This is a genomic window from Streptomyces sp. NPDC051286 (assembly GCF_044455345.1).
Classification (GTDB): Bacteria; Actinomycetota; Actinomycetes; order Streptomycetales; family Streptomycetaceae; genus Streptomyces.
Genome location: NZ_JBITER010000004.1, coordinates 1 through 56,794, shown reverse-complemented (window position 1 = coordinate 56,794; position 56,794 = coordinate 1). Strand labels below are relative to the sequence as shown.

Annotated in this window: 48 protein-coding genes and 6 pseudogenes (1 of these 54 cut by a window edge); 35 read left to right on the top strand and 19 right to left on the bottom strand. The window is 69.8% G+C overall.

The features are described from left to right. From ACIBB8_RS06265 to ACIBB8_RS06225, 9 genes are all read left to right on the top strand, one after another. Window positions 1–345, top strand: partial view of an LLM class flavin-dependent oxidoreductase gene (locus ACIBB8_RS06265; RefSeq protein ID WP_398949264.1) — the 3' end only. 741 nt of this gene lie to the left of the window's left edge; only the last 345 of its 1,086 coding nucleotides appear in the window; its start codon lies beyond the left edge, outside the window; its stop codon occupies window positions 343–345. After that, window positions 342–956: an FMN reductase gene (locus tag ACIBB8_RS06260; protein WP_398949263.1), complete on the top strand. Its 615-nt coding sequence runs from the start codon at window positions 342–344 to the stop codon at window positions 954–956. The genes ACIBB8_RS06265 and ACIBB8_RS06260 overlap by 4 nt, the downstream gene beginning before the upstream one ends. A gap of 60 nt (window positions 957–1,016) precedes the next feature. Next, window positions 1,017–3,851, top strand: a complete 2,835-nt coding sequence (locus ACIBB8_RS06255; protein ID WP_398949262.1) for an AAA family ATPase — start codon at window positions 1,017–1,019, stop codon at window positions 3,849–3,851. 136 nt (window positions 3,852–3,987) lie between these two features. After that, a complete protein-coding gene (locus ACIBB8_RS06250; protein ID WP_398949261.1) occupies window positions 3,988–4,908 on the top strand; it encodes an alpha/beta fold hydrolase in 921 nt (306 codons plus the stop codon). 41 nt (window positions 4,909–4,949) lie between these two features. Then, window positions 4,950–5,858 (top strand): helix-turn-helix domain-containing protein, encoded by a 909-nt coding sequence (locus ACIBB8_RS06245; protein WP_398949260.1) that lies wholly within the window; start codon window positions 4,950–4,952, stop codon window positions 5,856–5,858. Window positions 5,859–6,373: 515 nt separating this feature from the next. Continuing rightward, window positions 6,374–7,504 (top strand): sensor histidine kinase, encoded by a 1,131-nt coding sequence (locus ACIBB8_RS06240; RefSeq protein ID WP_398949259.1) that lies wholly within the window; start codon window positions 6,374–6,376, stop codon window positions 7,502–7,504. A 102-nt stretch (window positions 7,505–7,606) separates the two neighbouring features. Further along, window positions 7,607–8,509 (top strand): ABC transporter ATP-binding protein, encoded by a 903-nt coding sequence (locus ACIBB8_RS06235; protein WP_398949258.1) that lies wholly within the window; start codon window positions 7,607–7,609, stop codon window positions 8,507–8,509. Continuing rightward, window positions 8,502–9,254 carry an ABC transporter permease gene (locus tag ACIBB8_RS06230; RefSeq protein WP_398949257.1) on the top strand — a complete coding sequence of 251 codons (753 nt, stop codon included), beginning with the start codon at window positions 8,502–8,504 and terminating at the stop codon, window positions 9,252–9,254. Before ACIBB8_RS06235 ends, ACIBB8_RS06230 begins: the two co-directional genes overlap by 8 nt. Window positions 9,255–9,338: 84 nt before the next feature. Then, entirely contained in the window at window positions 9,339–10,013 is a 675-nt protein-coding gene (locus ACIBB8_RS06225; protein WP_398949256.1) for a response regulator, read from the top strand. A 263-nt stretch (window positions 10,014–10,276) separates the two neighbouring features. Here the strand turns inward: ACIBB8_RS06225 and ACIBB8_RS06220 are convergent, their stop codons facing one another. Beyond that, on the bottom strand, window positions 10,277–10,582 hold the full coding sequence (locus tag ACIBB8_RS06220) for an ATP-binding protein (protein WP_398949255.1): 306 nt from the start codon (window positions 10,580–10,582) through the stop codon (window positions 10,277–10,279). Window positions 10,583–10,861: 279 nt separating this feature from the next. Between ACIBB8_RS06220 and ACIBB8_RS06215 the strand changes: the two genes are divergently transcribed. After that, a complete protein-coding gene (locus ACIBB8_RS06215; RefSeq protein ID WP_398949254.1) occupies window positions 10,862–11,581 on the top strand; it encodes an alpha/beta fold hydrolase in 720 nt (239 codons plus the stop codon). A gap of 88 nt (window positions 11,582–11,669) precedes the next feature. On the opposite strand, the gene ACIBB8_RS06210 is transcribed toward ACIBB8_RS06215, so the two are convergent. Next, entirely contained in the window at window positions 11,670–12,626 is a 957-nt protein-coding gene (locus ACIBB8_RS06210; protein ID WP_398949253.1) for a helix-turn-helix domain-containing protein, read from the bottom strand. A gap of 963 nt (window positions 12,627–13,589) precedes the next feature. Between ACIBB8_RS06210 and ACIBB8_RS06205 the strand changes: the two genes are divergently transcribed. Then, on the top strand, window positions 13,590–15,917 hold the full coding sequence (locus ACIBB8_RS06205; RefSeq protein ID WP_398949252.1) for a helix-turn-helix domain-containing protein: 2,328 nt from the start codon (window positions 13,590–13,592) through the stop codon (window positions 15,915–15,917). Window positions 15,918–15,959: 42 nt separating this feature from the next. Here ACIBB8_RS06205 and ACIBB8_RS06200 read toward each other — a convergent pair. From ACIBB8_RS06200 to rpmB, 4 genes and pseudogenes are all read right to left on the bottom strand, one after another. Then, window positions 15,960–16,683, bottom strand: a pseudogene (locus tag ACIBB8_RS06200) (IS6 family transposase). A gap of 61 nt (window positions 16,684–16,744) precedes the next feature. Continuing rightward, window positions 16,745–16,951, bottom strand: a pseudogene (locus ACIBB8_RS06195) (transposase); the annotation flags it as partial. 44 nt (window positions 16,952–16,995) lie between these two features. Continuing rightward, complete coding sequence (gene rpsN / locus ACIBB8_RS06190; RefSeq protein ID WP_398949251.1) at window positions 16,996–17,301, bottom strand: 30S ribosomal protein S14; 306 nt, start codon at window positions 17,299–17,301, stop codon at window positions 16,996–16,998. Then, entirely contained in the window at window positions 17,301–17,537 is a 237-nt protein-coding gene (rpmB, locus tag ACIBB8_RS06185; protein WP_398949250.1) for a 50S ribosomal protein L28, read from the bottom strand. Before rpmB ends, rpsN begins: the two co-directional genes overlap by 1 nt. A gap of 67 nt (window positions 17,538–17,604) precedes the next feature. On the opposite strand from rpmB, the gene rpmG reads away from it, so the two are divergent. The 7 genes from rpmG (at window position 17,605) to ACIBB8_RS06150 (ending at window position 21,811) form a co-directional block, all read left to right on the top strand. Beyond that, the gene (gene rpmG, locus ACIBB8_RS06180; RefSeq protein WP_376654943.1) at window positions 17,605–17,769 is read left to right on the top strand and encodes a 50S ribosomal protein L33; all 165 of its coding nucleotides are present in this window, start codon (window positions 17,605–17,607) and stop codon (window positions 17,767–17,769) included. Between the two features lie 37 nt (window positions 17,770–17,806). After that, the gene (locus ACIBB8_RS06175) at window positions 17,807–18,052 is read left to right on the top strand and encodes a type B 50S ribosomal protein L31 (RefSeq protein ID WP_398949249.1); all 246 of its coding nucleotides are present in this window, start codon (window positions 17,807–17,809) and stop codon (window positions 18,050–18,052) included. Next, a complete protein-coding gene (locus ACIBB8_RS06170) occupies window positions 18,052–19,203 on the top strand; it encodes a CobW family GTP-binding protein (RefSeq protein WP_398949247.1) in 1,152 nt (383 codons plus the stop codon). The genes ACIBB8_RS06175 and ACIBB8_RS06170 overlap by 1 nt, the downstream gene beginning before the upstream one ends. 67 nt (window positions 19,204–19,270) lie before the next feature. Beyond that, complete coding sequence (rpsR, locus tag ACIBB8_RS06165; protein ID WP_398949246.1) at window positions 19,271–19,507, top strand: 30S ribosomal protein S18; 237 nt, start codon at window positions 19,271–19,273, stop codon at window positions 19,505–19,507. Between the two features lie 343 nt (window positions 19,508–19,850). Further along, window positions 19,851–20,195, top strand: a complete 345-nt coding sequence (locus tag ACIBB8_RS06160) for a hypothetical protein (protein ID WP_398949245.1) — start codon at window positions 19,851–19,853, stop codon at window positions 20,193–20,195. 435 nt (window positions 20,196–20,630) lie between these two features. Then, complete coding sequence (locus ACIBB8_RS06155; protein WP_398949244.1) at window positions 20,631–21,110, top strand: hypothetical protein; 480 nt, start codon at window positions 20,631–20,633, stop codon at window positions 21,108–21,110. Continuing rightward, the gene (locus tag ACIBB8_RS06150) at window positions 21,107–21,811 is read left to right on the top strand and encodes a vitamin K epoxide reductase family protein (protein ID WP_398949243.1); all 705 of its coding nucleotides are present in this window, start codon (window positions 21,107–21,109) and stop codon (window positions 21,809–21,811) included. The genes ACIBB8_RS06155 and ACIBB8_RS06150 overlap by 4 nt, the downstream gene beginning before the upstream one ends. Here ACIBB8_RS06150 and ACIBB8_RS06145 read toward each other — a convergent pair. Continuing rightward, window positions 21,762–23,078, bottom strand: coding sequence for a globin domain-containing protein (locus tag ACIBB8_RS06145; protein ID WP_398949242.1), 1,317 nt, complete (start codon window positions 23,076–23,078; stop codon window positions 21,762–21,764). The genes ACIBB8_RS06150 and ACIBB8_RS06145 overlap by 50 nt on opposite strands. A gap of 241 nt (window positions 23,079–23,319) precedes the next feature. Between ACIBB8_RS06145 and ACIBB8_RS06140 the strand changes: the two genes are divergently transcribed. Beyond that, a complete protein-coding gene (locus ACIBB8_RS06140) occupies window positions 23,320–24,060 on the top strand; it encodes a response regulator (RefSeq protein WP_398949241.1) in 741 nt (246 codons plus the stop codon). 129 nt (window positions 24,061–24,189) lie between these two features. Here ACIBB8_RS06140 and ACIBB8_RS06135 read toward each other — a convergent pair. Next, window positions 24,190–24,321: pseudogene (locus ACIBB8_RS06135) on the bottom strand (hypothetical protein); the annotation flags it as partial. Window positions 24,322–24,481: 160 nt separating this feature from the next. Further along, window positions 24,482–24,769, bottom strand: a pseudogene (locus ACIBB8_RS06130) (histidine kinase); the annotation flags it as partial. A gap of 520 nt (window positions 24,770–25,289) precedes the next feature. Here ACIBB8_RS06130 and ctaD point away from each other — a divergent pair. Continuing rightward, window positions 25,290–27,077 carry a cytochrome c oxidase subunit I gene (ctaD, locus tag ACIBB8_RS06125; protein WP_398949412.1) on the top strand — a complete coding sequence of 596 codons (1,788 nt, stop codon included), beginning with the start codon at window positions 25,290–25,292 and terminating at the stop codon, window positions 27,075–27,077. A gap of 51 nt (window positions 27,078–27,128) precedes the next feature. Continuing rightward, on the top strand, window positions 27,129–27,449 hold the full coding sequence (locus tag ACIBB8_RS06120) for a hypothetical protein (protein ID WP_358859934.1): 321 nt from the start codon (window positions 27,129–27,131) through the stop codon (window positions 27,447–27,449). Window positions 27,450–27,694: 245 nt separating this feature from the next. Here ACIBB8_RS06120 and ACIBB8_RS06115 read toward each other — a convergent pair whose 3' ends face one another. Together ACIBB8_RS06115 and mptB are read right to left on the bottom strand one after the other, a co-directional pair. Further along, entirely contained in the window at window positions 27,695–28,990 is a 1,296-nt protein-coding gene (locus ACIBB8_RS06115; RefSeq protein WP_398949240.1) for a glycosyltransferase 87 family protein, read from the bottom strand. Between the two features lie 97 nt (window positions 28,991–29,087). Further along, the gene (gene mptB / locus ACIBB8_RS06110) at window positions 29,088–30,509 is read right to left on the bottom strand and encodes a polyprenol phosphomannose-dependent alpha 1,6 mannosyltransferase MptB (protein WP_398949411.1); all 1,422 of its coding nucleotides are present in this window, start codon (window positions 30,507–30,509) and stop codon (window positions 29,088–29,090) included. A gap of 516 nt (window positions 30,510–31,025) precedes the next feature. Here mptB and ACIBB8_RS06105 point away from each other — a divergent pair. The 6 genes from ACIBB8_RS06105 (at window position 31,026) to ACIBB8_RS06080 (ending at window position 40,939) form a co-directional block, all read left to right on the top strand. Continuing rightward, window positions 31,026–34,916 (top strand): metallophosphoesterase, encoded by a 3,891-nt coding sequence (locus tag ACIBB8_RS06105; RefSeq protein WP_398949239.1) that lies wholly within the window; start codon window positions 31,026–31,028, stop codon window positions 34,914–34,916. 162 nt (window positions 34,917–35,078) lie between these two features. After that, window positions 35,079–36,230, top strand: a complete 1,152-nt coding sequence (locus ACIBB8_RS06100) for a HupE/UreJ family protein (protein ID WP_398949238.1) — start codon at window positions 35,079–35,081, stop codon at window positions 36,228–36,230. 213 nt (window positions 36,231–36,443) lie between these two features. Beyond that, window positions 36,444–37,733 carry a sensor histidine kinase gene (locus tag ACIBB8_RS06095; protein WP_398949237.1) on the top strand — a complete coding sequence of 430 codons (1,290 nt, stop codon included), beginning with the start codon at window positions 36,444–36,446 and terminating at the stop codon, window positions 37,731–37,733. Beyond that, window positions 37,697–38,341 carry a response regulator transcription factor gene (locus tag ACIBB8_RS06090; RefSeq protein ID WP_366138879.1) on the top strand — a complete coding sequence of 215 codons (645 nt, stop codon included), beginning with the start codon at window positions 37,697–37,699 and terminating at the stop codon, window positions 38,339–38,341. The genes ACIBB8_RS06095 and ACIBB8_RS06090 overlap by 37 nt, the downstream gene beginning before the upstream one ends. A 58-nt stretch (window positions 38,342–38,399) precedes the next feature. Next, on the top strand, window positions 38,400–38,723 hold the full coding sequence (locus ACIBB8_RS06085) for an FAD-dependent oxidoreductase (protein WP_398949236.1): 324 nt from the start codon (window positions 38,400–38,402) through the stop codon (window positions 38,721–38,723). Window positions 38,724–38,794: 71 nt separating this feature from the next. Continuing rightward, window positions 38,795–40,939: an MMPL family transporter gene (locus tag ACIBB8_RS06080; protein ID WP_398949235.1), complete on the top strand. Its 2,145-nt coding sequence runs from the start codon at window positions 38,795–38,797 to the stop codon at window positions 40,937–40,939. 358 nt (window positions 40,940–41,297) lie between these two features. On the opposite strand, the gene ACIBB8_RS06075 is transcribed toward ACIBB8_RS06080, so the two are convergent. Both ACIBB8_RS06075 and ACIBB8_RS06070 read right to left on the bottom strand, forming a co-directional pair. Beyond that, window positions 41,298–41,639: a GNAT family N-acetyltransferase gene (locus ACIBB8_RS06075; RefSeq protein ID WP_366689709.1), complete on the bottom strand. Its 342-nt coding sequence runs from the start codon at window positions 41,637–41,639 to the stop codon at window positions 41,298–41,300. Between the two features lie 26 nt (window positions 41,640–41,665). Further along, window positions 41,666–42,649, bottom strand: coding sequence for a pirin family protein (locus ACIBB8_RS06070; protein WP_398949234.1), 984 nt, complete (start codon window positions 42,647–42,649; stop codon window positions 41,666–41,668). Between the two features lie 122 nt (window positions 42,650–42,771). Between ACIBB8_RS06070 and ACIBB8_RS06065 the strand changes: the two genes are divergently transcribed. After that, window positions 42,772–43,260, top strand: a complete 489-nt coding sequence (locus ACIBB8_RS06065) for a carboxymuconolactone decarboxylase family protein (protein WP_398949233.1) — start codon at window positions 42,772–42,774, stop codon at window positions 43,258–43,260. On the opposite strand, the gene ACIBB8_RS06060 is transcribed toward ACIBB8_RS06065, so the two are convergent. After that, window positions 43,254–44,147 (bottom strand): LuxR C-terminal-related transcriptional regulator, encoded by an 894-nt coding sequence (locus ACIBB8_RS06060; RefSeq protein WP_398949232.1) that lies wholly within the window; start codon window positions 44,145–44,147, stop codon window positions 43,254–43,256. The genes ACIBB8_RS06065 and ACIBB8_RS06060 overlap by 7 nt on opposite strands. A 482-nt stretch (window positions 44,148–44,629) precedes the next feature. Between ACIBB8_RS06060 and ACIBB8_RS06055 the strand changes: the two genes are divergently transcribed. Next, a complete protein-coding gene (locus ACIBB8_RS06055) occupies window positions 44,630–45,325 on the top strand; it encodes a hypothetical protein (protein ID WP_398949231.1) in 696 nt (231 codons plus the stop codon). Window positions 45,326–45,671: 346 nt separating this feature from the next. Here ACIBB8_RS06055 and ACIBB8_RS06050 read toward each other — a convergent pair whose 3' ends face one another. Together ACIBB8_RS06050 and ACIBB8_RS06045 are read right to left on the bottom strand one after the other, a co-directional pair. Continuing rightward, the gene (locus ACIBB8_RS06050; RefSeq protein WP_398949230.1) at window positions 45,672–46,406 is read right to left on the bottom strand and encodes a YoaK family protein; all 735 of its coding nucleotides are present in this window, start codon (window positions 46,404–46,406) and stop codon (window positions 45,672–45,674) included. Next, window positions 46,387–46,596, bottom strand: coding sequence for a hypothetical protein (locus tag ACIBB8_RS06045; protein ID WP_398949229.1), 210 nt, complete (start codon window positions 46,594–46,596; stop codon window positions 46,387–46,389). The genes ACIBB8_RS06050 and ACIBB8_RS06045 overlap by 20 nt, the downstream gene beginning before the upstream one ends. A gap of 53 nt (window positions 46,597–46,649) precedes the next feature. On the opposite strand from ACIBB8_RS06045, the pseudogene ACIBB8_RS06040 reads away from it, so the two are divergent. Then, window positions 46,650–46,754: pseudogene (locus tag ACIBB8_RS06040) on the top strand (alpha/beta fold hydrolase); the annotation flags it as partial. A 109-nt stretch (window positions 46,755–46,863) separates the two neighbouring features. Here ACIBB8_RS06040 and ACIBB8_RS06035 read toward each other — a convergent pair. Further along, the gene (locus tag ACIBB8_RS06035; protein ID WP_398949228.1) at window positions 46,864–48,102 is read right to left on the bottom strand and encodes a low temperature requirement protein A; all 1,239 of its coding nucleotides are present in this window, start codon (window positions 48,100–48,102) and stop codon (window positions 46,864–46,866) included. Window positions 48,103–48,337: 235 nt separating this feature from the next. On the opposite strand from ACIBB8_RS06035, the pseudogene ACIBB8_RS06030 reads away from it, so the two are divergent. Both ACIBB8_RS06030 and ACIBB8_RS06025 read left to right on the top strand, forming a co-directional pair. Then, window positions 48,338–48,529 (top strand): annotated as a pseudogene (locus ACIBB8_RS06030) (ferritin-like domain-containing protein); the annotation flags it as partial. A 231-nt stretch (window positions 48,530–48,760) separates the two neighbouring features. Next, window positions 48,761–49,747: an adenosine kinase gene (locus ACIBB8_RS06025; protein WP_398949227.1), complete on the top strand. Its 987-nt coding sequence runs from the start codon at window positions 48,761–48,763 to the stop codon at window positions 49,745–49,747. On the opposite strand, the gene ACIBB8_RS06020 is transcribed toward ACIBB8_RS06025, so the two are convergent. Beyond that, window positions 49,675–51,111: a helix-turn-helix domain-containing protein gene (locus ACIBB8_RS06020; protein WP_398949226.1), complete on the bottom strand. Its 1,437-nt coding sequence runs from the start codon at window positions 51,109–51,111 to the stop codon at window positions 49,675–49,677. The genes ACIBB8_RS06025 and ACIBB8_RS06020 overlap by 73 nt on opposite strands. 793 nt (window positions 51,112–51,904) lie before the next feature. On the opposite strand from ACIBB8_RS06020, the gene ACIBB8_RS06015 reads away from it, so the two are divergent. Beyond that, window positions 51,905–52,444: a hypothetical protein gene (locus ACIBB8_RS06015; RefSeq protein WP_398949224.1), complete on the top strand. Its 540-nt coding sequence runs from the start codon at window positions 51,905–51,907 to the stop codon at window positions 52,442–52,444. Between the two features lie 286 nt (window positions 52,445–52,730). On the opposite strand, the gene ACIBB8_RS06010 is transcribed toward ACIBB8_RS06015, so the two are convergent. Continuing rightward, a complete protein-coding gene (locus ACIBB8_RS06010; RefSeq protein ID WP_398949223.1) occupies window positions 52,731–53,615 on the bottom strand; it encodes an SIS domain-containing protein in 885 nt (294 codons plus the stop codon). Window positions 53,616–53,800: 185 nt separating this feature from the next. Between ACIBB8_RS06010 and ACIBB8_RS06005 the strand changes: the two genes are divergently transcribed. Beyond that, entirely contained in the window at window positions 53,801–54,595 is a 795-nt protein-coding gene (locus tag ACIBB8_RS06005; RefSeq protein ID WP_398949222.1) for a DeoR/GlpR family DNA-binding transcription regulator, read from the top strand. 935 nt (window positions 54,596–55,530) lie between these two features. After that, on the top strand, window positions 55,531–56,703 hold the full coding sequence (locus ACIBB8_RS06000; protein WP_398949221.1) for a Gfo/Idh/MocA family protein: 1,173 nt from the start codon (window positions 55,531–55,533) through the stop codon (window positions 56,701–56,703). Window positions 56,704–56,794: the final 91 nt, after the last annotated feature.

Here is a 56,794-nt window from a genome sequence, read left to right as displayed (position 1 = left end):
GCCGTAAGGGAGTTCCGGCCCTACTTCGACAACGCGCCGGTGTACGGCCACGGCCCGTCGCTCGAGGACTTCACCGAGCAGACCCCGCTGACCGTGGGCTCTCCCCAGCAGGTCATCGAGCGGACGTTGTCGTTCCGGGAGGCCGTCGGCGACTACCAGCGCCAGCTGTTCCTGATGGACCACGCGGGCCTGCCCCTGAAGACCGTCCTCGAACAGCTCGACATCCTCGGCGAGGAGGTCGTGCCTGTACTGCGGCGGGAATTCGCCAAGGGGCGTCCGGCCGACGTGCCGGAGGCCCCCACACACGAGTCCCTCCGAGCCGCCAGGGAGGTGTCCGCCGCGTGAAGCTGACCGTCGTCTCCGCGGGCCTCAGCACCCCCTCCTCCACCCGCCTGCTCGCGGACCGGCTGGCCGAATCCGCCCGCGACGAACTCACCGGCCGGGGGCAGGCGCCGTCGACCGAGGTCGTGGAGCTGCGCGAACTCGCCGGCGACATCGCCAACCACCTCGTGACCGGATTCCCACCGGCGCGACTGAGCGCCGCGATTGACGCGGTGACGGCGGCCGACGGCCTGATCGTCGTCACCCCCGTGTTCGCGGCGTCCTACAGCGGTCTCTTCAAGTCCTTCTTCGACGTGATCGACCCGGACGCCCTCACCGGGAAGCCGGTCCTGACCGCCGCGACGGGCGGCACCGCCCGCCACTCCCTGGTCCTGGAGCACGCCGTACGCCCGCTCTTCGCCTACCTCCGTGCCGTCGTCGTCCCCACCGCCGTGTTCGCGGCCTCCGAGGACTGGGGCTCGGGGGGAGACGAGTACACCGACGGCCTGCCCGGCCGCGTCCGCCGCGCGGGCGCCGAGCTCGCCGCGCTCATGGCGGCGCGCCCGGTCGGGGAGGAGCCCGAGGACGACGTCACCGTCCTCGAACGGCAACTCGCCGACCTGCGCTTCGACTGAGCCGGGCCCCCGGGCCGGGCGAGGGCGGGGTGGTTCACATGGTTCATACTGTTCCGCCGTATGAGCGTGAACCGAGTGACGACAAGGACCGCGCCCGAGGGGCTCGACGGCGTACGGACACCTCTCCGGGGCAGGGACGCCGAACTGGCGTTCATCGAGGAGCGGCTCGACGCGCTCGGTCGGGGCGAAGGCGGGATCCTCCGCGTCGAGGGCCCCGCCGGCATCGGCAGGTCCAGGATCCTCGCCGAGGCCGCGGCCGCCGCGAGGCGGCGCGGGACGCGGGTGTTCGAGGGGGCGGCGGACCCCGACGAACAGTTCGTACCGCTCGGCCCGCTCCTCGAAGGCGTGCTCTCCGGCGAGGAACCGCTGCCGGGCGCCCAACTTCTCCGGGACCTCGCCGCCACACCCGGCCAGCGGTTCTGGCTGCTTCAGGAGCTGGGGGACCGCCTGCGGGAGGCGGCTCGGAACGGACCCCTGCTCGTCGTCCTCGACGACCTCCAGTGGTGCGACGACCTGACACTTCTCACCTTCCACACCCTCGCGGTGGGACTCTCGTCGCACCCGATCCTGTGGCTGGTCGCCGTGCGCGCCGGCGGCGTGCCGTCCGGGGTGCGCACCACCCTGGACAGGATCCGTCAGGCGGGCGCACACGGGTTGGTCCTCGGAGCGCTGGGGGACCGGGCGATCGTACGGATCACCGAGGACGTACTGGGCGCCCCTCCCGATCCGGACGTCCTCCGTCTCGCCCACCGCGCCGAGGGGTTGCCGCAGCTGCTGGTCGAGTTGCTCGGCTCGCTGCGCGAGGAGGCGGTGACGATCGAGAACGGCACGGCCAGGCTGTCGGCGGGACCCCCCGCCCCACGGGAACTCCCCTCTGTCGTGCGCCGCCTCGACCAGTTGTCCGACGAGGCGCGGGAGCTGGTGCAGACGACGGCCGCCGTGGGCGGCACGGTCACCGTCGCGCTGCTCGCCGAACTGCTCGGCAGGTCCTCGGCGGCGCTCATCACAGCCGTGCGGGAATCCCTCGACGCCGATCTGCTCGCCGAGAGCGGCGATCGCCTCGCCTTCCGCCACGACCTGATCCGCGAGGCGGTGGAGGTCGGCCTCCCCCTCCCCCTGCGTCAGGCCCTGAGCCGTCAGGCGGCCGGGCTGCCGCCGGGGAGAGCGCCGGCAGATGCGACGGAGGCCGGGAGAGCGGTGCCGGGAGACGCGGCGGAGGCCGACCGGCTGCGCACCGAAGCGGCGGAACTCGCCGGCACCGCTCCCGGAACCGCCGCGGAACGCAGCCTCAAGGCCCTGGAGCTCACCGCGGCGGACGCTCCGGAGCGTCCGCGGGTCGTCGCCGAGACGATCCCGCTGCTCTGGCAGACGGGCCGGGCCGCCCAGGCGTGTGAACTGGGAGCCACCGCCCTGGCGGCCGGCGGTCTCGGACCCGAGGACGAGGCGCTCATACGCCTGGCCCTGGCACGCCTCGCCGTACAGTTCGACTTCTCCGAGGCGGTCCGGCAGGCCCGCGCCGGGGCGGCACTGCCCGGGATCTCCCTGACCGCGAGGGGGCGACTGCTCGCCATGCTCGCCGTCGGCCTGTCGATGTCGGGCGAACACGCGGCGGCCGAGCAGGTCGCCGCGCAGGCGTGGGAGACCGCGGCGGCAGCGGGGGACCGCACCGCCGAGGCCACGCTGACGACGGTCCGCTCGGCCGTGAGCTTCCACCGCATGGACCTGGCCGAGGCGTTCCGGCAGGCCGAGCGGTCCGCCGCGCTGGCCGAAGCCCTGGGCGTCAGCACCTCGCTGTGGGTGCCGGAGGCCTTGTGGCACGCCCTCCTGTCGAACACCACCGGACGCACCGCGGAGGCGCTCGCCGTCGCGGAGGAGGGCATCCGGGTCACCGGGGAGCAGGGCCGGACGGCCGCCACCCGCATGTGGCTCATGACCCGCACCCGCATCCTTCTGGAGACCGGACGGCTGTCGGACGCCCGGGCCGACGCGGAAGCCGCGTCCCCGGCGACCGACGATCCCGGCCCGGGCAACCTCGCCGACGTCACGCTCCGGTACGTGATGCTGCGCGTCGCCCTCCACACCGGCGACCGGCAGACCGCGGACGCGTACGCGGCGGAGGCGAGGCGCATGCGGAGTGACGATGCACCCGTCGTCCGGCACTTCGGCACCTGGATGCTGGCGCTGATGGCCGACCACGAAGGCCGGCCCGACCGCGCCATGGCCGAACTCGACGCGGTGATGACGTCGCCCGCCGCGGACCGGCCCGCGTACGCCGGCCTGATCGACCCGGCCGACGCCCCGTTGCTCGTCCGCATGGCGCTGCGCGCGGGCAGGCACGAACGGGCCGTGCAGGCGGTCGCCATGGCCGAGAAGCGAGCCGTGCTCAATCCCGGCCTCCCGTTCCTCGCCGCCACCGCCGCGCACGCCCGGGGGCTCCTCGACAACGACCTCGCCCCTCTCGTACGCGCCGTCCGGCTGTACGAGGACTGCCCTCGGGTACTGGCCCGGGCGTCGGCGCTGGAGGACGCCGGACGCAAGCTGGCGGCCACCCGCAAGCCGGAAGCGGTCCCGTACTTCGAGACGGCCCTCGCGCTCTATGCGCGAGCGGGCGCCGAGAGGGACGTCGCACGGGTGCGCCGGCGCCTGCGGGCCGCCGGTGTCCGCCGCCGGCCCTCGACGACCGGACTCTCCGATGCATGGCCCGAGTTGACGGCCGCGGAGCTACGGGTGGTACGGCTCGTGGCCCGAGGGCTGACCAACCAGCAGGCGGCCGAGCACCTCTCCCTCTCACCGCACACGGTGAGCTCGCACTTGCGCCGGGCCTTCACCAAGCTGGACGTCTCCTCGCGCGCCGAGCTGACCCTGCTGGTGAAGCATCGTGACGACGGAGAGTAGTCGCTTCGTATCGCACGCGGGCGTCGTGGCAATGGACGATTCATGCGATGTGCCGAGGTCGTCGTTTCCTCAGACTGATCAAGAACCGCGGAATGCAGAAGTCCGCGGGGGCAGTTGATCGAGAGAGGAACAGCGCATGACCGTAAGGCTCCAGCGAGCCCGCCCCGGCAGCCCCGAGCTCCAGGCACTCGTCGACGAGCTCGCCGAGCGGCTCGGCCGGTCCGTCGCCGTCGACGACCCGCTGGTCCGCATGGTCTGCACGAGCCGCCACTTCGGCGATGAGGACCCGGTGCGCATCGGCACCCTGCTGCAGGGCCGCGCCGACAACGCGGCCATCCGCTACGTCCTCGCCCAGGGCGTGACCCGGTGGTCGAGGCCCGGGTTCATCGACGGCCGTGACGATCTCGGACTGCTGCCCCGTTACGTCGTGCCGCTGTGCGAGCGCGGACACCTCCTCGGGCTGCTCGTGGTGGTCGTGCCCGAGAAGACGCTGGGGGCGGAGGAGATCGCCGCCATCGCCCGGGCAGCGGACGCCATGTCGGCCCAGATGTACGGAGAGCACATCGCCGCCGACACCCGGAAGACCGACGAACGGGACCTGGCCCTCGCACTCGTCGGAGCCGACGTCCTCACCGTCGACCTCCGCGGCCACGGGAGGTCCGGCACACCGCGTCACGGCTACCGCATCGCCCGGCTCTCCCGCGACGTGCTCGAACTCGTCGACCGTCTCGGTCTCGACCGTTTCGACGCACTGGGCTGGTCCATGGGCGTCTCGGTGTGGTGGAGCTTCATCGACCAGTACGGGACCGGACGGATCCGGCGCTTCGTCGCCGTCGACCAGCCCGCGGCGGTCGCCGCCGTGCCGTTGATCGGCTGTGAGGGAAGCCATGTGCACCCCGACTCGCAGCGCTTCGTCGCGGAGCGGATTCCCGGCGCGCGCCTGCACGTCTTCGCCTCCGACGTGGCGAGCTCGCACTTCCCCTTCCCGGAGAACCCGCCGGCCTTCAACGCCGTGGTGGAGAAGTTCCTGGCCGAGGAGCCGGCGAGAGGGGCGTGAACCCGCGTTCCGCCTGCACGAACCCACAGCTAGGAATCACCATGACCCTCACACTGATGTCACGTGCGCCCGAACGGGTGCCCCGGCAGGCGACTGCTCCGAGCTCGCCCTCCTCCCGCTCGGGGTGGCTGGTCCAGATGCTCTCCGAGATGCCGGACGCGAACGACCGGAACCACGTCTACCTCGGCGTCCACGTCCGTGGGCCTATCACCGTCGTTCACGAGCGTGCCAAAACCCTGCTGAAGCCGAACGACCTGGTCTTCTGCGACCCGGCACGACGGCACCTCCTGCGCTTCGGCGAGGACTGCCAGATGATCTTCTTCCGGGTGCCCCGCTGCTATCTGGGCGTCACGGAGTCGGAACTGGACCAGGTGCTCGGCGTGCCCGTACGCGGTGGGGAGGGCATCGGGGCGCTGGCGTCCGAATTCCTGACCGCGCTCGCCGCCAAGGCGGAGTTCCGCCGGTCCACGATCGGGAACCGGCGTGCCCGCACGGCCGTACACCTCCTCTCCGTCCTGGTCATGGAGCTCCTCGAAGCGGACACGACGGACGCGGCCGACGACGCGTCCGGAGCCGGTAACGAGATGCTGTCCCGTATCCACGCCCACATCGAAGAACACCTGATGGACCCGGACCTCTCACCGGAGTCGATCGCACGCGCGCACCACATCTCCGTCCGGTACCTGCAGAAGCTGTTCCAGAACGACGGCAGTACGGTGAGCCAGTGGGTGCGGCAGCGCAGGCTCGAGCTCTGCCGGCTCGAACTGGGCCGCTCCAGCCGGAGGATCACCATGACCGCGGTGGCACACCGCTGGGGCTTCAGCAGCCCCTCGCACTTCAGCCGCACGTTCCGCGAGGCCTACGGCATGAGCCCCAGCGAATGGCAGGCGCTGGCGACCTCGGCCCTAGCGACGACGACTGCCGGCGCCCAGGACGAGCGGAGGCGCTGACACGCTTGTGCGCCATCGTGTCAGCGCGGATGCGCGCACGTACCAGAGGTGCCGCTTCCACGGCCCTACCGTGAGCCGTCGCACGGACCTCTTGCCGAATTCCGGGCCGCGCCCCGACCGTCGTGACGACGCCCCCACGTGGCCCGACATCGAGAGAAGCCGGTGTCGTCGTCAACCGTGACCCGAGTATGCCCTTTCGAATGCCATACAGCGAGATGCCTGTCAATGGTGGGTGCGCATGGCTCCTCTTCGGGGTCGCGCGTGCGTCACAAGGTCGCACGCAGTGCCCATAGTGCCCGTAATGCACATTGATCTTGAGTCCGATTTGTGTCACGCGAGCTGCTGACCTGCGATCTTCTTTAACGTGCTTTCTCTTGAAATGTTTGCGATGACCCACCACGTGGAGTGCGTGGCGATCCTGGACCCTGATGACGAGGGCCGCTGATCCAAGGCTCCTTGGGGGGCTCAGCTGAATGCCATGGACGTACCGCGCACCGAACGCATAGTTTCACGGCATGGGCGGTATCCCTCGTCGGCGTTTGATCATGCTCGATGTGCCGGCTGCGCTGGGGTTCGCCCTGCTCCCGGCGGTGTCGCCGCTGCGGCCGGACGTCGGCGGACAGGTGCACAGCACCACACTGTGGCTGCTGTCGTTGAGTGCCGCGCTGCCGCTCGTCGTCCGGCGGCTGTGGCCCGTGCCGGTCTTCGTGGCCGTCCTGGCCGTCGCCTGCGTGGCGCTGCCGTTCGGGCTCGCGCCGACCTCGCTCCTCGCCGCCGCCTACGCCCTGTACGTGGTGGCCGTGGAACGGAAGCGGCACACAGGGCCGTCGGCGGTCCTCGTCGGTGCGGTGAGCGCGGTGGGCGCGGCCGGGCTGACGATGACCGGAACGCAGCACTACCAGGGCGGGACCCAGGTCGTGCAGGTCGTGTTCGGCCTGCTCGTCCTCGGTGCCACCTGGGCGGCAGGGACGGCCGTCAGGGAGCGCCGGGAGAACACGCGGCGCTTCGTGGAGCAGGCGGCCGAGCGGGCGAAGGTCGAGGAGCGTCTCCGTATCGCCCGTGACATCCATGACGTCGTCACGCACAGCGTGGGCCTGATCGCGGTCAAGGCCGGTATCGCCAACCATGTGTTCGACAGTCACCCGAAGGAGGCGCAGGAAGCCCTGACGGTGATCGAGGAGGTCAGCCGCAGGGCGCTGCGCGACATGCGGGCCACCCTCACGGTACTGCGCCGGGACCCGGAGGACGCCCAGGCTCTCCGGCCGGTGCTCGGCCTGTCGGACCTGCCTTCTCTGGTCCGGACGGCCGAGGCCGCCGGCGTGCGCGTGGACCTGCGGTCCCGCTGTGCGGAGGAACCTCCGGACGGCGTCGCGCTGTCCGCGTTCCGGATCGTCCAGGAGGCTCTGACGAACGTCGTCAAGCACGCCGCGCCGACCCGGTGCCGGGTGCATCTCGTTGCGGAGCGGGGCGTGTTGACGATCGACGTCTCCGACGACGGCCCAGGGTCCGCGCGCCGGCCGGCCGTGCCCGGTGGCGGGCTGGGCCTTGTCGGGATGCGGGAGCGGGCCGCCGCGCACGGCGGCACCATCACCGCCGGACCGCAGGAGGGCGGCGGCTTCTGGGTCTCGGCGGTGCTGCCGTACTGACCCGGGCTCATTCGCAGGTATGGCTTCGGCCCGCGAAGGACGTCCGGTGTTCCCGTCCCGGGACCGATGTGGCCGGCGGGATGCCCGGACGAGACTGACGGTGTGATCGACGTCCTGAACTTGACCAAGCAGTACGGGCAGCACACCGTTGTGGACGGCCTCACCTTCACGGTGCGGTCAGGTGCCGTCACCGGGTTCCTGGGCCCCAACGGAGCCGGGAAGTCCACGACGATGCGGATGGTGCTCGGCCTGACCCGCCCGGACGCCGGGTCCGTACGGATCGACGGGCGCGCCTATCACGCACTGCGCTACCCGGCCCGGCGTGTCGGTGCCCTGCTGGAGACAGCGGCTCCGCATCGCGGCCTGACCGCCGCCGACCACCTGCTGTGGGTGGCTCAGAGCAACCGGATCGCCCCGCAACGGGTCGCAGAGGTAATTGAGTTGGTCGGCCTGGCGGGCGCGGCCCGGCGGCGGGTCGGCACCTTTTCCCTGGGCATGGGCCAACGACTCGGCCTGGCCGTGGCTCTGCTCGGTGACCCGCCGGTCCTGGTGCTCGACGAGCCGGTCAACGGCCTCGACGCGGAGGGAATCCGGTGGCTGCGCGAACTGCTGCGCGCGATGGCAGCCGAAGGCCGGACCGTACTCGTCTCCAGCCATCTGATGAACGAGATGTCCATGGTCGCGGACCACCTGATCGTCATCCACCGCGGGCAGCTGCTCTCGGACAGCAGCATGTCGAACTTCGTCGAACGCCACGGTCGTACGTACGTACGCGTGCGCGCACCGGAACCCGGGCTGTTGGGAAGGGAACTGGAGCGGAAGGGAGCCTCGCTGACGCTCGCACCGGACGGCAGCCTGGAAGTCGCCGGCATGCCGGCGGCTGAGATCAGCCGACTGGCTGCGGCGGTCGGCGTCCCGCTCGATGAGCTGAGTACCCGCACGGGGTCTCTCGAGGATGCCTTCCTCGGACTCGTCGGCGATGGGGAGAGGAGCGCCCGTGTCTGAGACGCGCGCGGCCGTCCGTGCCGAGTTCACCAAGCTGAGGCGTGTCCGCAGTACGTTCCTCGCGCTGCTGCTGTTCGTCCCCGTCAGCGTCCTCGTCGCCGCCCTGGACGGCTGGTCCGCGAGGTCGGCGCTCGAATCCCACAACCCTCTGCTCCGGGACGGCTTCACCCCCGAGCAGACCGGCCTGGACGGCATCCTCTACGGCCAACTCGCGCTGATCGTCTTCGGTGTACTCGTCGTCGCCGCGGAGTACGGTTCCGGGATGATGCGGGTCTCGCTGCTCGCCGTGCCCCGGCGCGGCCGGCTCTACGCGGCGAAGATGGCCGCCGTCGCCGGCACCGCCGCGGTCGTCGCGACCCCGGTCGCCGTCGTCGGCTATCTGGTCACCCAGCTCGCCCTGGGGCCCCACGGTGCCTCGATCGGCGCGGCCGGCGTCCCTCGCGCCCTGGCCGGGGCGGTGGCCTACTTGACGCTGATGTGCCTGTTCGCGGCGGGCACGGCCGCGACGGCCCGCAACGCCGTCGTCCCGCTGGCGGTGCTGCTCCCGATGGTGCTCGCCGGGTCCCAGATCCTGTCCGTCATCGGAGCGACGAAGGAGGTGGCACGCTACTTCCCCGACCGGGCTGGCCTGCAGATGCTCACCGTCAACTCGCCGGATGCGTCCACCGGATGCGCGGTGCTGTTCGTGTGGACCGTGGCGGCGCTGGTGTGCGGCTACCTCCGGCACCGTCGCTGGGACGCGTGACGGGATCCGGCCAGGCACGTGCCCCCCTCCGCATGCCTAGAATGGCGGAACTCGACGGCCCCATGAGCATGCGAGGAATGCGGAATGGCCGAGGCGATCCGGGTGCTGATCGCAGACGATCAAGCACTGTTGCGCGGGAGCTTCCGCCTCCTCGTCGATTCCACACCCGGAATGGAGGCGGTCGGCGAGGCGGGTGACGGCGCTGTGGCAGTGCAACTCGCCCGAGAACTCAAACCGGACGTCGTCCTGATGGATCTGCGTATGCCCGTCATGGACGGCATAGCGGCCACGCGGGAGATCTGCTCCGACGAGACGATGTCGGATGTGCGGGTTCTCGCCCTCACGATGTTCGACATGGACGAGTACGTCTACCCGGCCCTTCAGGCCGGTGCGAGCGGATTCCTGCTGAAGGACGCCACGCCGTCCGACCTGGTGGCCGGCATTCGTGTCATCGCCACCGGCGAGGGTGTGCTGGCACCGACGGTCACGCGCCGCCTCATCGCCAACTTCTCCCGCCGCGACGAACCACTTCGGCCGGCACCCAGGCTCGTCGGGCTCACCAAGCGGGAACAGGAGGTGCTCGTCCTGATCGCGAACGGCTTGTCGAACGCCGAGATCTCCGAACATCTGGTGATCAGCCTGCCGACCGTGAAGACGCACGTGAGCAGCCTTCTCGCCAAGGTGCAGGCCCGCGACCGCGCACAACTCGTCATCATCGCCTATGAGAGCGGCCTCGCCGAGCGCGGGATGCCGGCCTGAACGCTGTCACGTCGGCGCACCACACCCCGCCCCGCATCCTCGAACGCGTCAGGCCGGGCCGTCGGTGGGGTCGACCTCGGTTGCCCGGGCGCGCAACACCAGATGGGCCGGACGGGCGAGACAGTAGTGGGTCAAGACCCGGTGTCGGGCCGTCTCTCAAGGGCGGGTACGGCAGAGACGCGGCGAGCACCGGCCAGCGCTGGTGGAGCAGCGGACGACGTGTCATGGCAACGACAGTAAGGGGAACTCCAGGTGGACGGAGGTCATTCGGGCGGCCCGGGCCTGATCACCAGATGTGGGGCAGCGGTTGGTTCGGTCCGTCGGCGGGGCGATCGGCCCTCACTCACCTCGTCGCCGCCGTTCCCGTCGCAGTGCAGGTCATCAGCATCAGGTGCCGCTTGCGGGAACGCGGGTACGCGCGGGTCGTGATCGTGAACCTCACACACAAGCCCTGAGCCGGTACGGCGGAGAACCATCTTGTACGGCCCGACCGCGTGCTCCGTGGCGTTTGTAACGAGTTCGGACGCGGCCGGCTCCGCGTCGTCTATGACTTCCTCCGGAAGCCCCACGCCGTCGGCACCGACACCGAATGAGCTCAGGCCAGGTCAAGGGTCAAGTGATCAGAACAGCGGGAAAACTCCATAATGCACCGGCGGGCAATTAAGGGATGCGCTGCAGGACAACCGCAGTGCGGGGAACCGCCATACCGTCGGTTGGTCTGCGTATATCCATTCCCGAAGGTGCCGTGCGCCTTCGGATCCGCCGTCGCTCTTCGCGGCAGATGCGACGAGTGTCGCCATGACCGGCGAGCACTGTGGTCGACCTGCCGCACAAGGAGGCCTCCCCTGATGTCATGTCTAGTCGGCCGCACGATCGTCCTCGTACACGGCGCCTTCACCGACGCCTCCAGTTACGCGGCAGTAATCCCGCTGCTGTTGCGGGAGGGACTGGACGTGGTGGCTCCCGCGGTGCCCAATCGCGGCCTCGGCGGCGACAGCGCCTACGTCGCCTCCGTCGTCCGGGCGATACCGGGTCCCGTCGTCCTGGTCGGGCACGGCTACGGCGGCGCGGTCATCACCGTGGCCGGCGCCGAGGACAACGTGACAGCCCTGGTGTACCTCGCCGGCTACGCGCTGGACGAGGGCGAGTGCCTGGGGGAGCTGCAGGGCAAGTTCCCCGCCCCCCCGCTGGCCGATGCCCTCGTGCGCACTCAGGTTTCCGGCCGCGGGCCGGGCGAGACGGAGACGGAGGTGTCGGTGGACGTCGCGCGCTTCCCCGCGCTGCTCGCGGCCGGCATCGATTCGGCCGCGGCGCGGGTCCTGGCTGTGTCCCAGCGCCCGCTGGCCAATCGCGCGCTCACCGAGGACGCCCCTGTCGCCGCCTGGCAGACCAGACCGTCCTGGGGCCTAGTCGCCGCGCAGGACCGCGCCATCGACCCCGATCTGGAGCGCTACGGCTACCTGCGGGCGGGGATGACTAGGTATGAGGTCGACTCCTCTCACCTAGTCATGCTCGCTCACCCCGGGACGGTGGTCCGGCTGATCCGCGAGGCCGTCGAGGCGGTATAGGGGCGGGGGAACGGAATTGGCGGGCCGGACTCGGTCGGGGCCGGATGACGGCCTCAGGCCGACGCTTGCGGCTGGAGTGGTCGCCGGATCACGCCCTGGGCAGCGCGGCGGCCTGCCATTCCCGGGGGGACATCCCGTAGGCCGCGCGGAACACGCGGCTGAAGTGCGAGGGGCTGACGAATCCCCACCGTTGGGCGACGGCCGCCACCTTCGGCCCAGACGGTGTCCGTGCCAGGTCGCGCCGGCACATGTCCAGCCGCCGCCGCTGGATCCAACGGGACACGGTGGTTTCTTCGTGTTCGAACAGTTTGTGCAGGTAGCGCAACGAGATATGGTGGGCGGCAGCGATGGCCTCCGGCGAGAGGTCGGGATCAGGCAGGTGCTTCATCAGGTAGTCCTTGATCCGTGCGAGCATGGCGCGGGCCGCTTCTGGGGCCTCCGGCGCCGACCGCTCCTTCCTTTCCTGAATGAGGACGGCCAGCAGGTCGCACGTCGTGGCGGCGAGCCTGTTGCCCACGCCCGGCGTAAGGTCCCCCGCAATTCGCGCCAGGGACTGCAGGTACGTCGCAACGACCGCGGCACAGGGCGAGCCGTCGGACAGCACCGTTGCCGTGAGCGTCTGCAGATCGTTGTCCGCCACATCCAGCACGGCCCGCGGTATCTGGAGCGCCGTGAAACCGAACTCCTCCGTCAGCTCCTTGGTGTAGGGGCTCCTGGAGTCGCGCAGCGAGAACTCTCCGGGGCGCACGAGTACGGTACGTCCGTCCTGTTCGAGCCGGGCGGTGCCCCGGTGCTGCATCGTCAGGGTCAGGTACTCCGCGTCGCGTCTGGCGATCATTCGTCGGCTGCGGACGACCGTCTGGGGGCCGGCCGTGACCTGGGAGACCTGCAACATCCCGAGCTGATGACTGGTGATCGTCGCGATGGAGGGCTTCTCCTCGTGCAGATCGACGTCGAGCGGGACGAACGTGGTGGCTACGGCCTCGTGCCAGAACTCGGCGCGGTCCGGTACTGGTATCGAAGAGGTCGACAGGACAAAGGGCACGGTAACTCCTTTTCCACTCGTGCCAACGGAGTGGCACGCCGGCGGAGGAAGTCACTCAGGTCACTCGACCATCCAGACACACGGTGCGGGCACAGCGCCGCCGACCCATCGGTCGCCGCGTCACATGGTTCCGGCCTGCCGTCCTCATCCCACCGCTCCCCTGTAGCGCGCACCAGGAAGGACAACAGGAAGAACTACTCTTCCTCCGGTCATCCGGGCAGCCGCCACCAGGCTCCCGTCCCGCGCCCGCAGGCTCAGCGTCCGGCGCCTTCTCCGCGGCTCGGGCATGCGCACCCCCCCGGGCGCGGTGGTCATGCCGTCTGCTCCCAAGGTCAGGTAAGGCCGAGATGCGCTTTCGTGTAGCGTCTTCTGCTGGTACGACGGCCGAGCTCCGCCGCTCAGTCATGGATCTGGCAGGCAGGCTGGCCCCAACCCGTGAGCAGTCCCATACGAGCCGAATGGTCACGGCAACTGGGTATTCGCCACCCACCGGCGGGGCAGCGGGGCGAATCCCTCGTTTCAGGGCATCCGTGGGATGGCCGATGCCCGGCGTTGTCGCACAATCTCCCGCCCCTGGGAAGGGGCTATCGGTGAGGACCTGTGCCCAGGTGTGCACCGCAGACGGTGGGAGCACGGACCACACAACGGCATCTTGTGATTAAAAAAGGTGTAAGCCGTACTCCACACCATCCGACCTCAGGCAGCACATTCGTTGCATCCGATCCACCAGTCCCGCAGAGGCGGCGACCAGCACGGGCCTGTGTCGCCCTTGGCGCGGCGGGCTCAACCCCGGTACGGCATTGGCCGTAGAAGCGGTCGTAAAACGGTCTGCTCGACCTTTGAGGTCTTGAACATTCTTACCTTCAGGAAGTATCACGTTTTGTCTTCGAATGAAACAAATACCTCATGAGGTAGGTTCATCCCTTCGATAGGGCGAGGTTTCAACAAAGGGGATGTGCTGTTGTGGTCGGTCCACCACTGGAGGCACTGGGCCCGTTGCTGCGCGGGCACAGGCATGCTGCGGGGTTGACGCTGGAGGAGCTGGCCGAGGCGTCCGGAGTCAGTGATCGCGCGATCGGTGACATGGAACGCGGCCACAGCCGCGGCCCGCAGGCGCGTACCGTCCGCGCCCTCGCCGATGCCCTGCGCCTCTCCTCCGAAGACGCCGATCGCCTGTTGGGGGTAGCACGGCAGGGTCGGCGGCGGGCGTACCAGGAAAACAGTCATGATCGGGGGCTGTGCGATCTTCCGCCGCTGATTCAGGATTTCGTCGGCCGGTCCGGGGAGCTCGCGTGGCTGGCCCGGGGCGGGGACGGGGACGCCGGGGCGCGCGCGGCGATCGTCTCCGGCGGTCCGGGGCTGGGCAAGACGAGTCTGGTCGTGCAGGCCGGGCACCAGCAGGCGGAACGTTTCACCGATGGCCGTTTCTATATCAATCTGCGCGGCCTGGATCCGGAGCCGCTGGATGCGCACGATGCGCTGGGGCGTTTGCTGCGGGCGTTCGGGGTGCTGGAGCGTGACTTGCCCGCGGACCGGGACGAGCGGGCGGTGCTGTTGCGGCGCCTCGTGCGCGACAAGAGCGCGCTGGTGATCCTGGACAATGCCGCGGACGAGGCGCAGGTGCGGCCACTGCTGCCGGGTGAGGGCTGGTGCACGTTCTGGGTGACCAGCCGGCGCGCGCTGACTGGGATCGAGCACGCTCGGCGCCTGTCCCTGACACCGCTGCCGGTCGAAGCCGCCACCGCCCTGCTGACGGCAATCACCGCAGACCGGTCCCACAGGGGCACTGCTGCGGTGACGGCCGACAGCACTGCGGCTGCTGCCGCGACAGCCTTCGAGCGGATTGCGGAGCTCTGCGGCGGGCTGCCGCTGGCCCTGCGCATCGCGGGCAACCGCCTGGTCAGTCGCCCCGCCTGGAGCGCGGCAAACTTCGCCAACCGCCTGGCCGCCGAGGACCTGCGCCTGGACCGGCTCGCCGCCGGCGACCTGCGCGTCAAATCCGCCTTCACCCTCTCCTACGAGCAACTCACCCGCCCAGCCCGCCTGCTGTTTCGGCGTCTGTCCCTGGTCCCCGGCCCCGACTTCGACGCCGCCCTGGGCACCGTGCTCACCTCACTCGCCCTGGACGAGGTCGAGCAGATGCTGGACGAACTCATCGAACTCGGCCTACTCAACCCTGTCGCCGACGGCCGTGCCTCCTTCCACGACCTCGTCCGCCTCTACGCCCATCAACGCCTGGCGGAGGAGGAAACCGTCGAGGCACGGGAGGCTGCCCGTACGGCGATGATCACCTGGCTGCTGAACACTGCCCAAGCCGCTGGGCAGTGGTTCGAACCGGGCATCACCCCGACCCTCGCTCCCGGCGGCCTGGTCGAGCTCACCGACCATCACACCGCCCAGATTTGGCTGCGGGTCGAGAGTGCCAACTGGTTCGCCGCTCTGCAGGACGCGGCCGCCACCGGCCGCCACCGCACTGTGGTCGACGTGGCACAGTCCACGCACTACTTCTCCGACCGCTGGCGCTACTGGGGGCACTGGCATACCGTCTTCGAACTTTCCCGCACCGCCGCCCACGCCCTCGGCGACCCCGTACTCGAAGCCACCCACGCCAACTACCTTTCCTGGGCGTACGCCGCCTGCCTTCGCCAGCCGCAAGCCGCCCTAGCATTGGCATTCGAAGCCTCCGAGCTGGCACAAGCGGCAGGCGACACGGTCCAGGAGGCCTGGTCCCTCACTTACGCCGCGTGCGCATGGCGACATCTGGACATGCACGAGGAGATCATCACCGAGGTCGAGCGAGCGGCTGAACTCTTTGCAGCGGCTGGAGACAGGGAAGGCCGTTCAAAGGCGCTGTTCAACGTTGCAATGGCCTTGCGTGCCCGGGGACGCTTCCAGGAATCCCTCGCCGCGTTCGACCGCGTCGTGGACCTGGTCACCGACCCGCGTACTGCCCCGGCCCCGTGGATCGCGGACATCACGGCCATGAACGCTCTGAGCGAGGGCGCGCGAGCCCTCCTGCACCTCGGGCGCTGGCAGGAGGCGAAGGAGGCCGCGGACCGCGCACTCGCCCTGGACTCCCGAGTTGGTGTTCCCGCACTGCACGGTGAGGCAAGCCTGTCCAAGGCACGTGCCCTGTGGGGCCTCGGAGCACGGACGGAAGCCCGCCGCGTAGTGCAGGACGCCATTCACTCCTTCACATCAGCCGGTGACACGCACCACACCGACGAAGCCAAAGCCCAGCAGCAACAATGGTCGAGGCGCTGTCACGTTGTTGAGCGAGAGGTGTCCTGAGGGTGTGTCGGGGTGTGGTGGAGCCGGGTTCCGTCGCTGTGGTCAGGGTGTGGTGGGCAGGCCGACGGTGCCGGTGATCTGCTCCCAGATCGCGAAGCGGATGGTCATCTCGGCTCGGTGGTCGGGTGCGGTCATGAGGTGGCGGCGGGCCGGAAGCGGGGTGAGATGCCGCTGAACGCGGACAGGAATCGTTGTGCCCCGCCGGCGGAGCGGAAGCCTTTCATCGCACGTTCGCGCTGGCGGGTGGGCCGGCGGCTGTTCTCGGCCCGGTTGTTCAGGCCTTTGTGGGAGCGGTGCTCGACGGAGGGCACGACCTCGCGGTGGGCGGCGCCGTAGGAGCGGAGCTTGTCCGTGACGATCACCCTCGGCACCGCACCGGTTCTTTTGAGAAGATGCCGGAAGTCCCGCCGGGCTGCGGCCTTGTCCCGGCGGGACTGCATGAGAATGTCCAGGACGTTGCCGTTCTGGCCGGCGGCCCGCCACAGGTACTTCCGCTCCCCGTTGATCTTGATGAAGGCCTCGTCCGCATGCCACTTGTCACCAGGCCTGGGCTGCCGACGACGCAGCACGGCGGCATAGGCCTGGCCGAACTTCCCACACCAGCGGCGGACGGTCTCGCGGGAGACGACGACATTGCCTTCGAGCATGAGCTCCTCGACCTCGCGGAAGCTGAGGGGGAAGCGGTGGTAGAGCCACACGCAGTGGGAGATGACCTCGACCGGTACCGGTGCCCCTTGTACGACGGTGACACGGCGCCCGTGGACACCCCCCTCCAGCGTGATCAAACCGGAGATCGTCCCACCCCGCCAACCAACGTGACAGCGCCTGCCCGCGTTCCCGGGCCGCAGCAGCCAGGCCACCGGCTCCCCGGCCCCGCCCCGGCCGTGGTCGACGAACCCCATCAGCGGATGGTGCCCGAAGGTCTTCTTTCAGGTCGCGGCCGCGTCCTGCGTCTCGGAATGCGCGATCACCAGCACCCCGTCCAGGTCCACGACCACCTGCCCGCCCCCGTCCGGCGCCGCGGCACTGGCCAACTTTAAGGAAGCCGGCGAAGCGGTGGATGTAGCGGCTGGCGCCGCTACCAGGACGACTTGGTCACTCCTGGCAGGAAGCCCGCGTGCGCCTGTTGCCGCACGCGCACCCGGGAGAGGCCGAACCTGCGCAGGTAGCCGCGAGGGCGGCCATCCACGCTGTCGCGGTTGCGCACACGGGTCGCGCTGGCGTCGCGCGGCTGCCGACGCAGTTCCGCGAGGGCGGCGTCCCGTTCGGCCGGGGTGGAGGACGGGCGGCGGATGATCGCCTTGAGCTCGGCCCGGCGGGCCGCGTACCGCTCGACGATCGCCTTGCGCTTCTCGTTCTGCGCGATTTTGCCCTTCTTCGCCATCAGGCCTTCCCTCCTCGTGCGCGGATCCTGGCCACGGCGGCCTCGATGCCGATGGCGTCCACCGTCTTGATCGCCTTGGCGCTCAGCGTCAGCCGGACGTGCCGCCCCTTGCTGGGGAGCCAGTAGCGCTTGCGCTGGATGTTCGGGTCGAAGCGGCGCGAGGTGCGCCGGTGCGAGTGGGAGATGGAGTTGCCGAATCCCGGCTTGGCGCCGGTCAGTTGGCAGTGGGCTGACATGGATGGTGCTACCTCTCTCGATGAGCCTGCGTATCGATAATGAAAACCATTGCCATATACTAGCCTCATGGCACGCAACGAGATTCGCCCGGTCATCAAGCTCCGCTCCGCCGCGGGCACCGGGTTCACCTATGTGACGCGCAAGAACCGGCGCAACGACCCGGACAGGCTGGTGCTGCGCAAGTACGACCCAGTCGTCGGCCGTCACGTCGACTTCCGCGAAGAACGCTGACCCCGCCCGCCCGAACGCTCTCCGAAAGATCCCTGCCATGAAGCCTGGAATCCACCCCGCCTACGGGCCCGTCGTCTTCCGCGACTCCGCCTCCGGCACCGCTTTCCTCACCCGCTCCATGATGACCAGCGACAAGACCGTCGAATGGGAGGACGGCAACACCTACCCGGTCGTCGACGTGGAGATTTCCTCCGCGAGCCACCCCTTTTACACAGGCACCGCGCGCGTTCTCGACACCGCCGGCCGTGTCGAACGCTTCGAGCGCCGCTACGGAGCCCGTTGATGGACCACGAGAACCAGCTCCCCGTCGTGATCGTCGCCGGGCTCCACGCCGACGCCCGCAAGGAGGTCGTCGAACGCCTCCTGCGGACCGTGCCGGGGAGCGTGGCGCTGCACCACAACCTGACCGGAGCGCCGGCCGGCACCGTGCTCCGCGTCGTCCGCGACGCCTCCGGCACCGTCTCCCGCGATGAGACACCGCTGGTCAACGACTGTGCGTGCTGCGCACTGCGCGAGGACCTCGTCCCGGAACTGGAACGGATGGCGGACAGCGGCCTGACCCGCCTCGCCGTCGTCGAGCTGTGGGACTCCGTCGAACCCAAGGCCATGGCGGAGGTCATCGCCGGCCACGGCGGAGACCGTCTGATCCTCACGAGCGTGATCACCGCCGTAGATCCCGCGCTCGTGCTGCCCTACCTGGCCAACGGCGATGACCTCGCCGAAGCCGGCCTCGCAGCGGCCCCCACCGACCGGCGCACCATCGGGGATACCTGGGCCCGCCAGCTGGAATACGCCCCCGTCGTCGCCGTCGTCGACAGCGACGACGCCGACGACGAAGACCACGCCCTGCTCGCCCAACTGCACCCCACCGCACGGCGAGTACCGGCCGATTCCGTCGAACTCGCCCGGGCCGTGTTCGCCGGATTCGACGTCGAGGCCGCGGCGGCCGCCCAGCATCCCGCGTGTGCACTTCTGCCGCAGGACGCGGACAAGGCCGGCGTCACCACGTTGGTCTGGCATCGCCGACGGCCGTTCCATCCCGAACGCCTCTATCAGGCACTCGAGGACCTGTGCTGCGCCGCCGCCCGTAGCCGCGGCCGGTTCTGGCTCGCCGACCGCCCCGACACGCTGCTCGCCTGGGACGCGGCAGGCGGAGCACTATGCGTGGAGAACGCTGGTCCGTGGCTGGCGTCGCTGCCGGACGCGGCCTGGGACATGGTCCCGCCCATGCGCCGGGCAGCCGCCGCACTCGACTGGCACCCCGATCACGGCGACTGCTGCCAGCACCTCGTCTTCACCTCGCCCGGTCTCGACCGGGACGGACTGGAACGACTCCTCGACTCCTGCCTGCTGACGGACGCGGAGTACGAGTCGGGGCGCGAAGCCTGGGAGAGACTGCCCGCAGCCTTCGACTCCCTCCTCGACACGGCCTGACAGCCCCACCGACCTGCCCACGGCCCCGCCAAGGCCGTAAAGAAACGATCACGCAAGGAGAGCCGCCATGGCCCGACGCGCCGACCCCCGCAAACCCGCCAAGTCCCGGCCCAACCCACTCGACGCGGCCGGGATCACCTACATCGACTACAAGGACACCGACCTGCTCCGGAAGTTCATCTCCGACCGCGGAAAGATCCGCAGCCGTCGCGTCACCCGAGTGACGGCCCAGCAGCAGCGGGCCCTTGCCGCGGCCATCAAGAACGCCCGCGAGATGGCCCTGCTGCCGTACGCCGGCCGCTGACCGAACGGGACGGCAACCGTTCCCAGGGCGCTCGCACGCTCATCGGCGAGCAACGGATCACCAGGATGGACGCCAATGCGCTCCGCTGCGGTTTCCGGCCCCAAGCTCGTGTGTGTGCCCGCCCTGCCGGGGGAGGGGGCGGACATGACCCGGGGTGTGCGGTCCTGGCGTGGCGGGTTGCAGTGGCGGTGCCCATGGATCGAGGTGACGCTGTCCAGGGAGCGTGGCTGGCCCCGCACGGCGGTGTGCGCCGGTGACCACGTCGAACAGGAAGGCGGCGGCCATGGCAGGGATGCCCCAGGCGCGGCGAGAGCGGACTGGCAACAGCGAAACGATTACCGGCTTGTCCCTTTTCGCCGGGACGGCGCTGCTGCTGAGCGGGCTGTTCAGCATTTTCCTGGGCGTGACCGGCATCGCACGCGACCACTTGTTCTCCCCGGCCGGGTACGCCTTCCGGTTCGATCTGACTGCCTGGGGCTGGATCCACCTGGTGGTCGGAGTGGTGCTCGTCATCGCCGGCGTGGGGGTGTTTGCGGACCAGAGGTGGGGGCGCGGGGCCGGGGTGGCGGTGGCCGGAATCAGCCTGGTCACCCAGTTCATGTTCATTCCCTACTACCCGGCGTGGTCGATCAGTGTGATGACCCTCGACTTGCTCGTCATGTGGTCGCTCAGCAGGCTCCACGCCTGACAGCGAGGATGTGAGTGGTGGTGTGAACGGTGGGCACACCGCCGTGTCGAGCGAAGCCCCGCTGAGCAGGCTCAGCGTCTGAGCGCCCGTCAACTCGACCGTGCGGCGTGGTCCGGTGGCCGCCGGGCTGTGAGCAGGGGCCGACGTGGACGACGTGGGTGCGACCGCGGGCACGGACCGCTGGGGCGACTGATGACCTGCGTGGCTCATGGGGCGGCCTCGTCTCCTGATCTGCTCACCTGCCGTGCGAGTACATCGCGCGCTGCCAGTCCCAGGCCAGGGCCCAACGGCCCTAGCGGCGTCGGACGTCCGATGGGTTCACTGCGGTGGACCGCATGCCACGGGCCGGCCCAACGGCGGCTCCGGGGCCGGGCCGTGGCTTGTGGAGCGTTCGGTCGGAGAGGGCGGTGCGGATGTGCACAGGAAGGGAATGCGTTGATCGCGGTCGTCGGACACAGAGACCTCAACAACAGAACTCTGGCGCTGGTGGAGGCTGAACTGAGAGCGCGGTTGGACTCCGTGGCAGAGGGCATGGCCGCTCTCGTACGGGTCGGGGCCGGGCTGCCGCTCGTGTTCGGGCGCGCCGCCCGGGAGGCCGGACGGAAGCTGACGGTACTGCTGCCGTCCCAGGGCTCGGTACCCGCGGTGCTGCCCGAGCGGGACCGGCCGGCCGCAGGGGAACTGCTGGTCCTGGCCGAGAGCGTACGGCTGCTGGCTTTTGATCCGGCCGACCGCAACGCTTGTGTCAGCGCCGATGAACGCCTGGTGGAGACGTGCCGGACCCTGCTTGCCGTGTGGGACGGTTCGCCGTCGGACGGCCGGGACGCCACCGCGCATCTGGTTGCCTTCGCCCGGGCGCGTGGAATCCGGGTGGAGGTCGTCTGGCCGGACGGCTCCGTGCGGGGGTGGGCATGAGCGCGTCGGCGCGTGAGTCGGAGATGGTGGCGGACGCGCCCGAGGCCGACGACCGGGAGGTTCGCTTCTCCGAGGACCGGGCGAACGACGGTGCTCCGGGGACGAGCGACGCACGGGAGCGGATCGGGGCGCGCCGGGGATTCGCCTGGCTGCTGGTGATCACCGCCGCCCTCGGGCTGCTGGGCTCCTTCGTGATTACTACCGACAAGTTCGAACTGCTCGCCGACCCCGGCTTCGTCCCCGCCTGCTCGCTGAGCCCCGTGGTGTCCTGCACGAACGTGATGCGCAGCGAACAGGCGTCGGTGTTCGGCTTCCCCAATCCGCTCATCGGGCTGATCGCCTTCGGGGTGGTGTTGGGGACGGGCGCGGGCCTGCTGGCAGGCGCGCGCTACCGGCGGTGGTACTGGCTGGGGCTGAACCTGGGCACCCTGTTCGGCGCCGGCTTCTGCATGTGGCTGATGACGCAGGCGCTGTACGACATCGGCGCGCTCTGCCTGTGGTGCATGCTCGTGTGGGTGGCCACCATCTTCATGTTCTGGCACACCACCGTGCACAACCTGCGCCATGGCGTCCTGCCCGCCCCACGCGCGCTGGTCGCGGCGGTCCTGGAGTTTCCCCTTGTGGTGCCGGTGACGTGGTGCCTGGTCATCGTCATGCTGATAGCAACCCGGTTCTGGTCGTACTGGCAGACGTTTCTGTGACCCATACCGTGTCGTGATGGATGTGCGTGGCCGGGACTCCGGCGGTGGCCAGCCGGCCGGCGACGGCCCGGGCCAGGTCTGTTGTGGATGCCTCGGGTGCCAGGGCCAGATAGACGTGGTGCCGGGCGGCGGCCCCGGGACGCTGCGCCGGTATTCCGGCCAAGGCCCGCAGACCGGGATCTGCGCCGGGCCCGGCCGGATCGGTCTGACCGGCCGTGAGGACGGTCAACCAGGGGCGTCCGCGCCGGAACGCCTCCAGGAACGCCGCGTCGTACCCGCCCTCACCCACCCCTTCGTCCAGCAGCAGACGCACCCGGTGCGCACGGAACCGTTCGGCGTCGATCTGCTGGAGCAGTGCCTTCATCGCGGCCCAGCCGGTACCGGAGGCGATCAGCACAACGTCGGCGGACGGGGTGCGATCGGGCAGGGCAAGGGCGCCCCGCGGTGCGCTGAGGCGGACAGTGCCGCCCTCCCGCGTGCCGTGCACCAGCGCATCACTCACCCCGTCGACACCCCGGGCCCGTACATGGAACTCCAACTCGCCGTCCGGATGCGGCGCGCGGGCCAGATAGTAAGGACGCCATGCCTGCTCCAGCAGCGGCGACTCCAAGGACGCGAACTGCCCGGCCTTGAAAGCGTAGGGTTGATGGGGGCGCACCCTCAGCACCGCGAGATCCCGCGTACGGAACTCGTGCGAGGTGACCGTCGCCTCCCAGCTGGGCGGTTCGGCGATCGCCTCGTCCGCGCCCCTGACCATTGCCGAAACGGCCAGCCGCAGCATCCGCAGCCACGCGTCCTCCAGGGCACGCGTCCACCGGATGCCCGCACGGATGCGCAGCGCTTCGATCAGCGCCGCTTCGAACGCCTCGAAGTGCGCGGGGCGTACACCGAGCTTGCGATGGTCGCGGCCCAACTGCGCGAAGGTGCCGATCATGTCCTCCGTACGGTGCAGATTGCCGATCAGATAGCGGAAGATTCCGGCGAGATGGGCCTGCTGGAACGCCATCGACTCGGGGAACAACGACCGCAGATAGGGTTGCCGTTCGAACAGGACCCGGTACAGTTCGGCGATCAGCTCCTCCAACGGGCTCACCATCGGCAGGAATGCGCTGATCAGCTGCTGGTCGGACGTTCCGTCGTACGGCTGCGGTGCCTCGGCGGACCATGGTTCGGCGCCGACTCCGTCCGGGGACAGGATGCGTCGTCGCAGCCGCATCGCGTCATGCCGCGCGAGCAGTGCGTGGTAGTCCTCGCTCGGAGTGTTCATGGACCGGTGACTCCTTGGGGCAGGACAGTGGGGTGGTTGGGCCAAAGAGACGTCCGTAATGCCCGGACGATCTCGGCGGCGTCAGTATGGCACCGCGTCCAGCCTGCCGACCGGCCCTGGTCACAGAGCCTTTCGGCCCTGTTCAGAGCCTGTTCAACATGCTGTGACACCCCGGCGAACCGGTCGGCGGCCGGAAGCACATACTGGTCAGGCCCCCTTCCCCGAACCGATCGAGCATGGTGTGAATGACCTCGCGAAATCCCCGCTGAGTACGACGCCGCCGCAGTCCGCGGCTCCCGTACGCGTCTTCATCCTCGACGACCACGAGGTCGTCCGGCGCGGCGTACGTGATCTGCTGGAAGCCGAAGACGGTATCGAGGTCGTCGGCGAGGCGGCCGACGCCCGGGAGGCGCTGGCCCGCGTACCGGCCAGCAGGCCACAGGTCGCGGTACTGGACGTACGGCTCGGAGACGACCCCCGCGGTGACCGGGCCGGTATCGAGGTGTGCCGGGAACTGCGCGCCCTCATGCCCGAACTGGCATGTCTGATGCTGACGTCGTTCGATGACGACGAGGCACTGTTCGACGCCATCATGGCGGGCGCGGCCGGCTACGTACTGAAGCAGATCAACGGAGCCGATCTGATCGCTGCCGTCCGCACGGTCGCGTCCGGCACCTCGATGCTCGACCCACGGACGACCGCTCGTGTGATGGCACGGCTGCGGGGCCCCGAGCGGACCCCCGCCGAGGAGTCGGAGACATCGGAACTGGACCAGCTCACGACCAGGGAGCGCCAGATCCTGGACCTCATCGGCGAGGGCCTCACCAACCGTGAAATCGCGGAGCGCCTCTTCCTGGCCGAGAAGACCGTCAAGAACCGCATCTCCTCGATCCTGGCCAAGCTGGGCGTCGGCCGCCGGATTCACGCCGCGATGCTCGTCGGCCGGATCAAGGACCGCCAGGGACAAACCTCGGTCCGGTGAATCCGACAGGTGCTCGGGCGTCAGTCGTGGAGCGGGACGCGCCACATGATCCGGGTGCCGTCGGCCGCCGGCCGTTCGATGGCGAGTGTGCCCGCCGCACAGCTCCGCCCGCGTACGCATATTCACCAGCGCACCGCCGCGCCTGGCCGGCCGGCCGTCGTCGACAGCTGTCGGCGTTCCGGGAGTGGTCGTGTCACCGTCCGGGATGCCGATGCCGTTGTCCGTGACGGTCGGAGTCACCGCGTCGTCGGCCGACAGCACGATGTCGATACGACTCGCACCGGTATGACGGGACGCGTTGGACACCGCCTCGGCGGGACCGCCACCAGGTGTTCGGCGAGTTCGTCCGGGACGGTGGTGTCCACCGGCCCGTCGATCCGCACAGTGGGCCGGAAGCCGAGGACATGTGCCGCCGTACGAGCTGCGGGTGGCTGCTCAGATCGGTGAGCCGCAGCGGTTCCGGGTGGCGGATCAGCTCGCCGAGGATTCCGCGGCCGCACGGTGACTGCCCGATCCTGGCGGCGAGTTGGTCCGACAGGCCCACCGGCAGGAACTCCAGGAGCTTCTGCCCGTCCCCGACAATGCCGAGTGTTTCGTACTCCGCGTCGGTCAGCGTCAGCGTCACCGCTGCCTCCACGATGCCGCGCAACACCCCCGGAAGTTCCAGGCCCCGTCCCAGACTCATCACGGCATCCAGCAGACCGCGCATCCGGTCAGGTCGGCTGGGCTGCGGCCAGGCGGCCGGACCGGGGCAGGAGGGGCGGGGCGAGCCGAGCGTGGGGGAGGAAAGGGCGGGGGAGAGGACTTCGACATGGGAGCTGGCCTCGGGAGGTGCTGTCTCTGCCATCGGGTGGCCGTTCTCTGGGGCCGTGTGCCGTATGCCGGGCATCTGCTCACCGGATCACCGCAGGGCTGGGACCGGTCCACGGGCGGTCAGCCTACGACGGCCCGGGTGCCCAGGGTCCGGTGGTGTGGCCCCGGAGGCCGGCGCGGGCAGGGCCGGTCGGCTGCCGAATGTGTACGGAAGTAGGGCCGGTTGGCCCCGTGGGAGGTGCCCGTCGGTCCCTGGAGAGCGTCGCGGGCGGCGACCAGCATGGTGCGGCCGGGAAGGTCCGGTCCGTCCCCTCGTGATCCGCCGGACCTTCCCGACCGCTCCCTGGACACGCCCCGTGCGGCCGGGGAGTGCTCGGAGAACTGCCAGAGCTGGAGGACACGGTCCGGTGGACGCAATGGAATCGCAGGGCAAGCAGGCCGCCCACGCATATGGCCCCAAGCCCCCCGGCCCCGGGGACGACCCCACCGACGCGCAGGCCGCCACCGCCGACGCGGAGGCCACCTCGGCCGGTCGTCGGGCCACTCGGCCGGGCAGCACGCAGCCCGGCACCGGTCTGCCGGGCCGTTCCTCGCGCGGCCGGCTCGTCGTCTCGTGGCTCACGACGACGGACCACAAGCAGATCGGCACGCTCTATCTCGTCACGGCGTTCTTCTTCTTCCTGATCGGCGGTGTGATGGCGCTGGTGATGCGCGCCGAACTCGCCCGTCCGGGTACGCAGATCATTTCCAACGAACAGTTCAACCAGGCATTCACGATGCATGGCTCGGTGATGCTGCTGCTGTTCGCCATGCCGCTGTTCACGGGATTCGCCAACTGGCTCATGCCGCTCCAGATAGGAGCACCCGATGTGGCCTTCCCACGACTGAACATGCTGGCCTTTTGGCTGTTCCTCTTCGGCTCACTGATCGCCGCCGCAGGGTTTCTCACCCCTCAAGGTGCTGCCGACTTCGGCTGGTTCGCCTATGCTCCGCTGTCCGACGCCACCCATTCCCCGGGCGTCGGCGCCGATATGTGGATCATGGGCGTGGCGCTGTCCGGCTTCGGTTCCATCCTTGGAGCGGTGAACTTCATCACCACCATCATCTGTATGCGCGCTCCGGGAATGACCATGTTCCGGATGTCGATCTTCACCTGGAACGTACTGCTGACCGCCGTACTCATCCTTCTGGTCTTCCCGGTCCTCGCCGCAGCACTCCTCGCGCTGGAGATGGACAGGAAGTTCGGCTCGCACATCTTCGACGCCGCCAACGGGGGTGCGCTTCTGTGGCAGCACCTGTTCTGGTTCTTCGGGCACCCTGAGGTCTATGTGCTGGCTCTGCCGTTCTTCGGCATCGTCTCCGAGGTCATTCCGGTCTTCTCCCGGAAGCCGATGTTCGGTTATATCGGTCTCGTTTCCGCGACGATAGCCATTGCCGGTCTGTCCGTCACCGTCTGGGCCCATCACATGTATGTCACCGGTGGTGTGCTGCTGCCCTTCTTCGCCTTCATGACCTTCCTGATCGCCGTACCGACCGGAGTGAAGTTCTTCAACTGGATCGGCACGATGTGGAACGGATCGCTGTCCTTCGAGACACCGATGCTGTGGGCCACCGGATTTCTGGTCACCTTCGTCTTCGGCGGACTGACCGGTGTCATCCTGGCCGCACCGCCACTTGACTTCCACGTCTCCGACTCGTACTTCGTGGTCGCCCACTTCCACTACACACTCTTCGGCACGGTCGTCTACGCGATGTTTGCCGGATTTCATTTCTGGTGGCCGAAGTTCACCGGAAAGATGCTCGACGAGCGCCTGGGGAAGATCACCTTCTGGGTGCTGACGGCCGGATTCCATCTGACGTTCCTCGTGCAGCACTGGCTCGGCGTGGAGGGAATGCCCCGCCGGTACGCGGACTATCTCGCCGCCGACGGTTTCACCGCCCTCAACACCCTGTCCACCATCGGCTCATTCCTGCTCGGGCTGTCGTTCCTCCCCTTCTTCTACAACATCTGGAAGACCGCCCAGTACGGCAAGAAGATCGCCGTCGACGACCCCTGGGGTTATGGCCGCTCCCTGGAATGGGCCACCTCCTGTCCTCCTCCCCGCCACAACTTCACCGCCCTGCCCCGTATCCGCAGCGAGTCCCCGGCCTTCGATCTGCACCATCCGGAGATCGCCGCACTCGACCCCGCCGCATCGCACTGACCCCTGACCCGCCCACCACCGCAATCCCCGCTCCGAGGAGAGTGCTGCCCGATGTCTCATGGTGTTCTGGCGCTCGGCGTCGCCGTGCTCTGCGTATCAGGCAACGTCTGGTACCTGCCCGCCTGCATCGATCTGCGTGCGGGCCAGGACCGGCCGCGCTCCCGCCGGCTGGTCGCGGCCGCCGTACTGGCCGGGTGGGGATCGGCGGCCCTCACGATGCTCGTGCTGCTCATGCCGGTCACCCTGTTCGCGGCCGCGCTGGTGGCGGTCGCGGGTACCACCACCACGGTGTCCCTGGCCGTCCGCGCGCGGCTCTGCCGAGGCCAGGAGCAGTGTGAAGAGGCGGCCCGCTGGGCCGCGCTCTTGCGCTGACATCGGACGCGCGCAGCCGGCCGAGAGCCGAGGGTGCAGGCGATCCGCAACGCGGGCGGGACGGTCGCCTAGCCAACCGAGGGCGCGGACAGGATGCCCGGGCCCTGGCGAGTTCGCGACAGGTCAGCCGACGTGATGGTCCAGCGGGGCATCCGTTGGTCAGTTCGCCCTGAAGCACTGTGACCACATCTCAAACACGCCCACTACAAACGCAGAGGTCAGAACCGCCGGATGTGGTTGCAGTACTAAAGGAGCCTGTCTTTCCCGGCGTGCAGGGAAGCCGGGGAAGGGGCGGCTGCAGAGATCAGAGCCACGAGGGTGAGCAGTGCGCACACGGGGTAGGCCCAGCCGAGCACGACGAGGGGCCATGAGTAGTCGAGCGAGGTGATTTGGGGATGGAGTTGTACCAGCCAGAAAGCGAGATGGCAGGGCAGCGTCGTCGCCCAGGCGGCCTGGGCGGCTGCGCGCCAACGGGTGCGATGCGGGGTGTGGAGGAGCCAGAACAGGGCGGGAAGGGCCCAGACCCAGTGGTGAGACCACGAGATGGGGCTGGCGAGGAGGCCGAAGACCTGCACCGCGAGGAGGCAGCCGAGCCGGTCGGACCGCTGTGCGCTGCGCACCGCGGCGAAGAGTGCCAGCACGCCCACCAGGGCGGTTGCCGTCCACCATGGGGCGGACGTGTCCACGTCGTGGCCGAGGGAGCGTGAAAGCGCTCCGCGCAACGACTGGTTGAGCCCGGACCCGACGGGACCGACCCGTGCGGCATCGCCCACCGCGTGGAGCCAGAAGTCGCGGGAGGGCCCTGGCGCCAGCCACCATCCGATCGCAGCCGCGACGACGAACACCACGGCCGACCACGCGGCAGCTGCCCAGCGTCTGCGAATGAGGAAGTAGAGACCGGTGACCGCCGGGGTCAGTTTGATCGCGGCGGCGATACCGACACCGAATCCCGCCGCGGCTGCCGGACGCTGTTGGACAGCGAGGACGACCAAGGCCGCGAGCAGCAGGTTGATCTGCCCGAAGGCGAGTGTGGTGGTGACCGGTTCGGTCCACATCAGGGCGGCACTCCACAGCAGCACCCGCTGCCGGTGCTGCTCGTGTGGTGTGTCCGGGGCGGCCAGGCGCAGGCTGCCGTGGACGAAGGCGACCAGAGCCAGGAGTGAGGCCGTGGTCCAGGCGGCGGCTGCCAGCGGGAACGGGAGCGTGGAGAGGGGAAGGAAGAGGGCAGCGGCGAACGGGGGGTAGGTGAAGGGCAGACGGAAGATGTCGGGGCCGGGCAGGTTGAGCCGGAAGGCGTACAGGTCGCCGGAGAGCAGATGGGTGGAACCGGTGCGGTAGACCCGTAGATCCACCATGCCGGAACGGGTGCAGGCGGGGATCCATACCAGCAGCAGCATCACCAGGGAACTCACGGCCAGCACCCATGGCGCTCGGCGGGCCAGCGCGGACCGCACCGCCGGCAGTGATGGCCACCGAAGCTGTGGGTCCTGCGGTTCTTGGCCACTTGGCGGAACGACCGTGTCGTCCACGGTGGTTGTCATGATTGTGCCCTCCAACAACTTCGCTCGATCGCGGGCGAATGCCCGGGAAGCCCCGGTCGGAGGACCTCTGCCGACCGGGGTACCGCCTTCACCACCATCAGGGTGAAGGCGCCGGGAACCGGCCTGTGTCGGCGGCTCCGGTCATGGCGAGGGCCGTCTGTTCCCGACCCCGCTGAGCCGCCCATGCCAGCAACACCACGGTCACCGACCCTCCGATGACGCCGGCGACCACATAGGTCCAGGTCGGCCCCCGGCCCGCGGGCAGCACCAGCAGGAGCAGAGCGACCACCGCCCCCTTCGCCCGGGCATCCGCCAGAGTGCGCCACGCCACCACAGCCAGCGGCACCCCGCCCCACAGCAGGTACCACACCTGCACCGCGGGAGCGCAGATCACCAAGGCCAGCAGCCCCATTGCCGCAGCGTGTTCCGCCCCCTTGCGGGGAGCACGCCATATGAAGAACACCGCCGCGCCCAGCCCCGCCAAGGTCCCGACCGTACGTGCCGCGCTCACCGCCCCCGGCGCCGCGTTCGATCCCGCCGCGGCCGCGATCCACTCCAGCACTCGGCCCACGTCCGTGCTCACCGACAGCAGCGTGTACACCTCGGACGGCGTATGCATGGTCCGCAGCCACCCCCAGCCCTGCCCGCACAGGGTCACACCCAGCCACAGCGTTCCGCCGGCCACCAGGGAGATCCCGAGAGCACGACCGCAGCGCCGCCGCCAGCCCGACTGCGCGGCCACCGACACCATCGCGGCACACCCCAATGCCACCGCAGCGGGGGCCTTCACCAGCACGGCCCCTATCAGCACAGCGGCGCCCAGCCCCCATCGACCGGAGCGGAAGGCCACGAAACCGGCCATCATCAGGCCGACCATCAGTGCCTCGTTGTGCGCCCCGCCCACCACATGCGCCAACACCAGCGGATTGAGCGGCGCCGCCCACCAGGCCCCTCCACCGCCGGCACCCGTCCGCACCGCCAGCCGCTGCACAGACCACGCCAGTAGGGCCAGCCCGGCGAGCGCCACCAGCCGCAGCCCCACGACCGCGGCGGCCACATGATGCTCCCCGGTCACCGACACCACGGCTTGGCTCACCAGCACGGACACCGGCCCGTACGGGGCCGGTGCGTTCCGCCACATCTCCGGGACATTGGCGGCGAGCGAGCCGCCCAGTGCCGTCGGGCCGACCTCGTAGACATTCCAGCCGTGCTGGGCCAGCGCACCCTGGGCCATGTAGCTGTAGACGTCAGCGCTGAACAGCAGTGGCGCGGGCAGCAGGGGCAACGCCCAGCATCCCAGCGTGTTCCACTGCTGCCTCCGGCTCATCACCGCACCGGCCCGCAACAGCGTGCCCAACTGCCACCAGGCCCACACCAGCAGCCCGAGTCCGGCATACGCCGCCGTCGCACCCACCGCCGTGAGGAGCGGGCCCGGTGCTCCCCACATCCCGTCCCGCACGCCTTGCGGCAACGCACCAGCGCCCCACGCACCCGCTGAGAGCAGCACGGAACCCCACATGCCCCGTCGCGTCCATACCCGGACCGCGCTCCCCATCGCCCTCATTCGGCCCAACGTAGATCCTTCCCCGGATCGCCCAACCAGCGCTCGTGAAATTGACGGCGAACTCAGGATGTCGGCCTGTTGTCCACGGCCAGGTCCGTGACGGGGGCAGTGCGACAGAGCCCGCTTGACGGACCCTCATGGAACGGGCGGAGTCGTTCGCGTCCGTCGCGGCCGCTTTTCATGATCTCGGTTGCGGTGACCCTCCGTGGCTCTGGCGCCGACACTGAAAGTGATCCAGAACCTAGCCCACCGGCAATCCTTTCACTGGTTGTTTACGGGGGATGTCACTCCATTCATCTGCACCGCCCAGGATTCGCCACGGGCATGTCGTACATCGTCGCGGCGTGCCCTTCACCTTGTGGCGAGCAGGAAGGACGGCTGCTGATGCGGCCCACAGAGCGGCGCGTACGGCCGGTTGGCGGATCAGGTGGACAACGGCTCGCGGGGGCAGCGCTTGCGGCGTTGCTCCTCGTGAGCGGCAATCTGACGGCGGCGTACGCCGAAACAGGTGCGGAGCGGCGCACACCAGTGCAGAGCGGGACGGCGGACGCCACGAGTCTGCCGACCCTCAGTCCCGGCGACGGGGCGTATCTGGAGGGTGCGCAGAAGATTGCGGCCACGCCGACGCTGGCCGGTGACTCCGTGACGGGGCTCGCGGTCGACGGGAAGGCGATCGACGGCGAGCGGACGGTCGGGGTGTCCCGGCTCAGCTTCGACGTCGGGTCGAACTCGACGGAGGCCCGATACCACAACTACGTGCTGGTCAACGGCGAGTACCGGGCCGACATCGGCGACCTCGTCAACGAGCGGGGCACGATCGAGATCCCGAACCAGCACCTCGTCAAGGGCGAGAACAAGATCGAGTTCTTCGCCGGCACGGTCGACAGCTCGTGCGGCGTCAACCACGACGACTTCGTGCTGTCCGACATCAGCCTGGACCTGCTCGGCGAGGTCGCGGACGGCGAGGAGAACGAGTACACGTACTCCTTCGGCGACGGCAGTTGCGGTTCGAACACCTCGCTGCTGACGAAGGCCGCACTCAGCTTCTTCGTCCTGGGCGAACCGCAGGGCACCACCGGCCTGCAGGCCGACCTGGACACCACGAAACTCGCCAACGGCGAGCACGCCCTCACCGCGACGACCACCTCGGGCAAGACCGTCAAGAACACCGTGACGGTGAACAACGCCCCGGTGGGCGCTCCCCGGCTGCTGCCCAAGGACGGCACGCTGGTGGGCGGCCGGCAGTCCGTGTTCGCGAACTTTCCGGCGGGCGCCGAGGGCGGCGCCCGGTCGCTGACCGTGGACGGTGACGCCCCCGTCACCGATCCGCACCTCGGCAATGGTGCGGCGACCTTCTCCTTCGACGTCGGGTCGAACTCGATCGACGACCGGAACGACAACTATCTGCTGGTCAACGGCAAGCGCATCGACCTGGGCGGCACCTGGGTGAGCCAGCGGGTCGACATCGCGATCCCGGCGCGTTTCCTGGTGCCCGGTGACAACACCGTCGAGGTCGTCACCGGCCCGTACAAGGAGAGCTGCGGCAACAATCGCGACGACTTCGACATCTCGCATCTCGCGCTCGCCCTCGAGGGCGGCACCGTCACCGGCCGCGACATCGCGGACTCCTACGCCATGGGTGACGGCACCTGCGGCAGCAGCGACACCCGCCTGCGCGAGGTGGAACTGCACTACACGATCGACGCCCCGGCCGTGCACGTCTCCGACACCCTCGGCTCCGGCAACGCGACCCTCGGCTTCACCGTCGGCAGCAACTCGATCGAGGCCCGCTACCAGAACTACATCCTGGTGAACGGTCAGAAGCACCTGCTGGACAGCGATCTGGTCAGCCGGCACGTCGACCTGGCCTTCCCGAACGAGTGGCTCGTCCCCGGCTGGAACACGGTCGACTTCGTCACGGGCACCTATCCGACGTCGTGCGGCGACAACCGCGACGACTTCGCCCTCTCCGACATCACCCTCACCCCGGCGAACGGCACTGCCGCCGGCCGGATGCTCAAGGGCTCGTACAGCCTCGGCGACGGCAACTGCGGCGACAACGTCAACCCGCTGACCGAGATCGACCTGGAGTTCTTCGTCGAGGGCCCGGCCCAGGGCCTCCGCGCAGACCTCGACACCACGAAGATCGACGACGGCAGGCACACCCTGGCCGCCACGTCGAAGGCCGGCAAGACCGCGACCCGGGTCCTGGTCACCGACAACTCCGCGCCGCGGGTGGCTGCCAGCGTCCCCGCCGCCGGGCAGAAGATCACCGCCTCGGTCGTCCTGGACGTCCGGCTCGAGGACCTCTCCGGCGTGGTGAACGGCCCCGACGTCAAGCTCGACGGCAAGCCGGTCCAGCTCGGCGCTCCGGTGGGGCCCGGCCTGTCCGCCGGCGAGCACACCCTGACGGTGTCCGGCACCGACGGCATCGGCAACAGCGGCGCCCGCGAGGTGAAGTTCACCTCCGCCGGCATCCCGGACGTCCCCGCCGACCTCACCCCGAAGTCCGGCACGACCGACGCGGGCAGCAGCGTCAAGCTGTCGGCGAAGGTGGCCGAGCCCGACGGCGGCAAGGTGAGCACCACCTTCTCCGAGGCCGAGATCCTCACCCCGAACCAGGTGTACCAGGGGACGGCCGGTTCCGTTCCCACCACGCTCCAGGTCAAGGGGGAGAAGAAGGTGACGGCGGCAGGCCTCGCCCCCGCCGACGGCAGGACGCTCGACGCGCCGGCCGCCGAGGACGTCACGTTCCAGCGGTTCGACGTTCAGGTGAAGGGCCACGTCGCCGCGCCGGTGCTGCGCTGGGAGGGGGCCATCGACCCCGAACGGCTCGCCGCGCTGCGCGTGTGGAACACCGCGACGAAGAAGTGGGACGTCCTGACGAGCGCCCGCGGCGCCGCCGAGGGCGACACCGTCCTGACCGCCGTCGTCGACCGGAAGTACGTCGACCGGCAGCAGGTCCACGCCATGGTGACGGGCGAGGATCCGTTCGCCGACGACATCGACGCCGGTGACCCGAACCGGTTCGCCGACCCCGGCTCGTACGACTTCTCGATCGTCCACTACACCGACACCCAGTACCTCTCCGAGGGCGCGGTGGAGCAGGAGACGCCCGAGGAGCGCGCGGTCTGGGAGAAGGCGTACGGCGACGTGTCGCGCTGGATCGCCGACAACAAGGACAAGCGCAAGATCGCGTACGTCGCCCACACCGGCGACATCATCGAGAACAACATCCGCAAGCCCGCCGACGAGGCCATGCAGCGTCAGGTCACCGGCGAGCTGGAGCTGTCCTCGAAGCAGCAGAAGATCCTGGATGACGCGGGTGTGCCGAACGGTGTGATCGCGGGCAACCACGACAACCAGTCGGGCACCGAGAACGGTCCGGACGCGATCTACAACCAGTACTACGGGCCCGAGCGTTACCAGGCTCTCTCCAAGGGCTGGAAGCACGCCGAGTACGGCGGCCCGTGGCGCGAGGGCGACAACCAGAACCACTACGACCTGTTCTCCGCCGGCGGCCTCGACTTCGTCGTGGTCGGCCTCTCCTACGGCGTGACGCGCGAGGAGGCCGAATGGGCCGACTCGGTCTTCAAGCGCTACCCCGACCGCAACGGCATTCTGCTCTCGCACGACTACCTCGCCCCGAGCAGCAACTCCGACGGGCGCGGCGCCCCGTTCTCCGCGCCGGATGGCTCGATGCTGTACAAGAAGGTGGTCCAGGACAACCCGAACGTGTTCCTGATCCTCGCCGGTCACGAGCACGGCGTCGGCACCAACGTGAAGCCCAAGGTGGGCAAGGTCGCACACGGCGTCGTCGAGCTGCTCGCGGACTACCAGTTCTACACGGTGTCCGCGGACCGGCTCGGGCTCACCAAGATCGGCGGCTACAAGCCCGACGACCGGCTGCAGTTCGGTGCGAGCTTCTTCCGGATGCTCCAGTTCGACGTCGGCCGCTCCGAGCTGACCGTGGACACCTACTCGCCGCTGCTCGACGAGTTCGGAGCCACCGAGTACGACACGAACCACCGCTACAACGGCACCGAGGACAACATGGTGCTGCCGATCGACCTCAGCAGCCGCAAGACGACCTTCAAGACCGACTCGCTGGCGCTCTACGACCCCGTGAGCGTCATCGGGAAGACCGAGGTCGACTCCGGTGGGATCGCCTCGGTGACCTGGAAGGGACTGGGGTCCGGCACGACCCACGCGTGGTTCGTCACGGCGCGCTCCACCGGCGGCGGTGTGACCGCCTCCGAGCCGAGTGCCTTCGTGACCAAGGACGCCCACGGCCGGCCCGGCGTCTGGGGAGCGGACGTGCCCGCGTACCCCTGGTTCACGTCGTCCACCGACCGGCGCTGACCGGTTGACCCGCCGGTAGCACCTGTCCGGCGTCCACGCCCGTTGTCCCGGACCCGACCGGTCCGGGACGACGGGCTCGCCGTCGTTGGCCCGTTGACAACGAGAACCGAGATCTCCATGCCTCCCGCCCCCCTGCCCACGCCAACGCTCCTGCCCTCTTCCTTGGCGACCCGGCTCCTGCCGCGCCGGCTGTCCGCCGCGCTCCTCACCACCGTCGCGGCCCTGGTGGCCGTGCTCGCCGCCGGCCTCGCCCATCCGTCCCCCGCCGCCGCGCACGACGTGACCTCAACCGCGTACGTCGGGGTGAAGGGCACCGGAGCCCGTGTCGAGGCGACCCTCGACCTCGAATACGACCTGCTCATGAAGTCGGCCTGGCTCTACGCCGAGGCGTACGAGGCGAAGGGCCGCGCAGAGCAGCTGCACCAGCTGAAGACCAACGCCGACGCGGTGACGGAGTACGTCACCGGACGCTTCGCCGTCACCCACGACGGCAAGGCCTGCACACCCCGCCGCGCCGGCGACGCGGACATCCGCACCCGCGGCACCCGGCCGTTCGCCGTCCTCACCCTGGCCTACGACTGCGCGGGCGGCGCCGACGGCACGTACACGATCTCCAGTGCCCTGTTCCCCGACACCGAGAGCTTCGTGCACAGCGCGGAGACGATCGTTCATTACGACATCGATGGGCAGAGGGGCTCCCAGGTCCTGTCCGCCGCCGAACCGACCCTGGAGACCGGCGGACACCACGAGTCGCACCAGATCGTGGAGTTCTTCCTGCTCGGCACCGAGCACCTGCTGTTCGGCCTGGACCACATCCTCTTCCTGCTGTCGCTGCTCATCGGCGCCCGTGGCCTGCGCGACATCGTTCTCGCGGCGACCACCTTCACGGCCGCGCACAGCGTTACGTTCCTCCTGGCTGCCACGGGCGTCGTGAACGTGCCGGGATCCTTGGTGGAGCCCGTCATCGCCGTCTCGATCGCTGTCGTGGCGCTGGCCAACGTCGCCCTGCGCGACCGCGAGGGGACCGGACGCTGGCGGCTGCCGGTCGTCTTCCTGTTCGGCCTCGTCCACGGCCTGGGCTTCGCCGGTGCGCTCGGCATCGATGAGAACCGGTCCTGGGAACTGCTGCTGTCGCTGCTGAGCTTCAACGTCGGCATCGAGGCGGTGCAATTGGGCATCATCGCCGTGGTGTTCCCGCTGCTGGTCCTCCTTCGCCGGACTCCCGCACACCGCTGGGCCCTGCCCGCGATGACCGCGCCCATCGTGATGGTCAGCCTGTACTGGTTCTGGGACCGGGTGGCGGACGTGGTGTGACCGGGTGACGCCGCGACCGAGTGGCGCAGCCGCCCCTCGCTGACCCCTGGCTCACCCCGGCCCGCTCCTCGCGCAGGGCCTTTGACCAGGCATTCGCCCAGGGGAGACCTAGGTCCCCCCTGAAGAAGGGGGGCAAGCCCAATGTTCCCGGAGCGGTCGCAGGACAGACTGATGCCTGCACGGACCAGGAGGTTCCGAACCGAGGAGGCCCGGATGACGACACCCGCACCACCCAAGCTCTGGCACCCGCCACTGCAGGGGCTGGCCCTGGCGGCGCAGAAGGTACCTGAGTTCGTCCTGTTCGTCCTGATGGTGATCTCCCTGGTCTATCTCGGCCTCGGCGTGGGCGTCCTGCTCCTGCCGCTGGTCGTGGCCGCCGTCAGGAAGCTGGCGAACCGGTCGCGGAGGCTGGCCCACGTCTGGTCGGGGGTCCGGATCGCCCAGCCGTACCGTGAACTGCCGCCGCGGGAGCCCGGCTTCTTCGGCCGGTGGCGACGCTGCTGGCAGCTCCTGTCCGACCCCGCCACCTGGCGGGACATGCTGTGGACGATCGTCGACCCCGTCGTCGGCACCTTCCTTGCCCTCATGCCGGCGGCACTGCTCGTCTACGGACTGGAGGGCCTGGTCTTCCCGTTCGTCTGGGACGACCTCGTGTCCGCCGGATACGACGACCACTACGCAGGACTGATCCACGTACACGGCGAGACCGGTCTGCGTACCTGGCTGATGCCCTTCGTCGGCATGGGGTTCATCGGGCTGGGGCTGTGGGCAGGACCCAAGCTGATCACGGCCCATGGCCGCTTCACCCGCACCCTTCTCGGCCCCCAACCGAGCGCCGAACTCGCCGCACGGATCGGTCACTTGACCCGCACCCGCGGGGCGGTCGTCGACAGCCAGGCGGCGGAGCTCCGCAGGATCGAGCGCGATCTCCACGACGGGGCGCAGGCCAGGCTCGTCGCGATGGGCATGAACCTGGATGCCGTCGAACAGCTCCTGGACTCCAACCCCGAGGCGGCGCGTGCCCTGTTGATGGAGACCAGGGACTCGTCCTCCAAGGCGCTGAGCGAACTCCGCGACCTCGTACGGGGAATCCATCCGCCGGTCCTCTCCGACCGGGGGCTGGGAGACGCCGTGCGCGCCCTGGCGCTGGACAGTCCGCTCCCTGTCGATGTGGTGGTCGACCTGCCCGGCCGGCTGGACGCCCCCGTCGAGTCCGCCGCGTACTTCGCCGTCAGTGAACTGCTGACGAATGTGGCGAAACACGCGAAGGCCGGGAGGGTATGGATCGACATCAGGCACGACCGGGACGCCCTGAGCATCAGCATGACCGACGACGGGGTCGGTGGCGCCGAGGCATCCGCGGGAACGGGGCTGCGCGGAATTGAGAGCCGCATTGCCGCATTCGACGGCATACTTGCCGTGAACAGCCCTCAGGGTGGACCCACGATGGCGACGATGGAGATCCCGTGCGCATTGTTCTCGCCGAAGACCTCTTCCTTCTGAGGGAAGGGCTCGTGCGCCTCCTGACCGCCCATGGATTCGAGATCGCCGCCGCCGTGGACACCGGCCCCGCCCTCCTGGACGCCCTGATCGAACACCGGCCGGACATCGCGCTCGTCGACGTACGGCTCCCGCCCACCTTCACCGACGAGGGCCTGCGCGCCGCCATCGAGGCACGCAGCCGGATCCCAGGGCTCCCGGTGCTCGTGCTCTCGCAGTACGTGGAACAGCTCTACGCCCGTGAGCTGCTGGCGGACGGTTCGGGCGGGGTCGGCTATCTGCTCAAGGACCGCGTCTTCGACAGCCGCCAGTTCATCGACTGCGTGCGCCGGGTGGCCGCGGGCGGCAGTGCGATGGACCCCGATGTGGTGGCGAAGCTCCTGGCGGGCAACGCCTCCGACGCGCCCCTGGGCCGGCTCACCGCACGGGAACGGGACGTGCTTGGACTGGTGGCGGAGGGCCGCTCCAACGCCGCCATCGCCGGGCGGCTCGGTGTCAGCGAGAAGGTCGTCACCAAGCACACATCCAATGTCTTCACGAAACTCGACCTCGTACCGTCCGACGACGACAACCGCCGCGTTCTCGCCGTCCTCGCCTATCTGAATTCCTGACAACTCTCGCTGTATAGGCGCCGTATAGCCCCCGCGGGCGTGCTGCGCCCGATGAGTCATGACCTCATTCTGGGAAATCGGGGAAATCAGAGACGTCCTTGTCCCACGCCCGATGGGCGACGCCTGGGAGGCCGAGTTCGGCGGTCCGTACCACACCGTGCACCGCGCCGATCTGCACGCCCTGCTCGCCGCCCGCCTCCCGGCGGACTCCCTGCGCCTGGACAGCCGGTGCACCGGCTACGCCGAGGACCTCGACGGCGTGGAACTTCGCTTCGCCGACGGATCCACCGCACGGGCCGATCTCGTGATCGGCGCCGACGGCGTCTCCTGGATCCGGCGCCCTGACGCGGAGGCGGCGCTCGCCGAACAGTCCGCCGCCTGAACCGTTCCCCCACGCACCACGCACCACGCACCTGTGCCCCGCACGTCCCACACCCTGGACGAGGAGTCCCCATGTCACGACCGCACCGCTGGGCCGACCGGCTGCTGAAATTGCCAGGAGGAAGGAAGGGCAAGTGGCTGACGCTGATCACCTGGCTGATCATCGTCGTCGCGTCCGTGCCCCTCGCCGGACAGCTCTCGGAGATCGCGAAGGACGAGCTGACCATCGAGCTGCCGCGAGGGGCCGAGTCCACCGATGTCGCCGGACTCGCCGACCGGTTCGCCGACGGCAAGATCTCCCTCGGCATCGTCGTCTACGTACGGGAGAGCGGGCTGACCGCTGAGGACAAGGCCAAGGTCGCGTCCGACATCAAGGAGTTCGCGACTGTCGCGGCCGGTGAGGTCGGGCCGGCCAGGCCGTCCGGCGACGGCAAGGCACTGACCGCGTTCGTGCCCCTCGACAAGGAGGACAGCACCGCCCTCGCGGACAACGCGGAGAAGGTACGGAACCGGGCCACCTCCGGCCGGCCGGACGGCCTCGAAGCCAGACTCACCGGCCCGGCGGGCAACTCGCTGGACGCGGCCGACGCCCGGGAGTCGACCGGCCGCGCGCTGACCCTCATCACGGTCCTCGTCGTCGCCGCCCTGCTCCTGATCACGTACCGCAGTGCCATCCTGTGGTTGCTGCCCCTGCTCACCGTCGGCGTCGCGTTCCTCACCACGCAGGCCGTCTCGTACCTCCTCGCCAAGGGCTTCGGGCTCACGGTCGGCGGCGGCAACGAGATCGTCGTGACAGCACTGCTGTTCGGTGTCGGCACCGACTACGCGATGCTGCTGCTGGCCCGCTACCGCGAGGAACTGCGGGTCCACGAGGACCGGCACGAGGCCATGCAGACCGCGGTCCGCAGGGCCGTCCCCGCGATCGCCGCGTCCGCGGCGACCGTCAGCATCGGGCTGCTCTGCCTGACGCAGGCGGACGTCGGCTTCAACTACACGCTCGGCCCTGCCGGGGGCATCGCCATCATCTGTGGTCTCGCCGCGATGACCACGCTCTTCCCGGCCGTTCTGGTGATCCTCGGACGTTGGGTGTTCTGGCCCAATGTGCCGCGCGCCGGAGTGGCCGTGAGGAACGCCAACCACCGCCTGTGGGACCGCGTCGGCGGCAGGATCTCCCGCCGTCCGCGCCTGGTGTGGATCGGCTCCGCCCTTGTCCTCACCGTGCTGGCCCTCGGCTCGCTCGGCCTGAAGACCGGTCTCGACGACGAGCACCTCATCGTCGGCAAGCCCGGCTCGATCGCAGGCCAGGAACTCCTCGCCGACCACTACCCGGCCGGTCAGAGCAGGCCCGCCGAGGTGATCAGCAAGGCCGAGGCCGCACCCGCGGTCGCCGCCGCACTGAAGGGCATCGACGGGGTTGCCGAGGTCGCCGCGCCGGAGAAGTCCACGGACGGCACTCTTGCCAGCACCCGGGCCGTACTGAAGGACAGCCCGGACAGCGCGGCAGCGGCCCGTACGGCTGACCGGATCCGCGCCGCCGTGCACGCCGTCCCCGGCGCCGACGCCCAGGTCGGCGGCCCCACCGCGATGGCGCAGGAGAAGACCGAGGCGCAGGCCCACGACCGCAAGGTGGTGATCCCGCTGGTGCTGGCCGTGGTCTTCCTCATCCTGGTCGTCCTGCTCCGGGCCCTGGTTGCGCCCCTGCTGCTGATGGCGACCGTGGTGCTGTCCTACTTCGCCGCCCTCGGCATCAGCTGGCAGCTCTTCCAGCACGTCCTGGGATTCCCGGCGGTGGACATACAGGTCATGCTGATCGGCTTCCTGTTCCTGGTGGCACTCGGCGTCGACTACAACATCTTCCTCATCCACCGGATCCGCGAGGAGGTCGGTCTCCGCGGCCACCGCGCCGGCGTGCTGAGCGGACTCACCTCCACCGGCGGCGTCATCACCAGCGCCGGCGCGGTGCTGGCGGCGACGTTCGCCGCACTCACCACGGCCCCGCAGGTGGCGTTCATCGAGATCGGAGTCGTGGTGGCCGTCGGTGTCCTGATCGACACCTTCCTCGTGCGGTCCGTCCTCGTCCCGGCCCTGGCCCTGGACGTCGGCCGTACCTTCTGGTGGCCGGGCCGCCCCGTCGGCGCGGGCACCGCACCGCCCGCGGCGGGCGAACAGACGACGCCGGCCGCGGTACCGGCGGGCAGCCGAGGCGGTGGCATATAGCCCGGATACAGCCAAGGGCCGGAAGGCAGGGGCCTGTTCAGCCGGACAGCTCCGGCGGGCAGCTCCGCTCAGCCTTCCGGCCCTTCGCGCTCTTCCGTCCGGCCGGCGCGGCGGCCGCCCTACCCACCGGGAGCCGCAGCACGCCACCGACCGATCGGACCCTGTCCCTGTCGGCGAGCCGGCAGGCGCTGTGGCCGGCCCACCGGCCGGCGCCCGAGAGCGCCGCCTCCACCATCGTGCTGCGCGGACAACTGGACACCGATGCGCTGTCCGCGGCCGTTCACACCGTCGCGGCCAGGCAACCGCTGCTGCGTTCGGCATTCGCGCAAGGGGACGTGGGACGCGAGCCGCGGGGCGGTCACCGCTTCAGGGCGGTCTCCAGCCACTGCACGACCTCGGGCGTCACCGGGTCGGTGATGTCCGCGAACTCGTCGTGCTTCTTGAGGAACTTCGCCACGTACGGGCAGACCGGCACGATGCGCTTTCCGGAGGCGCGTACGTCGGTCAGGGCCTGCTCCACGAGGAGCGAGGCCAGGCCCTGGCCTGCGAAGGCGTCGTCGATCTCGGTGTGAAAGAAGACGCGTTGTCCGTCGCGGTCGCGGTAGGCGGTGAGGCCCGCGCGTTCGCCGTCGACCAGAACCTCGTAACGGTGCCTGGAGTCGACTCTCTGAACGGTCGGCTCGGATGCGTGCTGGGTCATGACGGGCCTTTCGGTGTCGTGCGTCATCAGTGGTGTGCGGGATTCTTGCGTGGTGCGATGCGGGCGTTCGGAAGGACCGGCGCGGGAATGCGGCCGCCTTCGTAACCGTCGACGCTTCCGAAGCGATCGGAGGCGTTCTCCCACGCCGTCCGGGCTTCGACGATGTCCTCGTGGCTGCGACCGATGAAGTTCCACCACATGACGATCGATTCCTGGAACGGTGTGCCGCCCAGCAGCACCACGCGGGCCGGGCTTTCCGTCTCGTTCGTCAGGGTCAGAGCGTCGCCTCCGGTGCCGATGTATCCCAACTCGGCCGGGTGCAGAAGTGTTCCGTCGACGCGTACGTTCCCTTCGTCGACGAGCAGGCCGTGCTCGAAGCCGGGATCCACGCGGAAGCTGGTCGTCGAGCGCGGGTCGAGAACGAGTTCGGCGCCGAGCAAGGGCGTGAAGGTCCGTACCGGAGAGGCATCACCCGCCAGCGAGCCCAGGAACACCCTGATGTCGGCTCCGTCCACCCGGACCCGTCGCGGGACGTAGTGCTGGAAGTCACGTCCGGTGTGCCGGTGTTCTTCCGGCAGAGCCACCCACAACTGGACGCCGTGCAGCGCGGTGGTGCGGGCGGTGGAGACCTCCGAGTGGCTGATGCCGTACCCGCTGGTCATGAGGTTGAGCTCGCCGGGCCGGACGAGCGCGTGGCTGCCGAGGCTGTCGCGGTGCTCGATCTCTCCGCTGAACAGCCAGCTCACGGTCTGCAGACCGGTGTGCGGATGGGGAGCCACGTCCATGCCACCTGTGTCGGCGACGTCGTCGGGGCCGTAGTGGTCGATGAAGCACCAGGCCCCGATCAGCGTCCGCGCCCGCTGCGGCAGCGTGCGCCGTACCGTCATCGCGCGCGGCCCGCCCAACGGGACGTCCCGCGCGGACAGCACATCGACACGCTGTACGGCAGACTCACCGTCGCCTTCCGCATCCCGCCGCCGTCCGGGCGGACTCACTTCGACATCGCTCACCGCACGCCCCTCTCACCCAAGGATGATTTCACATTCAACAATAATGCCTGATAGTAAATCCATGTCCCCGCATGCGCACGGCAGAGGAACGAGGGCCGGAAGCGGCCCCGGAGGAGTCCACGTTGAGTGACACGACAGCAGACCTGGCAAGCCGACGGGTCTACATCGACAAGCAGAGCCCCAAGGCCTACCGCGCACTCGTCGGGACGGCCGACGCCGTCCGTGTGGCCGCCGCCGAGGCAGGGATCGACCGCGGTCTGGTGGAGCTGATCAACCTCCGCGTGTCGCAGATCAACGGCTGCGCGTACTGCCTCAGCGTGCACACGCCGGCCGCGCTGCGCGTCGGCGAGACGACGCAGCGCCTGGGCGTGCTGGCCGCCTGGCGCGACACCGAACTGTTCACGGCCCGGGAACGCGCGGCACTCGCCCTTGCGGAGGCGACCACCGAACCCGCGAACGCCGTCGACCAGGAGACAGCCTATGCCGCGGCCCGCCAGGTCCTCACCGAGGACGAGATCTCCGCGGTGATCTGGGTGGCGATCACCATCAACGCCTTCAACCGGGTCTCCATCCTGAGCAAGCATCCCGTGCGGGGAATCCCCCCTCAGTGATCCGGCAGGCGCGCCGGGCCGAGGACATCGCGCAGTTGGGTGCGGCCCGTGATGCCGAGCTTGGGGAAGATCTTGTGCAGATGAAAGCCGATGGTACGGGGAGACAGATAGAGCCGGGCGCCGATGTCCCGGTTGGTCAGGCCCTCCGCGGCCAGTTGGGCGATCTGCAGCTCCTGCGGGGTCAGGTCGGCCACCGCTTCGGGCGCCGCGGAATCCGCCACGGCCACGCCCGCCGCGCGGAGTTCGGCCGTGGCACGCTCGATCCAGGGGCGTGCGTCGAGCCGCTCGAAGATCTCGAGGGCGGTGCCGAGAACGGTGCGCGCCTCCGCGGCCCGTCGGCGCCGCCGCAGCCACTCGCCGAAGTCCAGCTGCGCGAGGGCGTGCTCGAACGCCAATCGGAGGCAGTCCGGGTCGGCGAGCGCCGCGCGGAAATGGGGCTCCGCGTCCTCGGGATCGCTCAGCAGGGCCGAGGTGCGATGCACGATCGTGTCCAGGCGGGCGGAGCGGGACTCGCCCAGGGTCGTCTCTGCGGCCCTGAGCACGGAGCGGGCGTCATCCGCCCGGCCGGCGCGGACGGCTGCGGCGGCAAGATCGGCGAGGTGGTACAGAGAAGCGTGGTAGTGCACGGGTGCGGGGTGGAAGTCCTCGGTGAACATGCGCCGGAAATGCTCGTACGCCGCCTTGTGGTCGCCTTCCGCCAGGGCTGCCGTGCCGAGCGCCTGGCAGTAACGCACATACAGGCTGCGCGAATCGAGCAGGTCGATGCCGCGGACGGCATCGCCGGCCTGCGCACGCGCGGCCTCCTGGTCCCCGCGGGCGGCGCGCAGCGTGGCCCGCAGGATCGATGATCCCACGGTGACGTTGTCCGCGCCTGACTCTGTCGCCATCCAGAAGGCGTCCTCGGCGGCGGATCGGGCCGCGGTCCACGATCCGCTCTCGAACAGTGCGAGGGCGAGGGCCTGCGCGACGGTGCAGTTGGCGCCGGCCGTCGCAGCGCGTCGCAGATGGTCCAGGCCTGGCCGAGCAGGCGTACGGCCTGGTCGGTCTCGTCCAGGATCCAGGCTGTGGCGCCGAGCGTGACGAAGTCCGACAGGGAACCGTCCTGCAGTGTGTCCGCTGCGTGGGCCAGGCCTTTCAGAGTTTCCTCCCGGTCCGTGAACGGGTGGCTGACCACCTGTGACCAGAGGCAGTCGATCCTGTTCGACGGCGGCGTGATGAGGCCGCCGATCCGCTGGAGTTCGGTCAGGTAGAACGGGGCGCCGGAGTTGTACGTGGGGGTCGATGCCGTTCCCAGCGCGTCCAGAGCCAGGGCAGGTGCTTGTGTGGCCATGGACTCGGCCACGGGCAGCAGGAAGGCCAGGGAGTCGTCGTGCCGGAGCGTCACGGCCAGGGACCACCCGCCACGCAGGGACGCCTCGGCGAGGAGCTGCGCGTCGTCCGTCAGGGTGCCGACTCGGGCCGCGATCTCACCGACCCACTGCGGATACCCGGCGTACATGGCCGATTCGGCAGCGGCGAGCAGGCGCCTGGCACGCTGATCCGACTCCGACGTGAGTTCCGCGGCGCGTTCCAGCGCCGTGGCCGCGGCCGCGTATCCGCCGCGACGCCGCGAGCGTTCCGCGCTCTCCGCGAGAGCGCCGGCGACCTGATCGTCCGGGCCGAGTGCGGCTGCGGCGAGATGCCAGGCACGGCGATCGGGTTCGTGCGCGAGCGCGGCGGCGAGCGCCAGGTGGGCCTCGCGGCGCTCGGTGAAAGAAGCGGCCTGGTAGATCGCGGAGCGGACCAGCGGATGACGCAGACGCACGTGACCGCCCTCGATGCGCACCAGCCCCGCCTGTTCGGCGGGCCCCCACACCTCAGGCCCGTCCAGGCCGGGCACGGCGTGGAGAACGTCCGAGAGCTGGGCGCTGCCGGCTGCCGCCGCCAGGAGCAGGACCCAGCGTGTGTCGTGCGGCAGGGTGGGCAGGTCGGCGGCGAACAGGTGCTCCAGTCGCGCCGTGAGGGGGGAACGAGTCGATCGAGTCGAATCCGCGGCTGCCCCGATCCCTGGCGAAGGCTCGTGTGAGCTCGATGAGGGCCAGCGGGTTCCCGGCCGCCTGCTGGAGAATCCGGGACCGGACGCGATCCCGTGGTGGATGCGGCTGCGCGTCCAGCAGGAGCCCCGCCGAGGCCCGGTCCAGGGGGCCCGCGGCCAGATGCGGGAAGTCGCGGTCGAAGCGCGCAGGCACCGCTTCATCCCGTGCGGCGAGCAGCAGGCCGACGCGTTCGCCTTCGAGGCGCCGGGCGACGAACGCGAGGGAGAGCCTGTCGGGCGACCTCTGATCGGGCGGAGGTCACCCGACAGGCTCTCAGGCGTACGACCGGAAAAGAGGCGGGCCCCGCACCACGATCCGGGCGCGGGGCCCGCCCGTTCACGACTGTGGCCTGGTCCAGGCGGCGTTCGAGGCCGAGAGGCGATGCCCGGCCACGGAAGTCGCCGTGAGCAGCACCAGCGCCAGGCCCAGAATGGGGGCGAGTCCGGCGTGCCGCAGGAGCATGGCACCGGCGAGGGCGCCGAGGAACATGGCGAGGACGGACACGATCCACCGGCCGGGCCGGGGCACCGGCCCGGCCGAGGCGGAGTCCGCGGCCGGTCCGGTCAGGGTCAGGGTCAGCACGGTCGTGGTCAGATCAGGGACGGCGAGGCGCCTGGCGACCGCGTTCTGCAGCCCCATGGCGAGGCCGAGGAGCACGATCAGGGCGTACCGGACCTCGGTGGTCACGCTGCCGTGCGCGACCGCGACCGTGGCGGCCGCCACGGCGACGAGCACCGCTTGAAGCGCCGTGGTGCAGGTCAGCAGCCGCCCACGGTGCGCCGCGAACCGGGTGCCGAACCGGCCTCCTGCCAGCGCGCCGACGAGGAACGAGGCCATCGAGACCACGGAGGCGAGCACGGACAGGCCCTCGGCACCCGCCAGGGCGAACCCCAGGAACACCACGTTGCCGGTCATGTTGGCGACGAAGACGTGTCCGAGCGCCAGATAGCTGACGGCGTCGACCAGGCCGGTCACCACCGTCAGCGTCAACATGAGCGGCGGCAACGGGCCGTGCCTGTCCCCCTTGGGCGGAGCCAGCGTGCGGGCCGCGTCAGTCAGTAGTGTGCGCATATTGAGCCGTTCCTTCCTTGACAGAGGGACGATGCAGCACCGCACGGGTGAGCAGTCCGCTCACCGGACCGGCCACGATGGCCACGACCGGGACCCACAGGGGCCAGGGGGCCAGCCCGAAGGCATGGTCGGCCGACCAGCGGCCGGGGCCGGTGAGCGCCAGGACCGCGGAGGCGACGACGAGGACCATCGGGTATTCGTAGCCGTCGTTCTGGACCTACAGCCCGTTGTGCTCTCGATATCGGGGCGACGATCGTCGAGATCGAGGGCGCCTCGCACGCCGTGGCCGTCTCCCGGCCCGAGGAGGTCGCCGAACTGATCCGCGATGCGGTACGCGCGACGAGCTGACGAGGCGACAGGCGGCGCAGGCGGTCGCGCGGCCGAACTCCCCGTACCGGGAGTTCGGCCGCGCGGCCCTTCGGCCTTGGCGCAGGGTGAGATCCCGCTGCGGGCATCTTCACCGGCGCCGCACCGTGACCACCACGACCAGGACCGCCAGCAGCGCGCCGGCGACGAGGGCAGGGGCCGGGGAACAAGCGGCCAGCAGGACGCCGACCGCGGCAACGGGATACGGAATCCACTCGGCCGCGGTTCTTTGGTGGGGCCGCAGGTGCACGGCCCAGACGGTGATCAGGAAGACGGCCGCGGGGACGGTGACCGCCGCGCCGGCGGCCAACGGCGAGGCGTCCGTGCGACGCGTGACGTGATCGGCGTACGTGGCCAGGCCGGCTCCCTCGGCGGTCGCCGAAGCGAAGATCAGGTAGTGGCCGTAGGCCCAGAAGAATCTCCTGCGGTGGGCCTGGTGCGTCGTGGCGAGCAGGGTGTGCGCGGGTCTGGCGAAGTACAGCCACCACATGGCGTAGGCCATGAGCAGGCCACCGGCCGCCACCGCGTACAGCGAACCGGTGCCTTGGTGCCGGTCGAATGCGCCTCGGACGGCGACGGTGGCCGCCGCGATGGACTCCCCGAGTACGATCAGGGTGAAGAGTTCGTAGCGCTCGGCAATGTGGCGCGGGTGCCATGGGGTCATCCCGGCGGACTGCGCCCACACCGGGACGGAGACCTCGGCGACGATCATTACGACCATGACCGGCAGCCGTGCCGAGGCCGGGAGACCGAGCAGCCCGACCCATCCGATCTGACACATCGTCACTCCGATGGCGAAGCGCAAGGTGGTCGACCGCCGAGCGGGGTCGGACCACGCGGCACGCAGCCACAGGGCGGCCAGCGCCGTGCGCAGCACCACGTATCCGGCCGTGATGACCCGCAGATCGCCGTCCTCGAACGCGCTGGGAACGCCGGCGGCGAGCACGAGCGACCCGGTGATCTGGACCAACACCGTCAGCCGGTACAGGAGGTCGTCCGGGTCGTAGGCGGATGCGAACCAGGTGAAGTTCATCCACGCCCACCAGATGGTGAAGAAGACCAGCGCGAAGCGCAGGACACCGGTGGCGTACTCCCCGGCGGTCAGCGCCTCGTGCAGACTCCTGGAGGCCTGTGCCACCGCGATGACGAAGCACAGGTCGAAGAGGAGTTCCAGCGGAGTGGCGGACCTGTGCGGCTCGCCGGGGTCGCGGCCCGACATGGTGCGCCATCGCCTGGGTTCCGGGGCCGTGCGAGCGATCGGTGGGCGGTTCAGCTCGTCGCCCGGACCCAGCCCGACGACCACCGCATCCGCCTGCTCGTTCGTACTCATGTTTCTCCTCGCTCCCCGGCTCACCGGTCGTGGGTTGCCCCGCCGAGGCTAGAGCAGCAGGGCAACCGCCCCATGCCTGCCAGCGCACGGGGGCTTGCCCGGGAGCGAACGCCTCCCATCTGCGACGGGCGCAGTGCGCTGGCGGATATCACCGCATGCGCTACGGATCAACGCGCCCTGCTTCGGGGCACCTAGCGTCACTCGGGTACGCACAGCACGGCATCGCAGGAGGCGAACCATGCTGTCACGGCTCCTTGAGGCTCATGAGGCCATTGTTGTCGACGCCCACGACGCCGCCGCTCGGACGGCCGAGCTGGGGGACGACGGCACCAACGACCTGCTTGTCTCCCAGGTGATCCGCACCGGCGAGCTCCAGGCATGGTTCCTGGCCGAGCACCTGGTCGACACGCCACTGGTCCGCCCCTGAGGAACGGAGGCGACCACGAGGCGGCTGCACGCGGCCCCCTGCACCGGGCCCGGCACGGTCTGGTGACCCGGCCGCTGCGGGGTCAAGGCGATGGGTCGCAGACGGCCGGGTCCGCAGATGCGAAGCAAAAACTTGCGGGAGGATTCTGCAACATCTTGCGATCGCGGTGGCTGCCCTGCTTGACTCGCCTGCCGACAGCCACAGTTGCCGGTCGGCCGGAGAGGAACACCCATGAGCGCCGAGACCGATGTCCTCGTCCTGGGAGGTGCAGGAGTCGACACGATCGTGTACGTCCCGGAGCTGCCCCTCCCGTACGCCGACAGCTACATGATCCGCCCCGGGATCGAGACGCGGGCGGGGCAGACCGGGGACTTCGTCGCGCTGGGGGTGAGCGCCCTGGGCCTGCGCACGCATCACCTCGACATGATCGGCGACGACCACGCGGGTGACCTGATCCGGGCGCTGCACCGCGACCGTGGCATCGCACTGACCGAGGTCCCTCTGCCCGGTGGCACCAAACGCGCCGTCAACCTCGTCGGTCCGGACGGGCGGCGGCTGTCCCTGTACGACGACAGCCGGTCGCGGGACGGGGACCGGCTGCCCGAGGCAACGGTCCGGTCCCTGGCCGCAGCGAGCCGCCATGCCCACGTCTCGATCACCCACCCGTGCGCCTTCGCTCTTCCCGCGCTGCGGGAGGCCGGAGTGACGATCTCGACCGACCTGCATAATTGGGACGGCGTCAACCCCTACCACGAGCCGTTCGCCCACGAGGCGGATCTCGTCTTCGTCTCCGCCGTCGCCCTGCCCGACCCGGAGCGGACCATGCGACGCGTCGCCGAGCGGGGACGTGCCCAAGTCGTCGTTGCCACGGCCGGAGCCGAGGGCGCCTATCTGCTGGCCGACGGCGAAGTGACCCGGATTCCGGCCGTCACGCCCCCGGGGCCGGTGGTGGACTCCAACGGCGCCGGTGACGCCTTCGTGTCCGGCTTCCTCTTCGGCTGGCTGGCCGACGAACCGGCGCAGCAGTGCGGCCTCTACGGTGCGGTGGCCGGAGCCCACGCCTGCACGGTGGAGTCGACACGAACCGACCCGATCGGCCGTGACGAACTCCTCGCCCGCGTCGCGGAGTCGGACGGCCGGGGCCGTCAGTTCCAGGGTGTCTCCGGCGGGCGGGCCGGAGCCGGGCCGAGGGTGGTGGTGCCCGGGCTGGAGCGGTGACCGAGACCGGTGCGGTAGGCGTCCATGGCGGCTTCGGTGCGGCCCTCGCTGCGCAGCAGGTCGCCCAGGAGCCGGCAGATGTCGGCGAGGTCGCCCGCCGCTCCGGCGCGTTCGAGCAGGGAGAGCGCGGTGACGTAGTGCTCCTCGGCGGCCTCGGCGTCACCGGATTCCTCGGCGATCAGGCCGAGCAGCCGATGGGCTCCGCCCGCGTGGACCGCGCCGCGGTCGGGATGGAGACCGCCGAGCAGGTCGCGCAACAGGGCCGCGGCCTCGTCGGCCTTGCCGCGGCGGCGAAGTACATCGGCGAGTTCCACCTCGACCTGGGAGGTGTAGAGGGCGGCGCGCTTGGAGACCAGCATGGAGTGCGCGGTGCGCAGTTCGCTCTCCGCCCTTTCCAAGTCGTCGTGCTGCGCGTGGACGTAGCCGCGCATCCAGTGGCAGTGGGCGAGTTCGGTGCGCATCTGCAGTTGCTGGTAGAGCTCGGCCGCCTTGGCGAGTGCGGCATCGGCGGCTGCTGCCCGGCCCTCCGCGATGAGGGTACGGGCCACCGAGCGGTGCATGGAGGCGACCAGCGCGGGGTCGGAGACCTGCGGAGCCAGCGCCAGGGCCAGCTCGGCGGCCTGCGCGGCGCGGGCGTGCGCTCCCAGGTCCATGTAGGGGGCGATGGAGGCGGTGTAGAGCTGGAGCAGGGCGCCGGGGTCCTGCAGGCCCGAGGTGTTCAGTTCGTCGAGGGCGCTTTCCAGTAGGTAGCAGGAGTAGCGGAGTTCGCCTGCGAGGAAGTGGGCGACCGCCCGGCCGCGTACCGCTCGGGCCCGCTCGGGCAGAGGGGCGTCGGCCAGCTGCTGCTCGGCGGCCTCGAAGTGGGCACGCGCCTGACTGAGTTCACCCGTCTCCAGGGCGCATTCACCCAGCCCCGTGAGGGCAGTGGCCTGTTCGGTCCGGAGGCCGTACTCCTCGGCCTGGGCGAGCAGCCGCGCGTACTCCACTGCCGCATCGGCCGCGTCACCGGTGGCCAGGATCCGCTGCGCGTCGGCCAGGCGGAGCCGGATCGCGGTGGCGAGATGGCTGGGGCGCCCGGTGGCGAGTTCCTCGTACGAGACGCCGAGCCGCTCGGCGAGGTGGCGCAGCGCCGCCTCGGAGGGCCGGACCTTTCCGGCCTCCAGGGTGGAGATGTACGCGGCCGTGTAGGAGGGCTCGGCCAGCTGGCGCTGGGTCAGCTCACGCTCCTTGCGGAGCCGCTTCACCCGTTCGCCGATCACGAGAGGGGCGTCCTGGTCCACCGGGCGGTCCGCCCGCTCCGGTACGTCGCGCGCGGGGGTTGCCGCTGCCTCATCGGCTGCGGCTGCCCGGCCGGTCCCTGACATCGTGCCTGCTCCTCCGCTGTCGGCTGCTCGGCACGGGTGAACGTCCCACGGGCAGCAAGGACGGATGTGTGCACGGATTGTTTCCCGTGGCCGGATTCTTCGGTGGGATGTGCAAGCGCAACCTTATTCATCGGTGGCCACCTCCTGCCAGGGAAGGCCTCAGATCACGAGGCAGCCCCTCAGTCAAGCGAACTGCCACATGGGTTCAATACGGGATTCAAGGGCCCGTCCGGCCTGCTGGGCAGCGCGGACGGGTATGCGGCGAGATCCCGGAGTTCGATGCGGCGACCGCGACCGCGACGCGACCCCGGCCTCTCCACCTGGCCATCCGTGCACCGCTGGGGGCACCGAAAGACGTCGCGCAGGCGCCTACCCCGGGGATTGCGCCCATACTGAAATGGCTACGGCGCGTCTCGCCGAGCAGCCGGGCAGCCCTCGCCTGCCGCCGACGCACCCGGGTGGATCTCATGGCCTCCCCATCCTCCGTGGCACGCCCCGACCCCGAGGGCGAGATCCGGGAGGAGGCCCCGGTCGTCGACCGGGCTCCGGGCGTCCCGCCGGGCTCCGGTCGTCGACATCCCGGCCGCCGGGATACGGCCGCGGAACAGCGGCAAGGGCATCGCTCTCCCGCGGCGTCGGCCGTATCGATCAGCCGGGGTTCCTGACCACGGGTGCCGCGGAGGTCCTGCGTACGCCGGTTCCGGCTCCGCCAACTCGGTACGTTCTCGGGTGACGTCACGTCCCGGCAGGCCCTTACTGGTCTCGTACAGGTTCGTCGGCCATACTGCCCGCCGTGGAGCAGCGCATAGATCCGAACACCCAGCCCGCGTACGCCGCAGGGACAGACCCGGCGTACATACCTGGTCTCACGGCCCCCCTCACCGTCGGGGTGTCCGAGGCGGACCAGGAGAAGACCGAGGAGCCGGCACCCGAGGGTGCCGCCCCTGACGACGCCCTTGCGGAGGGTGCCCCCGGGGACACCGACCCCGATTCCGGCTCGGAGGACGCAAAGGACGGGAAGCAGGAGGAACACGAGAAGCGCGAGAAGGACGAGAACGGGCCCGTATTCGAGGTCAGCGACCGGCGGGGTTCGATCACTGCGGACCGTGACGGCATCCGGTTCCGGCTGGACGACCAGGAGGCCGAGTTCCACTGGGACGAGGTCGGTGCGGTCGAGGTGAAGGTCCCCCGGTTCGGGCGCCGGTTCACTGTCACCGTCCACATGTCATCCCGCCGCTGGTTCAACGCCGAGGTCGAGGCGGCTGCCAGAAGCAGTCTCAAGGCGTGGGCGGAAGAACTCGACGTGGTGCTCGACGCCTACTTCGAGGAGTAGCCCGGGACGGTGGCGAAGGGCCGGCCGGAGACGCGACCGGATTGTTCCCTGCGCGGCCCGGGGCGACGCACCCGGCCGACGGGGCGGCTTGCCCCGGATCCGGTGCGACGTCACCGAGACGCGGACCTGGGCCGCCCCGTCGTCACGGGCGACACGCCCCCGAGCGCTGCGACAGGGGTGAGGGGCCGACCTCCACGGCCGGCCCCTCACCCGCGAGGCGTCCCTCAGGCGGCCGCGCCGAGTGCCGCTTCAGCGGCGGGCGAACCGCCGTCTGCCCGTCCGCCGGTCAGGCGTCAGCGAGAACCACCGAGCGCGTCAGGTGACGGGGGCTGTCCGGGTCGATGCCGGCGGCCTTGGCGCGGGCGATCGCCAGGCGCTGTACGCGGACCAGCTCGGCCAGCGGGTCCAGGCCGCTCGCCACCCAACGGGCGCCGGTCGACGCGACCTGCTTCTCAAGACCCTCGGGTGCGGTACCGAACACCCAGGTGGCGGTGCCGGTGGTGGCGATGCTGATCGGACCGTGGCGGTACTCCATCGCGGGGTAGGACTCGGTCCAGGAGAGCGACGCCTCCTTCATCTTGAGTGCGGCCTCGTTGGCGAGACCGACCGTCCAGCCCCGGCCGAGGAAGGTGAACTGGGTGCACTCCAGCAGTCCTTCGGGCAGCGGCTCGGCCAGTGCGGTCTCCGCGTCACGGACCACGGCGTCGGTGTGCAGGCCGAGGTGGGCACGGAGCAGCGTGAGCAGCGTGGTGGCGAACCGGGTCTGCACCACGGACTGCTCGTCGGCGAAGTCGAGGACGACGACATCGTCGGCGGACGTCATCACCGGGGTGTTCGGGTCGGCCGTGATCGCGACGGTACGGGTGACGCCGCGGAGCCGACCGAGCAGCTCCAGCACCTCGGTCGTCGTTCCCGAGCGGGTGAGCGCCACGACCCGGTCGTAGCTGCGGCCGAAGGGGAACTCCGATGCGGCGAACGCGTCGGACTCGCCCTGCCCGGATTCCTCGCGGAGCGCGGCGTACGCCTGGGCCATGTAGAACGAGGTGCCGCAGCCGACGACGGCGATGCGCTCGCCCGTGGCGGGCAGGGCGGCCGACTGGCTCTCCGCCAGGTCCGCGGCGCGGCGCCAGCACTCCGGCTGGCTGGCTGTCTCAATCTCGACAAACGACACTTTTACACTCCGTATGGGTGTGGGGATGCTCGTTCACGCACGTTATACGGCTTCTACAATCATTATCAAGCATTCTGCTTGCACGGGACTTGACTGATCGGCGCCTTGTGCGACCCTTGCGCATGTCCGGTGACACTGCCCAAGGGGATGGGCGCTCGAATCCCGGGCCCGTAAGGAGAGTTCACTTGTCCAGGGATGCCCGCTGGGACGCGCTGCTTGAGCTGGTCGGCAAACACGGCCGGGTGGAGGTCGAGGACGCGGCGACGACGCTTGACGTCTCGGCCGCGACCATCCGCCGTGACCTGGACCAGCTCGCCGAGCAGCAGCTGCTCACCCGAACCCGCGGCGGCGCCGTCGCGCACGGAGTCTCCTACGAACTGGCGTTGCGCTACAAGACGGGACGCAACGCCCCGGAGAAGCAGGCCATCGGCCGCGCCGTGTCCGAGCTCGTGGCGGTGGGCGAGGTGGTGGGGCTGACCGGTGGCACCACGATCACCGAGGTCGCCCGCTCGCTGGCCGTACGCCCCGACCTCGTCGGTGACACCGGCCCCGGGGGGCAGCCGACCCTGACGGTGGTGACCAATGCCCTCAACATCGCCAACGAACTGGTGATACGGCCGCAGATCAAGATCGTGGTGACCGGGGGAGTGGCCCGGCCGCAGTCGTACGAACTCACGGGGCCGCTGGCCAGTGGCGTGCTCGGCGAGATCACGCTGGATGTCGCCGTGCTGGGCGTCAGCGCGATCGACACCGAGCGCGGGGCGTACGTCCACCACGAGGGCGAGGCCAGTATCAACAGGCTGCTCGCCCAGCAGGCGCAGCGGGTGGTCGTGGCCGCCGACTCCTCGAAGATCGGCAAGCGGGCCTTCGCCCGGGTCTGCGATCTCAGCCAGGTCGACTTCCTGGTCACCGATACCGGCATCACCCCCGACGCGAAGGCCCGTTTCACCGAGGCCGGCGTCACCGTCATCGCTGTGTGAGGGTGACGCAGGCCCGTCCGGCGGTGACGCCGTCCCGCGGGATCAGGCGCGGGGCGCGGTCCACTGCTGGTCGGCCCTGCCAGTGCAGTCGCGCAGTTCCACATGGTGCCCGGTCTCGTTGCCGCCGGGGGCGTGCGAGGTGTGGGCCGATGTAGCCGCTGTTCCCCTGGTTGAAGCCGAACCGATGCGGCCGGAAGGTGTGCGAGGTGAATCCGGGGTCGGCAGTGACCGTGGTGTTCCATGTCACGGACGACAGGTCCGGGGTCCCGGCGGAGAAGGCGTCGTGCGTGTACGTGCCGGGGGTGTCCCCAGCCGCCCTCATTGGCGTGCGCGATGCCTGCCGTGGACATGCCGATGCCGACTGCCAGTGGCAGCGCCGCGGCGGCGCTGCCCGGGATAGGGCCGAGCCGGCCGAAGCCGGACTTGGGCGCGCGAGAGCTCATACGGGCCCCCGCCTCTGTTTGAAAATGCTGACACATGTGCCGTTGGTGCAATATCGAGCACAATTTCGCATTCTGAATCCGCGATGAACCCATGGCGAGGGATTCGGCGACCTTGCCGAGGCGTAAATGCCCGCTTTGCGCCCCTGTCGCGCGCCGGCGGAGTTGAGTCGGGCCTTCCTGAGGCTTCCGTGTTTATAGATGTTTGTTTCCTGGGTGAAATGAACGACTGTTGCCATCAAGGGTGCTGTCGTGAACTATGTGGCTGTCGCCGCGAGAGGGCAGCGGCCACACCGCCACCGGCGTGTGCCGCAGCCGTGATCGCGGGACACCGTCCTCAACGTCGTCGCGGGCCGCAAGCAGATCTTCGCCTTCCAGGACCAGGTGAAGAAGTGGCGCTCGGGCGGCGGCGACGAGATGCGAGCCGAGTTCGAGGCCTCGATTGCCGGTAAGTACTCTCCGCCCGCGCCACCTGCACAGACAGAAGGGACCCCCGTGTCAGAACTCCGACTCGGCGTCATCGGGCTCGGCCTGCGCCGTTCCATCGCGATGTCCGCCCATCACCCCGGACAGGGTTCGGCGATCACCGCCGTCTGCGATCTCGACCCCGAGGTGCGGCGGCGCGAGGCCGAGCGCTTCGGCACCGATGTCGCGGTCGAGGACTACAAGCTGCTCCTCGACCGGGACGACCTCGACGCGATCATCATCGCCACCCCGGACGACACCCACGAGGTCATCGCCATCGATGCCCTGCGGGCCGGCAAGGCGGTCTTCGTCGAGAAGCCGCTCGGTATCACCGTGGAGAGCTGCGACAACGTCCTGCGCGCCGCGTACGAGACGGGGACCCGGCTGTACGTCGGCCACAACATGCGCCATATGGGCGTCGTGCGGCTGATGCGCGACATCATCGCCCGCGGTGACATCGGCGAGCCGAAGGCCGTGTGGGTGCGGCACTTCGTCGGCTACGGCGGCGACTACTACTTCAAGGACTGGCACGCCGACCGGACCCGTACCACCGGACTGCTGCTCCAGAAGGCCGCGCACGACATCGACGTGCTGCACTGGCTGGCCGGCGGCTACACGCGCCGCGTCAACGCCCTCGGCGACCTCCTCGTCTACGGGGACCTGCCGCGCCGCGAGGCGGACACCCCGCGTCCGGCGAACTGGCTGCGGGAGTTCGACTGGCCGCCGACGGCCCGCAAGGACCTGCACCACATCGTGGACGTCGAGGACGTCTCGGTGATGAACATGCAGCTCGACAACGGCGTCGTGGCCGCCTACCAGCAGTGCCACTTCACCCCGGACTACTGGCGGAACTACACCGTCATCGGCACCGAGGGGCGGCTGGAGAACTTCGGCGACAGCCCCGGTGACGAGGTCAAGGTCTGGAACACCGGACCCAGCGGCTACCGCGCGGAGGCCGACATCACCTACCGGGTGCCGGAGGCCGATGGCTCGCACGGCGGTGGTGACACCCGGATCATGGAAGAGTTCTGCCGGTTCGTCCGTGACGGAGGTGCCACCGACACCTCGCCGGTCGCCGCCCGGATGAGCGTCGCCGCCGGGGTCCTCGCGACCCGCTCGCTGCGTGAGGGCGGGGCGCCGTACGATGTGCCCGCCCTCGAGCCCGAGCTGATCGCGTACTTCGAACGCGGTCAGGTCCGCTAGGGCCTGTTCTGAGTTCCCCGCCTGCGCCCCGACGCCCGGCACGCACGCTCGCCGCACGGCCCCGCAGGACAGGTGGCTCCGCCACATGACC

What these genes read in the sequence shown, in the direction of transcription:
- ACIBB8_RS06255 (WP_398949262.1), top strand. Translation starts at nt 1,017, where the DNA reads ATGAGCGTGAACCGAGTGACGACAAGGACCGCGCCCGAGGGGCTCGAC.
- ACIBB8_RS06250 (WP_398949261.1), top strand. Translation starts at nt 3,988, where the DNA reads ATGACCGTAAGGCTCCAGCGAGCCCGCCCCGGCAGCCCCGAGCTCCAG.
- ACIBB8_RS06245 (WP_398949260.1), top strand. Translation starts at nt 4,950, where the DNA reads ATGACCCTCACACTGATGTCACGTGCGCCCGAACGGGTGCCCCGGCAG.
- ACIBB8_RS06240 (WP_398949259.1), top strand. Translation starts at nt 6,374, where the DNA reads ATGGGCGGTATCCCTCGTCGGCGTTTGATCATGCTCGATGTGCCGGCT.
- ACIBB8_RS06225 (WP_398949256.1), top strand. Translation starts at nt 9,339, where the DNA reads ATGGCCGAGGCGATCCGGGTGCTGATCGCAGACGATCAAGCACTGTTG.
- ACIBB8_RS06215 (WP_398949254.1), top strand. Translation starts at nt 10,862, where the DNA reads ATGTCATGTCTAGTCGGCCGCACGATCGTCCTCGTACACGGCGCCTTC.
- rpsN (WP_398949251.1), bottom strand. Translation starts at nt 17,301, where the DNA reads ATGGCGAAGAAGGGCAAAATCGCGCAGAACGAGAAGCGCAAGGCGATC.
- rpmB (WP_398949250.1), bottom strand. Translation starts at nt 17,537, where the DNA reads ATGTCAGCCCACTGCCAACTGACCGGCGCCAAGCCGGGATTCGGCAAC.
- rpmG (WP_376654943.1), top strand. Translation starts at nt 17,605, where the DNA reads ATGGCACGCAACGAGATTCGCCCGGTCATCAAGCTCCGCTCCGCCGCG.
- ACIBB8_RS06175 (WP_398949249.1), top strand. Translation starts at nt 17,807, where the DNA reads ATGAAGCCTGGAATCCACCCCGCCTACGGGCCCGTCGTCTTCCGCGAC.
- ACIBB8_RS06170 (WP_398949247.1), top strand. Translation starts at nt 18,052, where the DNA reads ATGGACCACGAGAACCAGCTCCCCGTCGTGATCGTCGCCGGGCTCCAC.
- rpsR (WP_398949246.1), top strand. Translation starts at nt 19,271, where the DNA reads ATGGCCCGACGCGCCGACCCCCGCAAACCCGCCAAGTCCCGGCCCAAC.
- ACIBB8_RS06150 (WP_398949243.1), top strand. Translation starts at nt 21,107, where the DNA reads ATGAGCGCGTCGGCGCGTGAGTCGGAGATGGTGGCGGACGCGCCCGAG.
- ACIBB8_RS06145 (WP_398949242.1), bottom strand. Translation starts at nt 23,078, where the DNA reads ATGAACACTCCGAGCGAGGACTACCACGCACTGCTCGCGCGGCATGAC.
- ctaD (WP_398949412.1), top strand. Translation starts at nt 25,290, where the DNA reads ATGGAATCGCAGGGCAAGCAGGCCGCCCACGCATATGGCCCCAAGCCC.
- ACIBB8_RS06120 (WP_358859934.1), top strand. Translation starts at nt 27,129, where the DNA reads ATGTCTCATGGTGTTCTGGCGCTCGGCGTCGCCGTGCTCTGCGTATCA.
- ACIBB8_RS06115 (WP_398949240.1), bottom strand. Translation starts at nt 28,990, where the DNA reads ATGACAACCACCGTGGACGACACGGTCGTTCCGCCAAGTGGCCAAGAA.
- mptB (WP_398949411.1), bottom strand. Translation starts at nt 30,509, where the DNA reads ATGTGGGGTTCCGTGCTGCTCTCAGCGGGTGCGTGGGGCGCTGGTGCG.
- ACIBB8_RS06095 (WP_398949237.1), top strand. Translation starts at nt 36,444, where the DNA reads ATGACGACACCCGCACCACCCAAGCTCTGGCACCCGCCACTGCAGGGG.
- ACIBB8_RS06085 (WP_398949236.1), top strand. Translation starts at nt 38,400, where the DNA reads ATGACCTCATTCTGGGAAATCGGGGAAATCAGAGACGTCCTTGTCCCA.
- ACIBB8_RS06080 (WP_398949235.1), top strand. Translation starts at nt 38,795, where the DNA reads ATGTCACGACCGCACCGCTGGGCCGACCGGCTGCTGAAATTGCCAGGA.
- ACIBB8_RS06075 (WP_366689709.1), bottom strand. Translation starts at nt 41,639, where the DNA reads ATGACCCAGCACGCATCCGAGCCGACCGTTCAGAGAGTCGACTCCAGG.
- ACIBB8_RS06060 (WP_398949232.1), bottom strand. Translation starts at nt 44,147, where the DNA reads ATGGCGACAGAGTCAGGCGCGGACAACGTCACCGTGGGATCATCGATC.
- ACIBB8_RS06050 (WP_398949230.1), bottom strand. Translation starts at nt 46,406, where the DNA reads ATGCGCACACTACTGACTGACGCGGCCCGCACGCTGGCTCCGCCCAAG.
- ACIBB8_RS06045 (WP_398949229.1), bottom strand. Translation starts at nt 46,596, where the DNA reads ATGGTCCTCGTCGTCGCCTCCGCGGTCCTGGCGCTCACCGGCCCCGGC.
- ACIBB8_RS06035 (WP_398949228.1), bottom strand. Translation starts at nt 48,102, where the DNA reads ATGAGTACGAACGAGCAGGCGGATGCGGTGGTCGTCGGGCTGGGTCCG.
- ACIBB8_RS06025 (WP_398949227.1), top strand. Translation starts at nt 48,761, where the DNA reads ATGAGCGCCGAGACCGATGTCCTCGTCCTGGGAGGTGCAGGAGTCGAC.
- ACIBB8_RS06020 (WP_398949226.1), bottom strand. Translation starts at nt 51,111, where the DNA reads ATGTCAGGGACCGGCCGGGCAGCCGCAGCCGATGAGGCAGCGGCAACC.